The sequence below is a fragment of the Shinella sp. AETb1-6 genome, assembly GCF_009826875.1.
GTDB lineage: Bacteria > Pseudomonadota > Alphaproteobacteria > Rhizobiales > Rhizobiaceae > Shinella > Shinella sumterensis.
Genome location: NZ_WUMM01000003.1, coordinates 400,972 through 457,588, shown reverse-complemented (window position 1 = coordinate 457,588; position 56,617 = coordinate 400,972). Strand labels below are relative to the sequence as shown.

The following is a 56,617-nucleotide window of genomic DNA, read 5'->3' as shown; positions in this document are numbered from 1 at the left end:
GCCGAAAACGCTGTAGTCCTTGCCATCCAGAAATGTCGTGTATTTGCACAGATCGTTGATTGTGCCCGATCCGACAGCAATGACGGCGTCGGCGTTGCGGGTTTTCTCCCGAAGCTCGCGGATCGCGGCTTCGTCGGCATGGGGGTGCTCGAGCACCACGGTCGTTGCTCGCCCGCCGAGGCTTCGGGCAACGGCATAGCCGAGCGCGTCATAGGTATCGGCATCCGCGACGACCGCATAGGTCGAGGCCGGCATCACGCTTGCGACATAGTCGGCCTCGCCGCCCCGCACGCTTTCCTCGATGAAGATGGCCTTGAAGGGAACCTCGGCGGCGACGCCGGTATCCGGATCGATCCACCGTCCGGCACTGACGTCGCGAATAAGCGTGTTCCAGTCTTGCCACCCGACCGGTCGTCGGGCGGCGGGTGCCGCATGCAACATCATGTCCTCCCAGACTTGTTGATGGCATTTTTCATTTGTGGATGCAAAATGTCAATAACATTTTTCATGATTAGTTGAATTTTGCCATTCGCGTTACAGCCCAACGCGGGCGGAAACTGGACTTGCAGCCTAAAAGCTGCCAAATGAAAGGAAGGGAGACCCACGACGCAGATGCAATCCGAACACCCCCAAGACCGTATTGGCCGAAGAAAAGCCCCGCCTATGCAGTTTGGCGCCGATCTGCCCTTGTGGGTGGCGTGGCTTTATTACGAAGAAGGCCTCAAGCAGGACGAGATCGCTACACGGCTCGGCATATCCCGATCCTCGGTGTTCAACCTGCTTCAAAAGGCGCGAGACGAAGGCATCGTCACGATCACAATCGACCCGACCCGTCTCGAGCGCGCCGACCTATCGGTCGAGCTGAAGGAGAAAGGGCAGCTCGCCGAGTGTTATGTCCTGCCCTCATCGTCGGGCGGAGCCGCGCTTTCCGAACAGATCGGGCGGCTCGGGGCACGGATTTTCGAACAGAAGTTGGAAAAGGACGACGTTGTCGGCGTTGCGTGGGGGCGCACGGTCATGGCGTTGTCGAAGGCGCTTTCACCGACCAGCATGCCAGGCGTCACAGTTGCCCAGGTCACCGGCAGCTCGATAGCAACCTACGACTTCTCCCCGGAATTGTGCACGTCCAACATCGCCGCGCGCCTGAATGCGCGCTGTGTCAACCTGCACGCGCCGGGTGTCGTGTCCAACGCGAAAATGAAGTCGCTCCTCATGCAGGAGCCCATCGTCGGACAGCATTTCGACCTTCTGCGGCACTGCACGAAATCGCTCTTCGGCGTTACCCACATCACAGGCCCCACCCTGCTGGAAGATACCGGCGTCATGACGGAAGAACTGCTTCGGCAGTATCAGGACAAGGGTGCGGTCGGCTTCGCCTCAGGCTACTTTTTCGACATCGACGGCGCGATCATCCGCACAGGTTTCGATGACCGCCATCTCGTCATGCCTCTCGACGATTTCCTGAATGTGCCGGAACGCCTTTGTATCGGCGGCGGCCCGGAAAAGGTGGATGCGATCCATGGGATGCTGAAGGCCCGCATCGCCACCATCCTGATAACCGATCAGGAAACGGCAAAAGCCGTTTGCGCGAACCTGAGCGTCGTCTAGACCAGAGCGGTCTTGCCTCGCGCACAGTTTGAGCACCGCATTGCCAGATGCAGTATCCGCACCGCTTGCAACGACGTATCTGCGATATCCATCCGCTGGAAATAACATGATTGCAATACTCAGCTTATTGTGGCTATCACACTCACAAACGGCAATTCAGGAGTGCCGGTGTCCTGCGAAAAGAAATGCTGGACCGTGACGGAAGGCGCTTGGCGGGCATATGGGCAGTCAGGGACGGGATACGCGCAACGACGCCTATGTGGCCTATCGCGCCGAACTGGTGCGGTATGCCACGCCGATTCTCGGTTCCCGGGAAGATGCCGAGGATATCGTGCAGGAGGCTTTCGTGCGCTTCGTGCCGGAGGCGGCGGATGAGCCCTCGCGGCTCAAGTCCTACCTCTACCGCATCGTGCGCAACCTCGCCTTCGACACGAGGCGGCGGCGCCGGCTTGAGGCGCGCGGACATCCCGACGATACGCCCTGGTGGGGCCTGCCGCAAAACCACGACACGCCCGAGGAACAAGTTCTCTTGTGTGATCGGGTTCGTCAGGTCGAAGCCGTCATGGAGACGATGCCGACACAAAAGCGCATGGCGCTCGAAATGCATCGTTTCGGCGGCTACCGCATCGAGGAGATTGCGCGCCATCTTGGTGTTTCGACATCGAGCGCCCATCGGCTGATTCAATCCGGGCTGGCCGAGCTGCTGAAAAAGATACTCTAGGAAAGAGAAATCGTATCCGTTCCTGAGAAAATCTCCGGAGCTATTCGTCTTATAGGTGACGAGTACATTCGCGAGGGCGGCTTCTGCGGGTACAGGCGAGACGAAGGCGATGACCGGCATGCGCGATACAGGAACGGACATACCCCAGGCCATTGCCGAAGAGGCGGCCGGATGGATGATTGCCCTGCAGGAAGAGCCGGGCGACCACCTCTGCCGGGACAGGTTCGAGCATTGGCTCGACCAGTCCGAACAACACCGGCAGGCGTGGTCGCGCTTGCAGGTCGCCTGGCAGGCCCTCGGCGCAACCGTCCCCGTCCTCAAGGAGAGCTGGAAGGACGCCGCGCACGCCTCGGCCTCTCCGAGACCCTACCATCCGCGCCGCGCAGGCTTGGCACGTCGCGCTGGTATGTTCGGGGCGGCAGCCGCCGCCTTGCTCTGTCTCGCGTTCATCGTCGGGCCGGCCATCATGCTTCGCATGGAAGCCGACTACAGGACGCAGACCGCCGAAAGCCGGACCATTACACTGGAAGACGGCAGCCTCGTTCACCTTTCCGGTGCGAGCGCCATTGCAACGGATTTCGCAAACGGGCGCCGTGCCGTGCGCCTCCTTGCGGGTGAGGCCTTTTTCGAGGTCACACGGGATAAAAACCGTCCCTTCACCGTCGACGCCAACGGCGTCGCGGTCACGGTTCTCGGCACGAAATTCGATGTCCATACCGATGGCGACCTGACCGTCGTCGCGCTCGCGGAGGGTTCCGTCAAGGCATCTGTCGGCCGGGATGCGACGGAGGAATTTCTCGCGCCCGGCGACCAATTGACGGCCAACAGCGCCACCGGCGAAGTGTCGCGCGCGACGATCCCGGTTTCCGATATCGCCACGTGGCGCGACGGGAAGATATTCGTGGTGGATGCCACGATCGGCTCCGTCGTGGAGCAGATCCGCCGCTATCACCCCGCCTGGATCTCACTGCCCGACAGCACCTTGGCCAGCCGGCGGGTGACAGGCTTCTACGACCTTCGCAATCCCGATCAGGCGCTACAGGCGCTCGTCATGCCCTATGGCGGCAAAGTGCGACGCGTCTCGCCGATAGCACGGCTCATCAGCCGCTTCTGATAATAAAAATATGACTGAAATAATCAAGGTTTAGCGTAAAGTACGAAAAAAGCTGGGAAAAAATCCGCAGCTGTCCGTCTTTCCGTTGAGTGCCGCATGAAGCGCGCTGCAACGAAGAGACGAAGACATGCATACCACATACCCGGTGACGCCGCTTGCGAAAGGCAACGGAACCGTCCGCTCTCACACGGTATTTCTCGCGACGACGGCGCTCGCTTTGATGTGTGCGTGCGCACCAGCACTGGGACAAAATGCGCAGACGACCGAAAGCGTGTCCGAGGACAGTGCAACGGGTACGGCACGTATTGCCTTCAACATTCCGGCCCAAACACTGGCCAATGCCGTGGGTGCCTTTGGCCGGCAATCCGGCCTCCAGGTCACCCTTTCTGCCACGCAGGCGGGAGACATCCGAACGAACGCTGTTGTCGGCAGTTTCACACCGTCGGAAGCCCTTTCGCGCATGCTTGCCGGCACCGGTATACAGGGTCGTGTCAGCGGCAGTTCGGCCATTCTGAGCGGCGGCGGTCAAGCGTCCGATCTCGGCGCGACCGATGGCTCGACGGTGCTGGAAACCATCAATGTGGGAAAAGGTCCGCGGAGCGCCTCCAGCGGCGCCGGTTTCCAGGGCACACCCGACTGGGTCTACGAGACGCCGGCAAGTGTCAGCGTCGTATCGCGCGAGGCCATCGAGAAGAAGCAGCCGCGCAACGCCTATGACCTGTTTTCCGGTGTCTCCGGCGTTTCGGTCGCCGGTGCGGCGCAGAACCCCGGTGTTGCCATCAATGTGCGGGGCTTGCAGGACCAGACCCGCGTCACGACGACGATCGACGGTGCGCGCCAGAACTTCCAGCAGGCGGGACACGGCTACACGTCGAATGTCTATGTCGATCCCGCGCTGATCAGGACCGTGGAGATCGACAAGAATGCCGGCGCCGGTGTCGGCAGCGGCGGTTCGCACGGCGGCGTCGTGGGCTTCCGAACACTGACGGCCGACGATGTGCTTCTCGAAGGCCACAATGCCGGCGGCTGGATCGACGCGACCAGGGGCACCAACGCCTACGAGTTCTACGGCTCGGCAGCGCTCGCAGCCCGCACCGACGACGGCATCGACATCGTGGCGGCGCTCAGCCGCAAGAACCTCGACACCTACCAGATCGGCAAGAATGGAACGCTGGAGGGCAATCCCGGCGGCGACAAGCCCGTCTTCACCGGCTCGGACATCACATCCGGCCTCATCAAGGCCGGCCTCGACCTGGAAAACGACCAGCGCATCGAGTTGGGCTTCGTCGGCTACGATGCACGCTTCACGACCAGCACCGCGCTCGCCACGAACGAAAACACCAACCACGTGCGCAATCTGACGGGCACGCTGACCTATACCTACAATCCCGACGATCCGCTGTTCGACCTGAAAGGCCAATTGTGGTGGAACCGGACGGAAAACCGTCAATGGCGCTCGGGCCGTAACGACTATGGCGAGTTTGATGTCGACTACGGATTGAACACCTATGGTCTCAGCCTGGAGAATACCAGCCGGGTCGCGCTTCCCACCGGCGAGCTTTCCTTCCATTACGGGACGGAAATCTTCCTCGACCGCGCTGACACGGGCGTCCTCAACAGGGACCCCGGCGATGCAGGCAACGCCTGGTGGTTCAGCGGTCCCAACCCGACAGGCGAGCGCTGGCTTTCGAGCACGTTCGCCACGGCGAAATACGAGCATGAGGATTGGTTGGAAGCATCCGTGGGTGGACGCTACGATTACTACAAGATCAAGGGTTCATCGCGGATCGACGGCGGTACGGAGACATACCTCGTCGACCCCGGTGTCTGCCGCGTTTACTGGCCGCCAAATCGAAACAACGGCGAATGCCGAATTTGGGTGACGCGACCGGTTTATGGCGTGCGAGACATCGTCCACGATATCGCCCTCGACCATTCCGCAGGACGCTTCTCACCGGAAGCACTGGTTGCCGTAAAGCCATGGAACGGCGTCCAGATCTTCGGGAAATATGCCGAAGGCTTCCGCCCCGGAACGCTCGGCGAAATGCTGTTGGGCGGCTCGCATATCGGCAACCTGATGGACTATGCGCCGAACGCGAACCTCAAGCCGGAAACCTCGCAAACGTGGGAGGCGGGCATCAACATCACCGCCGACGACCTGCTGGCCGGCGGAGACAGCCTGCGGCTCAAGGCGGCCTACTTCGACAAGACGATCGCAAACTACATTGCGCTTGGAACCGTGAGCGGAAACCCTGCAGCTGGCGGTCAGGTCAGCAGCTACTACGCCTATACGAACCTTATCGGCGATTCACGCCTGCGCGGTGTCGAGATCGAGGGCAACTATGACGCCGGCCCCTACTATGCCGGCGGCTCGTTTACCTACACCAAAGGTGACTTTCCCAAGACATACAGCGACAACCCCTGGGGCAATGCGACGTCGACGGGCAATGGATCGATCCTCTATGTATCCGTTGCCCCGAAGTACCGCTTCACCGCCGATGTCGGCGTTCGGTTCTTCGATGACAGGCTGAATGTCGGTGCGCGCGCCAACCGTGTCGTTCCCTCCGACCAGATCGGCCTGTTCGCGAGCGGCTACAAGGCCAAGCCCTTCACCACCTTCGACATCTATGGCTCCTGGGATTTCAACGAGAATGCCTCGCTGCGCTTCGCCGTCAACAACCTGACCGATGTCGCCTATGTCGACCCGATGAACTCATCCGATTTTCCAGCACCCGGCCGCACCGCGACCCTGTCGCTCAAGGTCAGGTTCTGATCCCGCAATCGCGCCGGTTCACACATGACCCGGCGTGAGACCAGCCGCATCCATGGTCCGGATGCAGCTAACCCCTAGAAAGGAAAACAAATGGCAACGATCGATTTCAATGACGCCAACAACGACGGCCTTGGCATTGACTTCCTCGGTTATCTGGAGGCGTGGGACGCGAGCTTCACGCCTGGTTACTATGGCTTCTTCTCCACCAATCCGGTCGATTTTTCGGGTAACCAGTTCGCCGTCGCCGACAGCAACAGCGCGACGGTCGGTGGTGTGGGCAGCGCCGACACCGTGGTGCTCGATTCCGGCAGCGCGGGGGATCTCTATTACGATATGACGTCGCACGTTCTCGCGGGCGCCGTCGATGGCGCGACCTTCGGCCGGGGGCTCAGCTACAATTCCGGCACGGACACGTTCTCGCAGTCCTCATGGGACATCGACATCAACGGCCTCGGGCTGACCGGCACAGGTGCCGCAAACCCCGTGCACAATTTCGTCTACGGCATCATGCAGGGCAATCCGGCAAACCTGATCAGCGTGCTGAACAGCCAGAACAACACGTTCAACGGCAGCGCGGGCGACGATGTGCTCTACAGCTTCAACGGCAACGACACGCTGACCGGCAATGGCGGATACGATACCTTCATTTTCGGTGGTACCGATGGCAACGACGTGATCACCGACTTCAATGCCGCCGAAGACATCATCGATATCTCCGCATGGGCGGCCGGAAGCGCACTTTCCGTGACCTATGCCTATGATGCCGCCAGCGGCCTCTACGACGCCACCATCACGGATGGCGTGAACGGCAGCATTTCCGTCCAGGACATTGCGAACAATTCGCTGGTCAGCGGCGTGAACCTGTTCGTCTGAGAAGTTTGCTGTAGTGTTGGTAGCCCCACAGCAGGCCCCGTCGCAGTCTCTGACTGCGGCGGTCGCCTCACCTCTCAGACGAGCATCCCTGGGGATAGCGCTCATCAGCGGCGTGGTCAACGTTCTGGCGCTGACCTCGCCGCTCTTCATGCTTCAGGTCTATGACCGCGTCCTCGCAAGCGGCAGCGTGCCCACCCTCGTTGGGCTCGCTATCCTGGCGGCAGGGCTTTACCTGTTCCAGGCAGGGCTCGATATCGTCCGGGCGCGTGTCCTGTTGCGCATCGGCGAGCACGTGGACGGCGTGCTCTGCGGCCCCGTGCACGATGCCGTCTTGCGCCTGCCTCTCGTTGCGCGCATGCCGGGCGACGGGCTCCAGCCTTTGCGCGACCTGGACAATGTCCGCGGCTTCCTTTCCGGACAGGGCCCGACCGCTTTTTTCGACCTGCCCTGGATGCCGCTCTATCTCGGCATCTGCTTCCTGTTTCATTTCTGGATCGGCGTGACGGCGCTTGCCGGTGCCGTCGTGCTCGTCTCCCTGACCATTCTCGCCAATGCGCTGTCGCGGAAGCCCGTTCGTGAGAGCATCGCCCACAACATGGCCCGCAACGGTCTCCTTGAAGCCACGCGCCGCAATGCCGAGATCGTGCAGGCGCTCGGGCTCTCCGGGCGACTGGAAGCGCGGTGGCGGCGGGCGAACGCGGACTATCTCGCCGCCAACCGCCGAGCCGGCGATATCGCGGGTGGCCTCGGCAGCCTGTCGAAGACCTTGCGCCTGATGCTGCAATCGGCGGTGCTCGGCGTTGGCGCCTGGCTGGTCATCGAACAGCAGGCGACCGGCGGCATCATGATCGCGAGCTCCATCATGGTGGGGCGGGCGCTTGCCCCGGTCGACCTGGCGATCGCAAGCTGGAAACCCTTCCTCATGGCGCGGCAGAGCTGGAAGCGCCTGCAGGATCTGTTCGGGAAAATCCCGCCTGTGCCGGAGACGATGGCTTTGCCGGCACCACGCCGCGACCTTCGTGTCGAGAACGTCACCATCGTGCCGCCCGGCGAGAAGCGGCCGACGGTGGCCGGTGTCGGCTTCCAAATTCAGGCCGGCAGCGCGCTCGGCATCATCGGACCCTCCGGCTCCGGCAAATCGACGCTTTCGCGCGCGCTTGTCGGCGCATGGGCCGCAGCGGGCGGCAAGGTGCGCCTCGACGGCGCCAGTCTTGACCAGTGGGACCGCGAAGCACTCGGGCGCCATATCGGCTACCTGCCGCAGGGCGTCGAGCTGTTCGACGGCACAATCGCCGAGAACATCGCGCGCTTCGAGGAGGATGCCGACGCCGAGGCCATCGTCGCGGCTGCCCGGACCGCCGGCGCCCACGATCTGATCCTGCGCTTCGAGGAGGGATACAAGACGCGCATCGGCGAATCTGGCTCTTCCCTTTCAGCCGGGCAGCGCCAACGCATCGGGCTGGCGCGGGCGCTTTACGGCGATCCGTTCCTCGTCGTGCTGGATGAGCCCAATGCCAATCTCGATGCCGAAGGCGAGGCCGCGGTCGTGCGCGCCATTGCTTCGGTGCGCGAACGCAACGGCATCGCGGTCGTGGTCGCGCATCGTCCAAGCGCCATCGGCGTGGTCGATCAGGTCTTGATGATGGAGGGGGGACGCCAGAAGGCATTCGGCCCGCGCGACGCCGTCCTCGGACAGGTGCTGAAGCCTGCTCACGCAGGCAGAAACGGCTTTGCCGCGACCGGCCATGGGATCATGCCGCTGCGCGTCGTCGCAAACCCCGCGAAATCCGAAAAACACAGCGAGCCGGAAAAGACAGATGGCGACACCTGACGTGACAACCGTGACCCGCTCCATCCGCCTTCACCTTGCAGCGGGCCTTGCGCTGGTGGGCCTGCTTGCCGGCGGCGTCGGCGGATGGGCGGCGACGACGCAGCTCGCCGGCGCGGTGGTGGCGTCCGGCCATTTCGTCGTCGACTCCTATCCCAAGAAGGTGCAGCACGCCAAAGGCGGCATCGTCGGGGAAATCCGCGTGCAGGAAGGCGAAACGGTGAAGGCCGGCGAGGTCGTCCTGCGGCTCGATGCCACGCAGACCCGGGCCAATCTTGCTATCGTCACGAAGCGGTTGAACGAGCTTCACGCCCGCCTCGCACGCCTTGAAGCCGAGCGCGACGACAGGGCGGCCATCGACTTTCCGCCGGACCTGAGCATGGACAGCACCGATCCCGACATCATCTCGGCGGTCAGGAGCGAAACCCGCCTTTTCGAATTCCGGCGCGAAGCGCGCAACGCGCGCAAGGCCCAGCTCGCAGAACGCATCGCCCAATATGAGCACGAGATCGAAGGGCTGAAGGCGCAGGAAACAGCCTATGCCGGCGGGCTTACGGTGCTGCGCACCGAAATCGCCTCGCAGGAATCACTTCACGACAAGGGCGTCGTCTCGGTCCAGCGTCTCAACAGCCTGAAGACCCAGGCAGCGACCTATGACGGCGAGCGCGGCGAGAAGATCGCCTACCAGGCGCAGACGCAGGGCAAGATCACCGAGACGCGGCTCCAGATTCTTTCCATCGACCAGGACATGAAGACGGAAGTCGGGCGGGAACTGCGCGAAATCCAGGGACAGATCGGCGAATTTGTCGAGCGCAAGGTGGCCGCCGAAGACGAGCTGAAGCGCATCGATATCCTGGCGCCGCAAACGGGCATCGTGCACCAGCTCGCGGTGCATACGGTCGGCGGCGTGGTCAACCCGGCTGAAACGATCATGCTGGTCATCCCCGAGGGAGATGATCTCGCACTCGAAGTCCGCATCGCGCCGCGCGACATCGACCAGATCCAGCCCGGGCAGCGCGCAGTCCTCCGGCTCTCGGCGTTCAACCAGCGCACGACGCCGGAACTGTCGGGTCGCGTCTCGCGCATCGCCGCCGACCTCACGGTCGAAGAAAGGACCGGCCTCTCGTTCTATGTCGTCCGCATCGCTGTGCCGCATGAAGAGATGCAGAAGCTCGGTGGTCTCACGCTGCTTCCCGGCATGCCGGCCGAGGCGATGATCCAGACCGGTGAGCGCACCGCCCTCTCCTATCTCGTCAAGCCGCTTGCCGATCAGCTCAACCGCGCCTTCCGGGAAGAGTGAACGGCCTTATTGGGCTCGGCTTGTCACCACGCACCGCGTTGACAGCGAAATGCCTTTGGCGAAGGCGTGTGCCGGCTCATCGCATGCCGCAGCGCAAAATTTCAGCGAATGAATGGCGATCCTGCGCCGTCTTCCCCATGGCAGACAATAACAGAACCACTTCAGGCATATCATGACGTTTCCGACAATAAAGCTTCCCGCCCGCCCCCTTGCCATCAAGCGCGGGACGATCTCCACCCCGTTTGTCTATTACTTCTCCATCCCCATCCTGCTGGCGATCGCCGTCTTCATGATGATGTCGGAGGCGCCGGGCATTCTGCGCGACTACACGATCAGCCAGAATCCGGTTTTCGTCGATGGCACGATCGACGGCAGCTGCAAGACGCGGAAAGCCGTCTTCACGACTTGCGAGGTCGATCTTTCCTACGAACAGGGCGGCCAGCGCTACGACAAGGATGTCGAGATCATGTTCGTCGACATCCATAGCGGGGATTATGAAACGGGCCTTGTCGTTTCGGGCGATCACCCCGAACTCGCGACGATCACGCTCGGTCTGGACATGCTCTGGAACCGGATCATCACGCTGTCGGTCTTCACCGTACTGCTCGGCGGCGGCGGTCTTGTGATGATCTTCATGCTGCTGCGTTTCTGGCGCGTCAGCGGCCAGCTCAGCAAGCCGGCGCCGCTCACGGTGGTCCCGGTTGAGATCACCGGCATGGATACGAAGCGCAATCGCCTCAACGTCACCTATGCCGACCGCGTCAGCGAGCGGAAAACCAAACGGGTCGCCTTCACCCGCTTCGAGCGCGGACAGGAGCCGATCATCGTTGGCGATGCCGGCAGCAACCTGGTCGCGCTTGCCGTCTGGCACGGCAACACCTCGCTCCCCGTCCTGCTGGATGACCGCCTGGAGCGGATCGAGATGACGGAGCAGGAACGCGCTGCCGCACTCGCGCCGCTTCACGAACTGGCGCAGTCGACCGACCACGCGTCCGCCACCAGCCACGTCGTGCCGGAAAAGCAGGGCATGTCGCTCGCACGCAGGGCGGGCGGTTTCGCGCTCGTCCTTCTGCTGCTTGTCGGCGGCATTTTCGCCTATTGGCTCTGGTATGTGACCAGCGCGCCGTCACAGTACAATTCACCTGGAATGGACATCAACAACATGATGCCCGAGGCGCTCAACAGGTGGGGTTGCGACCAGCTGAAAAGCCGCTTCGGCGACGGCAACGCACCGTTCGGCTGCACGGCCCCCGACCACATCAGCTGGAAATGAAGGCAGGCATTCACCCGCACGCCGACGCATTGATCGTTCATGCACGGTCGATATCATCGATAAACAAGGCGCAGCTGTATAGGCTGCGCTTTTTTCTTGCCGACGGGACGGCGCAGCAAAACACACCGTTCGTTTCAAACGGCCGGCCAGAGCTTTATCTATAATGCGTTTTGAGAAAAGGATGCTGCGTCCAGGCGCAAAAGGCCATAGCAGTCTGGGACCTCAGATCGACCGAGGTCGGGATACGGACGCCGGATGAACTCCGGCGTCCGTAAAATCAATTAGATAACGCGAACGTTCTCAGCCTTGGACTTACCGGTCTTGCGGTCCTGTCCCATGTCGTAGCTGACGCGCTGTCCGTCGCTCAATGTGCCGCCCTGAACTGCGGAGATATGGACGAAAACGTCGGTTCCGCCGTTTTCGGGTGTGATGAAGCCAAACCCTTTGTCGGTGTTAAAGAATTTGACTGTGCCGTTCGCCATGATTTATCTCCAGAATTCAGCGATGGACGATGGGGCGCAAACCTACAGGTGCATGGCCGCAGCCGCAATACCCTCATTTGCTTTGAAGCAAGCAAATAGTCGTTTTCTCTCATTTTGCCTGCAATCGCTTATCTACACTATACACCGCAACGCCAGAACCTGTGGGATTTCGGTCAAATTCCGTACGTTCGGCTAGCACAACCCAGCTTTCCCCTTGGCAAAACGCCGGAAAACGATCAAACAGGCGGGTCTCTTCGTCTGGATGCAGCCGTTACGGCCATGTATCGCAGAAGCCTTCCTGGATCGTCCGAATGCGCACTCCCCCGATTTTCGCCGACACGACACCGATTCCCGCCACCGCAGGCAGGATATCGTCATGAGCGTGGGGCTGATTGACTCGCGGCCGCTTGCCGGAATCGCACTCGCCTCGGCCGGCTATGCCTGCTTTGCGCTGCAGGACGCGCTGGTGAAGTGGCTGGTTGCGACCTACGAAGTGCCGCAGATCCTCTTCATGCGCAGCGTGGTGATCGTGCTGGTCTCCGGTGTGCTGATACGCTTCTACCGTCATCCTTCGATCTTGAAGAGCCCCTATCGCGGAACCGTCGTGCTGCGCGCCGCGCTGATGCTGATCGCATGGCTGCTCTATTATAATGCCGCGCGCTATCTCGGGCTGGCGGAACTGACGACGCTCTATTTCTCCGCGCCGATCATTACCGTCTTTCTGTCCATCCTCGTCCTGAAGGAAGCTGTCGGGGCGGGCCGATGGATAGCCTGCGTGGTCGGTTTCGCCGGCGTGGTGATTGCAGCAAATCCGTCGCACTCCCCCAACCTCATCCCCGCGGTCATGTGCCTCGTCGCCGGCTTCTGCTGGGCCTGGAGCACGATCCTCATCCGCCTGGTCAGCCGCAGCGAAAGCACGCTGACGCAGATGTTTGCGACCAGCCTGCTATTCGGCCTCGCCTGCGCGCTGTCGTTTCCCTGGATCTGGCGCACACCGGATGCGGAAGGCTGGGCGCTGATGCTGGCGCTCGGTGTTATCGCGACGATCGGACAGTACCTGCTTTACGAGGGGTTCCGCTATGCGCCGGCATCGGCACTTGCGCCGGTGGAATATACCGGGCTCATCTGGGCCTTCATCTATGGCTACGCGATCTGGGCGGAAATCCCGGCCCTGAACGTCTTCATCGGCGCGATCTTCATCGTGACGGCAAGCCTTGTGCTGGTCTATTGGGAGCGGCGTAGCGACCTGATCGCGAAAAAGCGGCTCATGTCATGACACGCCGCGAGCGCTCACCGCGCGGGAAACATTACAGGCATGTCATGTGTCGGCGGCCGAGCCTGAATACGGCTGCGGGGACAATCCATTGAATCCAAAAGATATTTTTCGCCAAGACCGATGCAGCGCTCCGCGAAGTCGGCAATATTTTGGCAAATCCGCCCTTCGAAACTTTATTTAATTGTAACATGACCCCGCGAGCCGGGTGGACCTATAAATGATGCCAGGCTGGATGCCGCCGGCGGTTGGAAACCGCGACGCGACGGCACCGGACAGCCTGCCGGGGAGAATTCTCCCCTTTTCGAGGACACGCACCATGCGCTCGACATTCAAGACCATCGCTCTTGCCGCCACTGTTCTTTCGCTCGCCGCCGGCGGCGCCTTTGCTGCCAGCCGGTCAGCAAATCCAAATCCGGCTTTGCAAGACCACTACCGCTATGATCGCGATTACGGGGATCACGACTCCGCTGACAATTTCATGATGCCGGTACAGCCCGCCCCCGTGCGCATGACGCCCGCCATGACCTACAAGCCGCGCCTGCACCAGGTTCTTGCCGGTGTCCGCTCGGCGGAAAAGAGCATCCGCAGGGAAGAAGCCATGCACAAGCTTTCGGCTGGCGCCGCAGGGCGTCTCCAGGCCGAGGCTCGCGGCATTCGCCAGCGGGCGATCGCAGTCGCCGACGCCAATCATGGCTCGCTTCCGAAGGCGAACTACCAGCGCCTGGAAGCCGCCGTCCGCAAGCTCGACCGGGATATCGTCCGTTTGAGCTGAGACCTCCGGTCGGCGGGTCACGTTCGATCCGCTGAGAAATAGCGCCGCCTCCGCCCTTGGCGGCGGCCGGCGTCGCGTCAAGGCCTCACCCTGGTGCCTTCCGCGCCGCCCCCTCACCTCGAAGCAACAACAAGACCGGCCGGCAAGCAGCACGGCCGGAGTGCCGCTGCTCGTCCAGACAATGGGCAGCGCAACACCGAGCAGAACAAAGGAAACGACCATGATCAGGATACTTCAAAGACATCGCGCCGCAGCGCTTCTCGGTGTCGCATTGCTGGCGGCGCCGATCGCGACCTCCGGCCTTGTCGGCGCTCGAAACGCGCAGGCGGCAGCACCTGCAAGCATCAATTCCCCCCTTGCGGATGGATCGTTCGCCTCCATCGTTTCGACCGACAAGCCGGCTGTCGTCACCATCACGACGGTCCTGAAGGCCGAGAACGCTTCGTCCGACGGCGCCATGCCGTTCGGCGGGGCCTCCCCGTTCGACCAGCAGTTCCGCGACTTCTTCGGTGAACGCCAGATGCCGCAACCGCGCAGCGAAAAGGCCCAGGCCCTCGGCTCCGGTTTCGTGCTGACGAGTGACGGCTATATCGTCACCAACAACCACGTCATCGACAAGGCGAGCACGATAAAGGTGACGCTGGACGACGGGACGGAGCTTCCCGCCAGGCTGATCGGCGCCGATCCGAAATCGGACCTCGCCGTGTTGAAAATCGAAAGCGACAAGCCGCTGGCGACGATCGGCTGGGGCCAGTCCGATAAACTGCGGGCGGGCGACCCGATCCTTGCCATCGGCAATCCGTTCGGCATCGGCACGACGGTCACGGCGGGTATCGTCTCGGCACGCGGCCGCGATCTCCACAGCGGACCATACGACGACTTCATCCAGATCGATGCGCCGATCAACCATGGCAATTCCGGCGGTCCTCTGGTCGGGCTCGATGGCAAGGTGGTCGGCATCAACACCGCGATCTACTCGCCGAACGGCGGCAGCGTGGGCGTCGGCTTCGCCATTCCGTCCGACCAGGCGCAGACCGTCGTCGCCAAGCTGATGAAGGACGGCTCCATCGAGCACGGCTTCATCGGCGTGCAGATCCAGCCCGTGACATCGGACATTGCTGACGCCATCGGGCTTTCCAAGCCGGCCGGCGCGCTGGTGGCCCGGGTCGACGACGGCACGCCTGCGGCGGCGGCCGGCATACATTCCGGCGACGTCATCACGGCGCTTGGCGGCAAGCCTGTCGCCTCCCCGCGCGAGCTCTCCCGCATGGTGGCGGACCTGACGCCCGGCGAAAAGGAGGGTCTTACGGTCTGGCGCGACGGCGCCACCAAGGACCTCTCTGTCGTCATCGGTAACAATGACGATGGCGGACAGGTCGTGGCCGACGCGGGCGGCAAATCGGGCAAGGCAGAACAGCGCGTGCCGACCATCGGCGTACAGCTCGGCGACCTGACGGCGGACATGCGCGAATCCCTCGGCCTGCCGAAGGACGAGAAGGGCGCCATCGTGGAGGGCGTCAATCCGGACAAGCCGGCCGCTGACGCGGGCCTCCAGCCCGGCGATGTCATCCTCTCGGTGAACCAGAAGCCGGTCGGTTCGGCGAGCGAAGCCAAGACTGCCGTCGCCGACGCCGGCAAGGCGGGCCGCAAGGCCGTGCTGCTTCTCGTGCAGCGCCAGGACGAGCAGACCTTCGTCACCGTCCCCTTCGCCGCAGGCTGATGGCCTGACCGCCGCCCGGTCGAAGCCGGGCGGCGGTCCTTTTTTACTTTCAGTCCGTCAGCTCAAAGCCTTCTTCAACGGCCGTATGTTGCGGATGATCAACAGGTCCAGGCAGAGTACCGTCACAAGGACCGCTCCCGTCAGCGGAAACAGCAGCGACACCGCCAGCATGACGACGGCACCGGTCTTCCAGAGCGGGCCCGGTTCGCTGATATTCGGCGCGAAGAGGCGGACGGCACCCTTGGGACGACGCTTCCACCACATCACGACACCGCTCGCCGACAGGAACACGATCGACAGGCAGAAAAGCGTGTTGAGCACGAGGTTCCACAGGCCCATGTCGCCCTCGTGAAACGCGATGCCGACGGCCATCGCCTTGCCGGGCAGGCCGTAATCCGCAAAGCCGACATCGGCGAGAACCTTGCCGGTATATTGATCGACATGGACCGTGCGATCGGATAGCGGGTCGGAGCTGTCATTGCTCATCGTATCGCGGGCAATGGTCCAGACGCCCGTTTCACCATTCGGGAAAGCGAGCTGGAAGCGCTGGTCGAAGCCGAGCTTGCGGGCGAGCGCTACGACCGCATCGATCGTGACAGGCTCGCCTTGCGGCGTTCCCGCAATGCCGGCATCCGAGCCCGAGGCGGGCATCGGCGTCTGCTCCAGCGTCCACGGCACCTGCTTGATGCCGCCATGGTTCATGCTGGCATGGGTGATGTCCGACAGGGGAACGTTATCCCACTTCTGTGCCGGAAAGGTGCTCCAGGCCTGCGTCATGCGCTCGCCCCACACGCCCGCCCAGGTGAGGCCGGAGAGCAGGAAAAGCACAAGAACGAGAGACACATAGAAGCCGATGCTGAGATGCAGCGACTTCCATAACTGCCGCCCCTTCGCCGACAGATCGGGCACGAGCGCCGCGCGCAATCCCTTTCCGTCGCGCGGCCACCAGAGATAGAGGCCCGTGATGACAAGCACGATACCGAAGCCCGCCGCGATCTCGATCAGCCTGTCGCCGACGGTGCCGAGGAGCAGCGTGCCGTGGATGTCGTTGGCGAGATCATATAGGGCATCGCGCCGGCTCCACTGACCGACAACATCCGCCGTGTAAGGATTGACGGCGACCATCGAGGCAGCGCCGTCGTGATCGATACGGAAGACCGAGACCCCATCTGCGGTGCGCGGCGCGATATATTGAACCACTTGCCCGGGCACGGCGATGAAGGCCGCACTCGCCTGCTTCGACACGGCGGTGACCGATTGGCCCGGCGTGACCCTGAACGCGTTCTCACCGTCGCGGCCGACCAGGACGCCGGCCCACAGCATGATGAGCCCGGTGACCGCAAGCATGATGAGGAACGGCGCGACATAGAGACCGGCATAAAAATGCCAGCGCCAGGCGGTGAGATAGAACCGGCGCGAAAGGCCGGCGGTTTCATTCGGAGGCGATGATAGCCCCGTTACGGTGGACATGGAGAGAACCTCTCGAAATTCTCGTATCGACAGAGAAATTTGTTTTTGAGAGGCCGTTCGGGGGCAATCCAGCGGGATCGCTGGAGGAACAAGGACGCTTACCCTTGCTTGACGCGATTCCTTCGATGCCATCGAACAGCCCGATCGTTCGCTTCTGCTTGAAGAAGCGGCGAAGCTGAACGGGCCGGCCGCCTATAGCGTGGCTTCCGTCCCGCGATCAGACGATGGCGGGTGGTCCGCGTGGGCTTGCGTTTGGCGGGAGAAGCTTACGGTAGGCGCCCTCGATCGCAACGGGCAGATCGAATGAAGCGGCAAATGCGATGCGGGCGCCGATGATGTCGGCGGGTTCCGGTACCAGGATATCGCCGGCGATCCGGCATGCCTCGCAGCGCGGCGCCTGGCCATGGGCCTTGCCCCCATCGTCATGACCGGCGAGGCATAGGTCCGGCAGCGTCCCGTCCGGAAGCGTGTAAAGCGCGATTTCGGCGGGGGTATAGGCCTGGGCGGCCAGGACCGGCGTGCGGTGGCCAAAGGCGATAGCCACCAGCGCGATGGTGCAAAGAATGCACACCGCCCATTCAAAGCTCCTGCTCAGATCCCGCCGCGCCATATCATCCCCTCGGCATAGCAAGACAGGCGATAGCAGCAACATGGCTGCGCCGCAACACGGGGGTCGCGGCGGAACCATATGTTAGAACCGCATATTGAAACCCATTCTTCCCGTCAGCGCGTAGCTGTCGCGGAAGTTCCTGAGACTGGTGATCAAGCAGCCAAGTAGGATGGCACGCGACAGACGTGGCGTCGCCGACCCCAACCTCGATCCGTTATGAACGCCCGCAACGACAGGCCGCCAAAGCACCGGGATCGACGGGGAGGGACAGAGCCCATCGCCGAGCAATGCGGATGAAACGAAATTCGGAGTTTTCACACAGAATCGAAATGGGCGCATCGTCTTCTCCGAGACCGAACTTAAATGAATGAAATAAAACCTTTCGAAATCAGAACATTATATCGTTAATTGTCGGTAAATTTTCGCGTCAGCCTGCCGACGGACGCGCTTTGAGAAACGGCGCTGATGCGACCCTAATGGTGCGCGCCACCCTTTTCGCGATAGCCGGCCAGCATGATGAGAACGAGAACGGCCAGCGCGCCGATCAGGCCGGCAGAGGTCGATAGAAGCACGGAATGCGTCGCCGTGAATGCCGCCTTTCCGGCGGAAATCAAAGCCTCTGCCTGTTCGGGGGAAAGCTGCTGGGCAACCAGATAGGTATCGCCGATCGATTCGGCCGCCTGCGCAGACTGTTCGGGTGACAAGCCGGCGGGAACGACGACCGTGTGGCCGAAGACGGCGGACATGAAGACGCCGAACACCGTGATGCCGATTCCCGTGCCGAGTTCATAGCCGGTCGCTTCGAGCGAGCCTGCGGCCCCGCCCCTTTCGGCCTCGACCGCGCCCATGATGGCAATGGAGGAGGCGGTCAGCCCGATGCTCAGCATCAGGCCCAGCACGGCGAGCATCAAGGGTACCATGACACCCGGGTGATGAAAGTCGCTCAGGGCGAGATAGGCGAGCGCAAGCGAGGAGGCGAACATGGACGCGCTTGCCACGATACGAAGGCCGAGAAGATTGGAGAGATAGCCCGCGACCGGGCCGCCGACTGCGGCGGCCGCCATGATCGGTATCATGAAGATGCCGGCTTGCAGCGGCGACTTGTCGAGCACGTACTGCAGTTCCTGCGCGAGCGTCAGCTCGACACCGGCCAGCGCGCCCGTCGCGACGACCGCCATGATCATGCCGGCCACGATCGCCGGACGGGAGAAAAGGGAGAGATCCAGCATCGGTTCGCTGGAATTCAGCTGCTTGCGGGCAAACAGGCCGAGCATCGCCATGCCGAACAGCAGCACCACCAGGACGACCGGCAGCGTGTGCTTGCCGCCGAAGCCGGCCTTGATGGCATAGACGAGCGAAATCATGCCGGCGATGAGCAGGAGCGCCTGCCCGATCGCCCACTTTCCGGGGCTGGTCACCTCGGCGCGCGGCAGGAGCAGATAGCAGGCCGGCGCGACGATCAGCATCACCGGCACATTGATGAGGAAGACCGAGCCCCACCAGAAATGCTCCAGCAGCGCGCCGCCGATCAAGGGGCCGATGGCGGCCCCTGCCGCCCCGACCGTGCCCCAAAGGCCAAGCGCCATCGCCCTTTCGGCGTCATCCTCGAAGGTGCGGCGGATAATGCCGAGCACGCAGGGCATGATCATCGATCCGCCGAGCGCGAGCAGCATGCGGGCGCCGATCAGCAGGGGCGCATTCGGCGCGAATGCCGCGAGCGCCGAGGCGATGCCGAACAAGGTCAGGCCGACAAGAAGAATACGCCGGTTGCCGACGCGGTCGGCCAGCGTGCCCATCGGCACGAGCAGGCCGGCCATCAGCAGAGGATAGATGTCGATGATCCAGAGAACCTGCGTGCTGGAGGCACCGAGCGCCTGCGTCAATGTCGGAACGGCGACATGCAGGATGGTCATGTCGAGCACGACGGGCAGGAAGGCAAGCATGACGGCGACAAGGACCAGCCAGCGTCCGGCATGGGATGGAGCAGAGGACATCATTCACCCGTTATGTAGTACGCCCAAGGGTATAAAGGGATGAATGCCGATTTCAATTTGAATGTCGGCCGTCAGGCAACCGGCCCGCCCTACAGCAGCCCGCGCGCCGCAAGATTGCGCATGAGATGGGATGCGCCGAAGGTCCAGGGCTGGCAGTCCGTCGACAGCCTCACCGTGTTGACGAGCGCACCGAGCCGGTCGTTTGAGATCGTCACGACATCACCGATCTTGTGCGTGAACCCCTCGCCCGGCGCATCACGGTCCTCGACGGGTGCGAATAGCGTGCCGAGGAACAGCACGAAGCCGTCGGGATATTGATGATGGGCACCACAGGTCTGGGCGACGAGATCCAGCGGATCCCGGCTGATCTCCCGCATGGAGCTTTTGCCGCGCAGCACGAAACCATCCTTGCCTTCGACGCGCAGGTCCAGCTCGGCATTGCGCACGTCGTCGATGGTGTAGGTGTCATCGAACAGGCGGATGAATGGTCCTATGGCGCAGGATGCGTTGTTGTCCTTCGCCTTGCCCAGCAGCAATGCCGAGCGCCCCTCGACATCGCGCAGGTTGACGTCGTTGCCAAGCGTGGCGCCCTTCACACGGCCCTGGCTATCAACGGCAAGCACGATTTCCGGTTCGGGGTTGTTCCACTTCGAAATCGGATGCAGGCCGACGGCCGACCCGGTGCCGACGGAGGACATGGCCTGCGCCTTCGTGAAGACTTCCGCATCCGGCCCGATGCCGACCTCGAGATACTGCGACCACAGGCCTTCCTCGATCAGGGCTGCCTTGACCCTCTGAGCATCGTCCGATCCGGCCTTCAGGTCGCGCAGGCTAGCGCCGATGATCTGCGATACCTTCTCGCGAATGCTGGCCGCCCGCGCGGGATTGCCGGCCGCACGTTCCTCGATGACGCGTTCGATCATCGAGCGGGCGAAGGTAACGCCGCAAGCCTTCACCGCCTGAAGATCGATGGGGGCGAGCAGGTGGAGCCGGGATGGATCGGGCTCACTGAGGGAAAGCAGGTTTTCCAGCGGCGCGATGTCCCGGCCCGGCGCATTGCGTACGACATCTGCGGGCGTTTCGTGCTCCAGCAGGTCGCGCATCGTGGCGCAATCCCTCGCCGTGATGTCGAAGACGCGGCCGTCGCGGACCGTCACAAGGGATGGCCCTGCAACTTCGGGGAGCCAGGCCCGGCCGACGAAGCATCCGGTGGCGAAGGTCGACGGGATATGGGTCACGGTGGCAGATGCTCCCTGTATGCTGATGTCACGGCTTATCTTTGCCGAATTCCGCGCAGGTGCAAAGGGTTGAACTCCTCAGCTCCGTGTGAAATCACCGAGATGCGTCACGGCCTGAATGTATAAGCCGCAATCGACGCCGGCTTCATCTCGCTGGAAAAGCCCGGCAGCGCGGGCGGCATGTAGGCGGCGTTCTCGATGCGGCAGGGATCGAGGAAATGCTCGTGCAGGTGGTCGACATATTCGATCACCCGGCCCTGTTTCGTGCCGGATACGGCGATGTAATCGATCATCGAGAGATGCTGGACATATTCGCAAAGGCCGACGCCGCCGGCATGCGGCCAGACCGGCAGGTCATATTTCGCGGCCATCAGCAGCACGGCGAGCACCTCGTTCAGCCCACCCATGCGGCAGGCGTCGATCTGCACGATGTCGATCGCGCCGCCGGCGATCATCTGCTTGAAGATGATGCGGTTCTGGCACATTTCTCCGGTCGCGACCTTTACCGGGTGAACCGCGTTGCGGATGGCCTTGTGGCCGGCAATATCGTCCGGGCTCGTCGGCTCCTCGATGAAGAACGGCTTATAGGGCTGCAGTTCCCTTACCCAGTCGATCGCCTGTCCCACCTCCCAAATCTGGTTGGCGTCGATCATCATGGTGCGCTCGTCGCCGATCACCTCGCGGGCGATGCGCAGGCGCCGCTTGTCATCTTCGAGATCGCGGCCGACCTTCATCTTGATATGGGTAAAACCCTGGTCGACGGCCTCCTGGCAGAGGCGGCGCAGTTTTTCGTCATCGTAACCGAGCCAGCCGGCCGAGGTCGTGTAGCAGGCATAGCCTTCCTTCTCGAGCGTTGCGATGCGCTCCGCCTTGCCCGGTTCCGCCTTCTTCAGGATGGCCAGCGCCTCCTCCGGTGTCAGCGCGTCGGTCAGGTAGCGGAAGTCGATGATATCGAGGATTTCTTCCGCGCGCATCTCGGCGACCAGGCGCCATACGGGCTTGCCGGCCTGTTTGGCGAGCAGGTCCCAGACGGCATTGACCACCGCACCCGTCGCCAGATGCATTGCGCCCTTGTCCGGGCCGATCCAGCGCAACTGGCTGTCACCAGTGACATGGCGCCAGAAGCGGCCGGGATTCTCCCGCACCCAGTCGAGATCGAGGCCGACGACGAGATGCTTCATGGCGTCGATTGCCGCGCAGCAGATCTCGTTGCCGCGGCCGATCGTGAACGTCAGGCCATGGCCCTCCAGCCCTGCCACATCCGTGCCGAGCACGACATAGGCGGCCGAATAGTCCGGATCCGGGTTCATGGCATCCGAGCCGTCGAGGCTCTGCGAGGTGGGAAAGCGCAGGTCGATCGAGCGAAGGCTGGTGATCTTGGTCATGGAAGCGGCCCTTGGAAGTGGTCGAATGGCCCTCGGTGCGATGCCGATGGCGGACAATGCATCAGATGGTCCAGCCGCCGTCGATGGCGTAGGCCTGGCCCGTCGTATAGGTGGCGCCGGCGAGATAGACGGCGAGGTCGGCGATCTCCTCCGGCGTGCCGATACGGCCGATCGGCTGGCGGGCGATGAAGGCGGCGCGTGCGGCCTCGAAATCGCCCTGTGCGCGCAGGCGATCCTGCAAAGACGGGCTCTCCACTGTGCCGGGGCAGATGCAGTTGCAGCGAATGCCCTGCCCGACATAATCGGCCGCGACCGATTTGGTGAGGCCAACGACGGCCGCCTTGGTGATGGTGTAGGCGGCGCGGTTCGGCACACCCTTCACGCTGGAGGCGACCGACGCCATGTTGATGATGGCCCCGTCCTTCCTTTCCAGCATCGCCGGCAGCACGGCACGGATGGTTCGCACCATGGCGCGGACATTGAGGTCGAAGGCAAAGTCGAGATCCTTGTCGGACATCTCCAGAATCGCGCCGGCATGCACAAAACCCGCGCAGTTGAAGAGCACATCGAACGGACCGGTGTCTGAGACGATGCGGGTGACGGCTTCCGCATCAAGCACATCCAGCACGTAGGTCTCGATATTGGCCTCGGCGGCGAGGCTTTTCAGGGCGTCGGCGTTGATATCGGTCGCAACGACCTTCGCGCCGGCGCGCGCGAAGGCGAGTGCGCTCGCCCGGCCGATACCCTGGCCCGCCGCGGTCAGGAGGACCCGCTTGTTTTCAAGGGAAAGGCTCATGTTTGCTCCTTGCATAAGGCGTCAGGCACCCGGATGGCGCAGGACGCATTACTATAATCTGCGGCGATGATCTGATTTAAATACAAATCATTTATTCATTTATAGTCAAGCAATATATGCCGCCGGCGCATTGCCGGCGTTGCGCCATGCGTATATGAATTTCAATATTCACAGGAGGTGGCGGTTGGCCGACGACGGGAATGATCGATACAGGGCGCCGGCCCTGGACAAGGGCCTCGACATCCTCGAATTGCTCGCCGCTGTCGACGGTGGGTTGACGCAGGCCGAGATCGCCAAACGGCTGGATCGCAGCCCGAACGAATTCTACCGCATGCTCGATCGCCTCGTGAAGCGTGGCTATGTCACGCGCATCGACGGCGATCGTTTCTCGCTGACCCTCAAGCTCTTCGGCCTCGCCCAGCTCCACGCGCCCGTTCGCCGGCTGGTTTCCTTTGCCGTTCCGTTGATGCGGGAACTTGCGGAGACATCGCGACAGGCCAACCAGCTCGTCGTTTTCGATCGGGGCAATCCCATCGTCATCGCGCAGCAGGAAGCGCCGGGATATTGGGGCATCTCCATCCGCGTCGGCTCGCGCATCAGCCTGTTCGATACGGGCTCGGGTCATGCCCTGCTTGCCTTCCGCTCGCCGGAAGAGCGCAGGCGCATGATCGCCGAACATGTCGGTGGCGGCGGAGACGATGCACGCGTAACGCCCGAATTTCTGGCGCGCCTCGACCTCATTCGCGCCCGCGGCCACGAGATGATGCCCAGCGCCCAGACGGCGGGCGTCATCAACCTGTCCGCCCCGGTGCTGGGCGCCGACGGCACGGCGATCGCCGCGCTGACCGTGCCCTACATCACGCTCATCAATGCGCCGGCCGCGCCCGACATCTCCACCACGATCCAGCTCCTGATGGATGCCACGAAAACGCTTTCGGACATGGCGGGCGCCGGCTTCTCGGCTGAAAGCTGAGCGACCGACCCTCACGCATTCGGTGCGGAGGGCTCAGCCGAGGCATGCTCCGAACCCAACCATTCGATGAACAGCCGCGCGCTTTCCTTGACCGGCCTTCGCGCCGGTATGACGACGAAGTAGGCCGCGCGGGTGCGGATCGACGCGTCGGTCAGGCGCACCAGGCGGCCCTGCTGGATAAGGTCGGACACAAGACGGCTCCAGCCGAGCGCAATACCCTGCCCGTTCATCGCGGCATAGATGACTTCGGTATAGAAGCTGCACCGGAGCCCCCGCCCCTTCTTCGGCGCCTTCATGGAAAACGCCGCGAACCATTCGTCCCATCCCGTCCAGGTCGGATCATCGGCATCGCTCGATATCAGTGGGTGATCCACGAGATCCGCCGGTGTCGCGACCGGGCCTTTCGCCTGTCTGTAATCGGGGCTGCATATGGGGAAGACTTCGTCTTCGAACAGGAACACCGCCTGTCCATCCGGCCATGTTCCCATGCCATAGCGCAGCGAAAGGTCGATATCGCCGCCTTCTGTTCCGATCCTAGCATCCTGGGTTATGATGCGCAGCTTGATTTCGGGATGCGCCCGCGAAAAGGCCGCAATGCGCGGCATCAGCCAGAAATGGGCGAAGGATATGGTCGCCGATATCGCCAGCTCGTCGTCCGGTCCCTCTGCGCGCAGGTCCGACACCGTATCGGCGATCAGGCTGAACGCATCCCCTGCCGCGGTGAACAGCATGCGCCCCTTCTCCGTAAGCTCGATCCTGCGATGCAGCCGGTGAAACAGCGGAAAACCGAAATCCTCCTCCAGAAGATGGATCTGGCGGCTGACGGCGGCCTGCGTCACGCCCAGTTCCGCGGCGGCGCGGGTGAAGCTGGCATGCCGCGCGGCGGCCTCAAAGGCCGTGAGCGCGGTCAAGGGCGGGAGTTTCCTGCGCAGATTTGCCAAAGCGGGCGGCCTTTCGAGAACGATGGGCTACGCATTACATTTAGTAATGCCATTCTTGCACATTTATGCCGTTGAGCAACCGATAAACGTGGGCGATCCTGCCGTGGGAACTCCAGCCTCGACATAAGGTGGCATTATGCTTCAGACGTTCGCAACCCCGATCTCCGCCCTGCTCGACGAGAGAGCCGAAGGGCATTCCCTGCCGGCCGGCCTCTACACCCGGCAGGACGTCTTCGAGGCCGACCTCGAGGTCTTCTTCCGCAATCACTGGATCTGCATCGGGCTGGATTGCGATGTGCCGGAACCGGGCGACGCGACGGTGGTCGATATCGGCAAAACCAGCCTCATCCTGCTGCGCGACGACGACAACGAGATCCGCGTGCTGCACAATGTCTGTCGCCATCGCGGGTCTCGCCTGCTGGATACCGGCAAGTCCATCGTTTCCAAGCTCGTCTGTCCCTACCACACCTGGACCTATGAACTGACCGGCGAACTCAGCTACGCCCCGCATATGGGCAAGGGCTTCGACAAGGAATGCCGCAGCCTCAAGCAGGTTGCCTTCAAGTCGATCGGCGGCCTCGTCTATGCCTGTCTTTCTGACGATCCGCCGGAGGACATTGCGCGTCTGGAAGAGGTGATGAGGGACCGTCTTGCGCCCTACGACATCCGTAATGCCAAGGTCGCCCACGAGACCGATGTAATCGAGAAAGGCAACTGGAAGCTGACGATCGAAAACAACCGGGAATGTTACCACTGCTCCGCCAACCATCCGGAACTGTGCGTTTCCTTCGTCGATCTCGATTTCGGTTTCGATCCGGACGCGCTCAGCCCCGAGGACAAGGCGCAGGCGGAAGAGCATTTTGCCTTGTATGAGGCGCGAACCAGCCAGTGGGAGGCGGACGGCTTTCCCTCCGCCGCCGTGGAGCAACTGGTCGATTGCGCGACGAATTTCCGCACGCAACGTCTGATCATCTCCGGCGCCGGTGAATCCCAGACACCCGATGCGACCGCTGCATCCGCCAAGCTGCTCGGCACGATGACCCGCAAGGACCTCGGCGATGTCCATCTATGGGGCCACAACAGCTGGAACCACTTCATGGGCGATCACGCCGTGGTGTCGATCGTCATCCCGCTCACGGCCGATACGACGCTGGTGCGCACGAAGTGGCTCGTCCACAAGGATGCGGTCGAAGGCGTCGACTACGATCTCGACAAGCTGACCAATGTCTGGATCGCGACGACGGACCAGGACGCCGAGCTCGTTGCCCGCTCCCAGGCCGGCGTGGAGGATCCCGCCTATATACCCGGCCCTTATTCGCCCTTCTCCGAGACGAACCTCGACAAGTTCGCGACGTGGTATATCGACCGGATGCGCGCCCATGGATACTAGAAGCGATATTCTGCCGGCCGAGCGCGCGCATCACGCTCCGCTCTGGAAGCGGGAAATGGACGAAGACCTCGTCTGCATCGATATCCATCAGGAAACGCACGACGTGAAGACCTTCACCTTCGCGTCGCCGGAGGGAAAACGCTTCGCCTTCGAGGCGGGACAGTACTTCCTGTTCGACCTCGATGTGGCGGGTGAAGCGGAAAGCCGCTGCTACAGCATCTCTTCCTCGCCGAAGCGAAGCCATGCCTTCTCCATTACTGTGAAGCGTGTTGCCGGCGGCAGGATATCCAACTGGCTGCACGACAACCTCGCGGTTCATGCGAAGGTCAAGGCGAACGGCCCGCTTGGCCACTTCATCCGGCCCCATGCGCGCAAGTATCTTTTCCTTTCCGGCGGTTCCGGCATCACGCCTGTCATGTCGATGCTGCGCGACATCGCCGATACCTGCGAGCCGGCCGATGTGGTCTTCCTGCATGCCGCGCGCAGCCCGAAGGATCTGATCTTCCGCAACGAGTTGACATGGCTGGCAGAGCGCGTGAAGGGGCTGCGGCTCCATTTCCTGCCGGAAACGGTTACGGGCGAGGCGCACTGGCCGGGCCTCACAGGGCGTATATCCTCCGACTACATGAAGCTTGCCGTGCCCGACCTTGCCGAACGCACCGTGCTGTGCTGCGGCCCTGCCCCCTTCATGGCGGCGGCGCGCACGATCACGTCGGAGCTTGGGGTTCCCTCGGCGAATTATCTGGAGGAGAGCTTCGACGCGGCCGTCATCGATGACATCGACCTTCCGGTCGTGGCCGAAGCGGCGACGCGCACCTTCCTGGTTTCCTTCGCCAAGCAGGCGCGCGAGATTGCCGTGTCAGGCGAACAGACCATACTGTCCTGCGCCAAGAAGGCGGGCGTGAAACTTCCCTCGTCCTGTTCCAACGGCGTGTGCGGCACCTGTAAATCCAAGCTGATTTCCGGCAGCGTCGACATGAACCACAATGGCGGTATTCGGCAGCGGGAGATCGACGCAGGCCTTTTCCTGCCCTGCTGCTCGAAACCGCTCAGCGATCTCGTCATCGACAGATAGCAAATCAGCGCTTCGTTTGGTCGGGGAGCAGTGCCCAGAAGGCGAAGAGCGGTTTGCCTCCGGAGCGCATGGCATGGCGAATGCCGGGCGGATTGTAGAAAGTCCCGCCAACACCCGGCGAAAACCAGCCGGAATCGCCGTGCAGGAATTCGCCGTCCGACATCACGAGATAGGTCTCTTCCGGCGCATGATCGTGGTCGGGATAGCGCACCTGCGGCGCCAGCAGGCTTACGCCCAGCCAGATATCCCGCCGGTCTTCAAGGTCGCCGGGGCCGACGATCATCGTATTGGCATGCCCAATCGCGAAATTGTCGCTCGCCGTTTCATCGAAGTGCGGACGGGTTTTCCACTCCAGAAGCGGTTCCAGCGCCCTGAACCGCTCCAGCAACAGGCCCAGAGATGGCCGGTCGCTTCCCACCGAAAGGGCATTCGTCAGATGCCCCTCGCAGACCGGCAGCCGCCGGCCGATATCCTGCTGTTCCGGATGAGGCACCTTCAGCGCCGCCACGATCTGCGTGATCGACGCGCGCGCCCGCGCATCCGTCACACAGTCATCGAAGGCGCCGAAGATGGCATCGAGGAAGCCTTGCAGGACATCGCTGCGTGGCATGATCAGAGGTCCTTCGCCAGGCGCAGGGCGTCGTAGATGGCGGCATGGGTGTTGCGCGCGGCAACCGCATCGCCGATCCGGAAGAGCTGGTAGGCGCCGTCAGGATTGCGCCGCACGGTCTGCGGCGCTCCTGCGACGAGGTCGTCATAGGAAACCTCGCCGAGATTGCTCGAACCGGGCTTCAGCTCGAAATAGAGGTCATCCAGCGGAATTGTGCCATGGTTGACGACGATCTGGTCCACCGTACGCTGGCGGGAGACGCCGCCGTAGTCGCTTCCGACATGGGCGATGATCTGATTGCCGCTCTTCTCGGCCGCTTCCAGCCGGTATGTGACGGTAAAGGTCGTGTCGAGCTTTTGCAGCGAGCGCATGTAGGGCACGAGGTTCATGGCCATGACCTCGGGCGCGAAGGACCGGTCCGGCGTCATGATCTCGACCTTGCCACCGGCCTTCGCGATGAACTCGGCGGCCTGCAGACCGGCGTGATCGCCCGCATCATCGTAGACGAGCACGTTGGTGCCGGGCTTCACATCGCCGGAGATGATATCCCAGGAGGAAACGACCAGTTCGTTGCCGCTGGTGAGCACATCCGTATGCGGCAGTCCGCCCGTTGCGATGATCACGACATCAGGCGTCTCAGCCGTGATCGTCTCGGCATCCGCCCAGGTGTTGAAATGGAAGGTCACGCCCAGCTTCTCGCACTGGCTCATGCGCCAGTCGATGATGCCGATCATTTCGCGGCGACGCTCGCTCTGCGCCGTCAGCCGGATCTGGCCGCCGGCATTGTTCGCCGCTTCGAAGACAACGACCTCGTGACCGCGCTCGGCCGAGACACGCGCCGCCTCCAGCCCGGCCGGGCCGGCGCCGACGATGACGACCTTCCTGCGCACCTCCGCCTTCGGAATGACATGCGGCATCGTCTCTTCGCGCCCGGTCGCAGCATTGTGGATGCAGAACGCCAGGCCGCCCTGGTAGATGCGATCGAGACAGTAGTTCGCCCCGACGCAGGGCCGGATGTCGTCCTCGCGCTTCTCGATGATCTTGCGCAGGATGTGCGGGTCGGTCATATGCGCGCGCGTCATGCCGATCATGTCGACCTTGCCCATCGCGATGGCGTGGCGCGCGGTAGCCACGTCCTGGATCTTGGCCGCGTGGAAGGTCGGGAACTTCGTGGCTGCGCGCACGTCGCCGGCAAAATCGAGGTGCGGCGCACTCGCCATGCCCTGGATCGGGATGACATCCGTCAGACCGGGATCGGTGTCGATATGGCCGCGGATGACGTTGAGGTAGTCGATCAGGCCGCTTTCCTTGAGGCGGCGGGAGATTTCGAGGCCCTCGGCCTTTCCGGTCCCGCCGGGAAGACATTCGTCGGCGGTGTAGCGCACGCCGAGAATGAAATCGTCGCCGACGCGCTCGCGCATCGCCTTGAACACGTCGAGACAGAAGCGCAGGCGGTTGTCGAGCGAGCCGCCATAGGGGCCGTCCAGCTCATTGGTCAGCGGCGAATTGAACTGGTCGATCAGGTGGCCGTAGGCCTCCAGCTCGACCCCGTCCATGCCGCCGGCCTTCATGCGCTCGGCCGCATCGGCGAAGTCCTTGATGATCCTTTCGATATCCCAGTCTTCCAGCTTCTTCGGAAACGCACGGTGCGCTGCCTCGCGGTGATGCGACGGCGCCACGACCGGCAGCCAGTCGCCCTTGTCCCAGCGCGTGCGGCGGCCGAGATGGGTCAGCTGGATCATGATGGCCGCGCCTTCCTCGTGCACGGCGTCGGTCATCTCGCGGATCCACGGGACGATCTCGTCCTTGTAAGCCAGCAGGTTGTTGAAGACCGGCGGGCTATCCTTGGAGACGGCGGCGGAGCCGGCCGTCATCGTCATCGCGACCCCGCCCTTGGCGCGCTCCACCGTATAGGCCCGGTAGCGACCCTTCGGCATGCCATCCTCGGGATAGGCCGGTTCGTGCGAGGTGACGATGATGCGGTTGCGGAGGGTCAGATGCTTCAGCTGATACGGCTGAAGCAGAGGATCGTTCGACATGCGCCGGGCTCCGGTCTAAGGGAATTATGATGGAAGCTAAACAGAAATGTACATAAGCGTCAATATTATCGGACAGGCTCGTTCGGCTAATTGACATATGTGTACATTTTCCTTGCTCCAGTGGGACGGATTTGCTAGGAGGATTTCATGGAACAGGCGACCACTGACAGCGGCTGGCGTGGCTCCCAGGAGGGATGGCTGGAGGCCGCCTATGAGGCGCTGCTCGAGTCCGGCGTCGACTCGGTCAAGATCCTGCCGCTGGCCAAAAGGCTCAATCTCTCCCGCACCAGTTTCTACTGGTTCTTCAAGGACCGTGAAGAGTTGCTCGATGCGCTGATCGCGCGCTGGAGGGACAAGAACACCGGCAACCTCGTGAAACAGTCAGAGGCCTATGCGGAGACACTCGCCGAGGCGATGCTCAATGTCTTCGATTGCTGGCTGAACAAGGACCTGTTCGATTCACAGTTCGAATTTGCCGTTCGCAGCTGGGCATTGCAGTCTCCCGATATCCTCGCGGAAGTGCATGCGGCCGACCAGACGAGAATGGAAGCGCTCCGCCGGATGTTCGTGCGGTTCGGCCATGAGGAAGGCCCCGCCGACGTTCGCGCGCGCACGACCTATCTCGTCCAGATCGGCTATATCTCCATGCAGTCGCGCGAGGACATCGCGCTGCGCATGAAGCGCATCCCCGAATATATCGCGATCTATACCGGCGAGGTTCCGCAACAGCGGGAACTCGATCGCTTCTTCGCGCGGCATGGGTACAAACCGGAGTGAAAGCAGGGTGGAACAGGGCAAGGACCTGAGGATCGGCATTATCGGCGGGGCCGGCTGGCTAGGCGGTGCGATGGCCGCCGCGATGCTGGAGTCCGGTGTCGTCGCCCCGGAAAATCTCGCCGTCTCCTACCGCAGCACACGCCCGGACCGTTTCCCCGGCGCCTTCTGGACGAAAGACAACCAGGCGCTTGCCGATCGCTCCGATATCGTCATCCTCTCCATCCGCCCGTCCGACTGGCAGGACCTCAACGTGACGGCGGACGGCAAGCTCGTGATCTCCGTCATGGCCGGCATCCGTCTCGCAGCACTTGGCGACCGCCACCGCACTCACAGAGCCGTCCGCGCCCTGCCGAACGCCGCAGCGGAAGTCCGCAGATCCTATACGCCATGGCTGGCGGCCGACGGGATCGAGGACGCCGACCGCGCGATCATCAGGGCGATCTTCGATGCCTGTGGCGTACAGGACGAGGTGCGCAGTGAAGCGGAGATCGACTATCTCACCGGCCTCACGGGCTCCGGTCCGGCGTTTCCGGCGCTCCTCGCCGACGCCATGATGGCCGATGCTGTTTCCAGGGGGCTCGACCCGCATGTCGCACGCCGCGCGGTCAACATGCTTCTGATCGGTGCCGGCCGGATGCTGGAGCAACGAGACGACTGTCCCGCCGAAACGGTCAGGACCTTTCTCGAGTATCGCGGCACCACCGCAGCGGCTATCGAGGCGATGACACGCGCGGGGTTTCGCGCCGCCGTCGCACAGGGCCTGACCGCGGCCCAAGAGAAATCGCTGCGCCTGGGAGACGGTTCCTAGCGACGCAGGATGGGGCCAAAGCGGCGGCCCGCAGAGAAGATGCCGCAAACAAAGGGAACCACAATGAAGAGACTGCTTGCATCGACCTGTCTGACACTGGGCCTTCTCGCCGGCGCGTCCATCGCCAATGCTGCGGAATGCGGTGATGTCACCATCGCCAGCATGAACTGGCAGAGCGCCGAGGTGATTTCCAACCTCGACAAGATCATTCTCAACGCCGGCTATGGCTGCAATGCCGAGATCACGATCGGCGACACCGTGCCGACGATCACGTCGATGGCCGAAAAAGGCCAGCCCGACATCGCGCCTGAAGCCTGGATCGACCTTCTGCCCGACGTCGTCAAGAAGGGCACGGATGAAGGCCGCATCGTGCAGGTCGGTTCACCGCTGCCAGATGGCGGCGTGCAGGGCTGGTGGATCCCGCAATATGTCGCGGAAGCCCACCCTGACATCAAGACGATCCCGGATCTCCTCAAGCATCCCGATCTGTTCCCGGACAGCGAAGACAAGAGCAAGGGTGCCATCCTCAACGGTCCGCAGGGTTGGGGCGGCACGGTTGTGACCTCGCAGCTGTTCAAGGCCTTCGACGGCGAAAAGCTCGGCTGGAAGCTGGTGGACACGGGCTCGGCGGCGGGTCTCGATGGCTCGATGGCCAAGGCCTACGAGCGCAAGGAAAACTTCGTGGCCTATTACTGGGCTCCGACCGCGCTTCTCGGCAAATACCAGATGGTACGCCTCGCCGAGGGCGTCGACAATGACGCGGCCGAGTGGAAGCGTTGCAACACCGTCGAAGCGTGCCCGGATCCGAAGCCGAACGGCTGGCCGGTGGACACGATCGTCACACTGGTTGCCAAACCTTTCTCCGAGCGCGTCGGCCCCGAGGTCATGGACTATCTCAACAAGCGCTCCTGGAGCAACGACACCATCAACAAGCTGATGGCCTGGATGACCGACAATCAGGCGAGCGGCGAGGACGGCGCCAAGCACTTCCTCTCCGAAAACAAGGATACCTGGAAAGCCTGGGTCACGCCGGAAGCCGCCGAAAAGATCGAAGCGTCGCTCTGACGGCACCCTCCCGAAATCCGTGCGACGCGCCCTTGCGCGTCGCACCTTTCCCGAAGCCGACGGGATGGCATTCGCCGAGACGGTAACGTCGCCGCCAGACCTGCCTGCCAAGTGAGTCGGCGAATTCATCGCTCCAGCCTGAAGAATCGTTGCCGCTACGCCGGCAAAAAGAAGACTCCGCGTGATGCATAACCGGCCGGATGACGGCTGAACCTCACTTCGCTCGGTTGCAGCGGCGGCCAAATTGCCTGCCGGGCATGACGCCAAATGCTGCCTCACAGGCTTTCCGCGCCACATTGGCGCTGCCCGTGCCGGTGAATTGTGGCGCGTCATGCCTCGCGCCAGCCAAACCTGAAATTAACGCTTTGTTAACCATTTCACCGCTACACAAAGCTACCGAAAATTAACCAAGATGACTGACGTGTTAACTCAACCCCGGCCGATCCGCCTCAAGGGGCGGTCCTTTCTCGCGCTTGCGCTGACCCCGGAACTGCCCGTTGCGGACTGGCTGGTGCGGCTCGACGATCTGGCGGCCCGTTCGGCCGGCTTCTTCCTTCGCCGTCCGGTCGTGCTGGATATCGATGGCCTCGATATCGACCGTCAGGAACTGCGCGAACTCGTCGAGCAACTGTCGTCCCGCAATGTCCGGGTGATGGGCATCGAGGGCGCGCGCACCTCGCAACTCGGCCCCGACATGCCGCCGGCGATGACCGACGGCCGCCCGGCTGCCGATTTCGAAGCCCCGGCCGAATCGCAGAAGACGGAGAAGGAGACGGTCGATCCCGTTGAGGCCGAAGCACCGGCCGTTCCCCTGCAACAGCCGGTCACGGCAGCGCCGTCCCTGATCGTTTCCCGCACGGTGCGGTCCGGCCAGTCGATCTTCTTTCCCGAGGGCGACGTGACCATCGTCGGGTCGGTCGGATCCGGCGCCGAAGTCGTCGCGGGTGGCTCCATCCACGTCTACGGCGCGCTGCGCGGCCGGGCGATGGCGGGCTCGACCGGCAATGCCGAGGCACGCATCTTCTGCCGCAAGCTGGAAGCAGAACTCATTGCAATCGACGGCTTCTACAAGACTGCCGAAGACATGGAACCCGAACTGCGCGGCAAGGCCGGGCAGATCTGGCTCGAAGGCGAAACCATCAAGGCCGCGATACTCGGCTGAACACGAATCCTACGGACTGGAGAGGTATATGGGCAAGGTCATCGTTGTCACATCGGGTAAGGGCGGCGTCGGCAAGACGACGTCGTCGGCCGCACTGGGCGCCGCGCTGGCGCAGAACGGCGAAAAGGTCGTCGTCGTCGATTTCGACGTCGGCCTGCGCAATCTCGATCTCGTCATGGGGGCGGAACGACGCGTCGTCTACGACCTCGTCAACGTCATTCAGGGCGAAGCAAAGCTCACGCAGGCGCTCATCCGCGACAAGCGCGTCGAGACGCTCTATCTGCTGCCGGCCTCGCAGACCCGCGACAAGGACAATCTCACGCCCGAGGGCGTCGAGAAGGTCATCGCGGCGCTGAAGAGCGCGTTCGACTGGGTGATCTGCGACAGCCCGGCCGGCATCGAGCGCGGTGCGACGCTTGCCATGCGCCATGCGGATGTCGCCATCGTCGTGACCAATCCCGAGGTCTCTTCGGTCCGCGATTCCGACCGCATCATCGGCCTTCTCGATTCGAAGACACTGAAGGCGGAGAACGGCGAGCGCATCGAAAAGCACCTGCTGTTGACCCGCTATGATGCCAACCGCGCGGAACGCGGCGACATGCTGAAGGTCGACGACGTGCTGGAGATCCTCTCCATCCCGCTGCTCGGCATCATCCCGGAAAGCATGGACGTGCTGCGCGCATCGAATGTCGGCGCCCCCGTGACACTGGCCGACGGTCGCAGCGCGCCCGCGCTCGCCTATTTCGAAGCCACGCGCCGTCTCAAGGGCGAGGACCTGCCGGTCACGATTCCTGGCGAGAAGCGCAGCTTCCTCGGCAAGATTTTCGGAAGGAAGGCGGCATGAAACTTTTCGGTTTCTTCTCCCGCGGCCAGTCGGCGCCGGCAGCCCGTGAGCGGCTGCAGGTTCTGCTCGCCCACGAACGCGCCGCCACCGGCGATGTCGACCTCGTCAACAAGCTGCGCGATGAAATCCTGAAGGCGATTTCCAAGCACATGCAGGTGGACGACGAGAAGGTCAGCATCAAGATGGAGCGCGGCGCGCAGGTCTCCACGCTCGCCGTGGATATCGAAATCCCCTTCGACGCCGGCAAGAAGGCCGCCTGACGGTTCCCACCGATCACGCCGCCGCGCCCTTCCGGGCGGGCGGCATCGTTCAACGCTCAGCAAGGACACCGAGCCGAAAGCAGCCCGCTTCGGGCGCATCACCACATACCAGCATAGCAAGGAGGCTGTCATGACCCGCTTAGCCCTTCTGGAAAGACTGAAAGCAGTCCAGCAGACGCCGAAGTTCGAGCGCCGCGACATCACCACCATCGCCGCCATCCTCAACACGAAAGCACTCGCCCGCCATGTCGAGGTCTGCGAGACCGACGCGGGGATCATGAGACCGGCCGACGACGCACCAAGCGGGCCGGCATAGGCTAAGGCATCCTTCCGCCTATCCATTTCCTTGGCTTCAGGCAGCGTCTCTTCTCCTCTTTGTCAGTCCTGCCTGGTGGCCACGCGGTCAACCGTACGACACTTGCAGCACGGCAAAACGGTCGACGAGGGGCGTTTTACGCCCCCTCGTTTACGTCTTAACGCGCGAACTTCCGTGCGCCCGCTACGCAAAGCACCACGGCGAGCGTCGTCGCGATCATGAACGGGCTGACCTTCTCGTGAAGCAGCACGGCAGCAATCAGAAGACCGAAAAAGGGTTGCAGCAGCTGCAACTGGCCGACGGCCGCGATACCGCCCTTCGCCAGGCCTCGGTACCAGAAGAAGAAGCCGACCAGCATGCTGAACACGGAGACGTAAAACAGACCGGCCCAGGCACGTGGCGCAATGCCGCTCCAGGCATCCGGAAGCCACAGAAGCGCGATGACCGCCATCGGCGGCAGCGACAGGACGAGCGCCCAGCAGATGACCTGCCAGCCGCCAATGGCGCGCGAGAGCTTTGCCCCCTCCGCGTAACCGAGACCGCAGAGGATGATCGCCGCGACCATCAGCAAATCGCCGACAAGAGAAACCTCCACGCCGGCGGTCAAAGCAAAGCCCACGACGGTCGCGCTGCCGATGCAGGAGAACAGCCAGAACAGTGGCTTGGGCCGCTCACCGCCGCGCAGCACGCCGAAGATCGCGGTCGCCAGCGGCAGGAGCCCGATGAAAACCGCCGAATGCGCGGCCGTGACATATTGCAGGGCAATCGCCGTCAGTAGCGGGAAGCCGACGACGACGCCGAGTGCGACGACGGCGAGCGACAGGAGATTGTCCTGCCGCGGTCGGGCTTGCCGCAAGGCGAGGAGAAAGATCGCCGCCAGCGTCCCGGCGATCACCGCCCGCGCGGAGGTCAAAAACAGCGGCGAAAAATCTCCCACTGCTAGACGCGTCGCCGGGAGCGACCCACTGAAGATGACAACGCCCGTCAGCCCGCTGCCCCAGCCTTCCATCGATGTTTTCATAGCACCTTGCCTTTCCCGTCCTGTTAAGCGCGGGGACACTGGAAATGACAGGAACAGTGCAGTACAATTCTAAAAAACTGTACTGGTGCAGTGAGCCATACAAAGGCCTGACATGACGACGACAGCAACAGGCACACGGACTTCCGATGTCATGAACGCCGTTCGCGGGCGGATCGCCGGTCGCATGCTTGGTCCCGGGGACCGCCTCCCCTCGATCCGCAATTTCGCGGCCACGATGGGCGTATCCCCTTCCACAGTCGTGGAGGCCTATGACCGGCTTGCAGCGGAAGGACTGATCCGCGCCCAGCAGGGATCGGGTTTCTACGTATCCGGCGCCGCCCTTCCGCCGCTGAAGCTCGCCGAGGCCGAAAACCCCAAAGCGCGGGCCGTCGATCCGTTCTGGGTATCGCGGCAGTCGCTCGATGCTGATGACACCACGCTCAAGCCCGGCTGCGGCTGGTTGCCGGCCGACTGGATGCCCAACGATGCCGTGCGGCGGGCGATCCGAAGCCTTGCGCGCAGCGACGACGCGCTCCTGGCCTACTACGGCAGCACGCGCGGCTCCCCTGCCCTTCGACGCCTTCTGCTCGGCCGTCTTGCGGAGAACGGCATTCCGGCCGGACCCGACAACCTGGTTCTGACCAGCACCGGGACGCAGGCGCTTGATCTCATCTGCCGTTTCCTCCTGCGGCCCGGCGACACGGTGCTGGTGGACGACCCCTGCTATTTCAATTTCCAGGCGATGCTGAAAGCGCATCAGGTCAAGGTTGTCGGCGTGGCGCGCACGCATAACGGGCCCGACATCGCCGCCTTCGAGGCGATACTCCGGCTCACCGCCCCCGGCTCTACGTCACCAATTCGACGATCCACAATCCGACGGGCTCGACCCTATCCCCCCAGGTCGCCCACCGGATGCTGAACGCCGCCGCGGCCAATGACACCATCATCGTCGAAGACGATATCTTTGCGGATTTCGAGCTGGAGCCATCCACCCGGCTTGCGGCGCTCGATGGGCTGGAGCGGGTCATTCGGATCGGCAGTTTCTCGAAAACCCTTTCGGCGGCGGTGCGTTGCGGTTATATCGCGGCGCGCCCGGATTGGGTCGAGGGCCTGATCGACCTGCAAATCGCGACGAATTTCGGCGGCCCGAGCCCGCTGGCAAGCGAGATCATCACCCACATGCTGGCGGGCGGCGGATACCGCAAGCATATGGAGGATGTGCGCCGCAAGCTGGTGCGCGTCCGGCGCGAGACGGCCGACCGCCTGTCCCGCCTCGGCATCGAGCCCTGGTTGATGCCGCGCGGCGGGATTTATCTCTGGTGCCGGCTGCCGGAAGGGCTGGATTCCGCCGAGGTCGCGCAAACGGCACTCGCACAGGGCGTGGTCCTGGCGCCGGGCAACGTGTTCAGCGTATCGCAGAGTGCCGGCAACTTCATGCGCTTCAACGTGGCCCTCATGCTCGAGCCGCGTATCTATACCGTGCTTGCGGATGTCATGAAGCGGCCGGTCTCGTCCGCTTCGCCAGCATAGACCGCGACAGCACCACGGCGAGGCCGATCAGGATGGTCGCCGCGATGAACAGGAACGCTGCCGCGGCAATCGCCGGGCTGATGTTCTCGCGAATGCTGGAGAACATCTGCCGCGCCAGCGTGCGCTGGTTGGGACCGGCGACGAAGAGGGTCAGCACCACCTCGTCGAGCGAGGTCGCGAAGGCGAGTACGGCGCCGGACAGCACGCCCGGCATGGCAAGGGGCAGTGTCACGCGCCGGAAGACGGTGACGGGCGGCGCTCCAAGACTTTGGGCGGCAAGCTCCACCCGTTCGTCGATGCCGGCAAGCGCGCCCGTCACGCTCACCACCACGAAGGGAACCGCCACGACCGTATGCGCGATGATCACGCCGGCATAGCTGTTGATGAGGCCGAAGCGCGCGAGAAGCACCTGCATGCCGACGCCCAGCACCACCGCCGGCACGACCATGGGCAGCAGGAAGAGCGTACGCATGGAGCCGCGGAAAAAGAAAAGACGGTTGCGCAAGCCGAGCGAGGCTGCGGTGCCCAGCACGGTTGCGAGCAGCGTCGTGCCCGCGCCGATGATCAGGCTGTTGATGATCGCCCGGCGCCAGGCATCCGCGAAGAACAGTTCTTCGAACCAGCGCAGGGACCACGACGGTATCGGATAGGTCAGGATGACGCTCGATGTGAAGGCGAGCGGCAGGATGGCGATGAGTGGCGCGACGAGAAACAGGATCGTCAGCAGGGCGAAGGTGAATTTTGCAATCTTCATCGGCATGGTCATCGCCTCCCCGGCTCGTCCGAGGAAAGCCGCGCATAGACGCTGTAGAGCAACAGCGTCGCCACCAGCAGCACCATGCCGAGTGCGCCGGCCATGCCCCAGTTGGCTGACCCGGTCGCGTAGAACGCGATGATCGAGGAAATCATCTGGTCGCCCGGCCCGCCGATCAGCGCCGGCGTGATGTAGTAGCCTATGGCCGAGATGAAGACGAGCAGGCCCCCCGACGCGACGCCGCGCAGGCTGAGCGGCAGCAGAACGCGCAGGAAGGCGCGCATCGGCGGCGCACCGAGCGAAGCAGCTGCCGGCATGAGGTTCTTCGGGATGGTGATGAGTACCGAATAGATCGGCAGTACCATGAAGGGCAGCAGCACATGCGTCATGGCGATGATGACGCCGGTGCGGTTGAAGATGAGCGCCAGCGGCGCGTCGATGAGGCCGATGGCGCGCAGGAAGTCGTTGATCAGCCCCTGCTCCTGCAAGAGGATGAACCATGCGGCCGTGCGCACCAGAAGAGATGTCCAGAGCGGCAGCAGGACGGCGGCCAGCATCAGGTCACGCTTCCAGCCGCTCAGCGATGCGGCGATGATCGCATAGGGAAAACCGATACAGGCACAGAAGAACGTGACAAGCGCCGCAATCCAGAACGTCCGCACCAGGATCACACGGTTGACGGACTGGTCGGCTGGCAGATGCTCGATAGCGCCCGCCGCGTTGCGCCCGAGATCGACGGCCGCGAGCAGGTTGCGGTCGGTGAGTGGCGACAGTGCATCGGCAATCGCGATCCAGAATTCCGGCTTTTCCCACCGTTTGTCGATGGAAACCAGATCGGGCGGCGGATTTGCGGTGTCGGAAAGCGCGCTCGTCGTCTTCGACATCAAGGTGCGAAAGCCGGAGCGGGCGCTGTTGAGGCGGCGCACCATGTCGCCGAGCGCCTGATCGTCGTCGACAGCCTTGAGATCGTCCATCAGCGCCGTCTGCATCGGCATGCTCGGCGGAGACTGGCGATCCCACTCACCCACCACATCTGCCGTACGCGGCAAGAGGCGCAGGACCGCAGGGTCGGACACGGCCTGCGACATCATGCTGAACAGCGGCCAGACGAAGAAGCCGATGAGGAAGAGAAAAAGCGGCGCAAGCAGCAACAGGGAGCGCCCCATGCGGGGCGACGGGCCGTTCATGGCGCGATGACCCGACAATCGCCCGCCGAAAAGGCAGCGAAGACCTTGGTGCCCGGCGCGAATTCCCGCGAGCGACGTCCAAGCTTCGCGATCAGCGGATGCGCGTCGTTCCGCAGCTGAACGCGCAGGTGATCCCCCTGGTAGACGCTGTCCGTGACCTCCGTTTCCAGCACGTTGCGGGCCTCACCGCGGGCTTCGGCAAGATCGATGCGCTCCGGGCGGATGGAGAGGTAGACCGGCTGGCCAGCGGCCACGCCGTCCGAAACGGCCGAGACGATGTGCGCGCCATTCGGCAGTCGCACCGTCGCCTCCCGCCCCTCTATCGCTTCCACGACCCCCTCGACGAGGTTGGTCTCGCCGATGAATTCGGCCACGAAGCGGGTCGCCGGCTCGTCGTAGACCTCACGCGGCGTGCCGATCTGCTCGATCTTTCCCTTGTTGAAGACGGCGACGCGATCCGACATGGTCAGCGCCTCGGACTGGTCATGCGTCACGAAGACGATGGTCAACCCGAGCCGGCGATGAAGATCACGGATATCGAGCTGCATCTGCTCGCGCAGCTGCTTGTCGAGCGCGCCGAGCGGTTCGTCCATCAACACGACGCGCGGTTCGAAGACCAGCGCGCGGGCAAGCGCCACGCGCTGCTGCTGCCCCCCGGACAGCTGCGAGGGACGGCGGTCGGCCAGTGCGGACAGTTGCACCATATCGAGCGCCTGCTTGACGCGCGCGGCGGTCTCGGCCTTGTCGATGCCGCGCATTTGCAGCGGAAAAGCGATGTTCTCGCCGACGGTCATGTGGGGGAAGAGCGCATAGCTCTGGAAAACGACACCCATATCGCGCTTGTGGGTCGGCACATCGTTGATGGCCGCACCATCGAGCAGGATCTTGCCGGACGTCGCCTGTTCGAAACCGGCAAGCATCATGAGCAGCGTCGTCTTGCCGGAACCGGACGGCCCCAGAAGACTGACAAACTCACCCTTCGCAATGCTGAGGTCAAGGTTTTCGACCACACAGAGCGGGCCGTAGAATTTGGTGATGCGATCGAATTTGATGAATTCGGCCAAGGAATGCTCCATCGCTAGCGGCGAAGGATGCGGCATGAAGGGGTTGCGACGCATCCGGCCAGTCAGGAAGGGCGCCCGTGAGGACGCCCTTCGCCGCGGATATCCTCACTGGGCCAGCCAGGCATTGAACCGCTGCGTCAGCGATTCCGCGTTGTCGATTCAGAAATCGACATTGAGTGCGATGGCTTCCGGCAGGTTCGCCGGATCCGTCGGCAGGTCCTTGGCGAGCTCCGCCGGCACCATGGCCGCAGCCTCCTTGTTGGGCAGGCCGTAGGCAACGGATTCCGGCAGCTTGGCCTGGTTCTCCGGCTGGCTCGCAAAGGCGATGAAGTCCTGTGCGACATCCTTGTTCTCGGCATCCTTGAGAACGACCCAGCTGTCGACGGCGTAGATGCTGCCGGGGAACACGACCTTGAAGTTCTTGCCTTCGGAGCGGTTGATGCCGGTGATGCGGCCGTTATAGGCCGAAGTCATCGCGACTTCGCCGGAGGCGAGGAACTGGATCGGCTGCGCGCCGGATTCCCACCAGACGATATTCGGCTTCAGTTCATCGAGCTTCTTGAAGGCGCGCTCGACCCCTTCTTCGGTAGACAGCACGTCATAGAGTTCGTCCTTGGAGACGCCATCGGCCAAAAGAGCGAATTCCAGCGTATATTTCGGCCCCTTGCGCAGCGAACGCTTGCCAGGGAACTTCTCGACATTCCAGAAATCCGCCCAGGACTTCGGCCCCTCGGCCAGCTTGTCGCCGTCATAGGCGATGGCCGTTGACCAGACGATGGCCCCGACGCCGCAATCGTTGACGGCGCTGTCGAGGAACTTGTCCTTGCCGCCCATCTTGTCCCAGTCGATCTTCTCGTAAAGGCCATCGGCACAGCCGAGCGCAAGTTCTTCGGCCTCCACCTGCACGGCATCCCAGTTCGGCGCGCCGGCCTTGACCTTCGACTGGATGACGCCGATGCCACCGTCCCATGCTTCGTCGAGCACCGGCTTGCCGATCTTTTCGGAGAACGGCTTGAAATAGATGTTGCGCTGCGCGTCCTGATAGTTGCCGCCCCAGGAAACGACGGTAAGGTCCCGCGCAGCGGCCGGAAGAACCAGGCTTGCCGAGAGGGCGACCGCAGCGGCCGCCAGGATTCCGGATTTAACGATCGTCTTCATGGCATTCCCCTTTTCTGTTTTATTGACGAGCCGGTGCGGCTCTGTCGCGACCTTCGGCCCTGCTCCGCGCTCGCCTTCGACGTTGCGCGGCCTCGCAGCCTTTACAGCCGGCCTGTCCTTTCCCCGGGACATGTCGGCCGATTGATGCATTCCGATCATCGCCGGTCAACGGAAATCCGTCGCGGCTTGATCATCGTCAGACGTGCTGTCCTCCATTGATGTGGATTTCCGCGCCGTTGATGTAGGACGACTGCTCGGTGCACAGGAAATAGATGGTCTCCGCGACTTCGCGCGGTTCTCCCAGCCGTCCCATGGGCACTTCTGCCGCCACCAGCGCATCGGTGCCGGGTGACAGGATGGAGGTTTCGATCTCGCCGGGCGCGATCGCATTCGCCCGCACGCCGCGCTTGCCGAATTCATGCGCCATCTCGCGGGTCAGCGAGGCAAGCCCGGCCTTGGAAGCCGCATAGGCGACACCGGCGAAGGGATGCACACGCGAACCGGCAATCGAGGTGACGTTGACGATGGAACCCTTCGCCGCTTCCAGCTCCGGCATGAGCGCGCGTGCGATCAGCGCTGTCGAGACGAGATTGACGTTGAGGACCTGCGTCCACACTTCGGCGTCCGTGCCCATCACGCCGAGGCGGCTCCTGTCCGGCCCCTTCGGCGAAATGCCGGCATTGTTGACGAGCGCATGCAGCCTGCCGTTGGGCAGCCGCTCGCGCACAGTCGCGGCAAGACGATCGATCTGGCTGAGGTCGGCAAGGTCGGCCTGGATGTGGCTTTCACGCGCGGATGGCCAGGCGCATTCTTCCGAAAAGGGCTGGCGGGAGACGGTAAAAATCCGCCAGCCTTTCGACTGGAACAGCTTGACCGTTGCGTGCCCGATGCCGCGGCTTGCGCCCGTCAGCAACATGTAGCGGCGTTCTTCGGTCATCCGGCGGTCTCCGTTGATGCTTGATACATCGTAATTGGCCGTTAGCGAAATGCAAGAGCCTTTCGGCGGGCCTTATGCCGAAGGCTGTGCATCCGGCGATCCACCGCCGATACGGTCGAGAATCGGCTTCCCGCCCAGAAGAATATCGTCCACGATGGCCATCGACGCGGCAGTCGGATCGTGCCGCTTCAAGGCCTCCACGACGGGGTAATGGTGGTCGATCATCGCCCGCCCGCCGGCCAGATAGGCGTCCGAAATATGCGGGCCCATCTGAAGCCAGAGGCGCCGCAAGATCGTCGTGAGCACGGGAAGCCCGGCGATCCGCGGCAGCATGAAGTGGAAAGCCTGGTTGAGCTGCGTGCCCTTCAAGCGATCGCCGTCTTTGATAGCGGCTTCATTTTCCAGAAGAATTTGTTCCAAAGCCTGAATATCGGCGCTTGTGGCAACCTGCGCGGCTGTTTCCGCGGCAAGCCCTTCAAGACGTACGCGAATGGCGCGGATTTCGCGGTAGCGGTTCTCACTGAGCCCGGCGATGCGGATATCGCGCGGCGAGCGGAACGTGATCGCCTCATCATTGGCCAAGCGCAGGATCGCATCGCGGATCGGCGTGACACTGGTGCCGAACTGTTCGGCGAGATCGCGGATCTTGAGCCGGTCGCCCGGCTGAAACCGCCCCTGCATCAGCGCGTCGCACAGTGCGCCGTAGACAACACTGTTCAGGTTCTCATGTTCCAGTGTGGTGAATTCCGCCATGGACCGACCGATAAAATTGCGCGATAAGATATAAGATACTTGATGCATCTTTTTTGACGTGTTTCAAGTATGGGATGGCCGCAAGCGTCGTTCCTTCTTCGAAACTTTCGGAAATCCAGCATGCCTTCTCTCTCCGGCAAAACGACACGCCGGCAGAACGCGCCAACGGAGCCAGCATGACCGAGCCATCGCTCGCCAGTCCCGGAACAGATTCGATGCGCGCGACGCTGACCGTAACGGCCCTGCCGGATGCGGCGGCCGCGGTCGCAGCGGTGTATGGGCTTGAGGGCGAGGTCAAGCGCCTCTCAAGCGAGCGGGACGAGACCTTTCTCTTCAGGCGAACGGACGGCACGGCGTTCATTCTCAAGATCGCCAACGCAGCGGAGGACCCCGCGGCGCTGGAATTCCAGGACGGCGCGCTGCTGCACCTCGAAAGGGCCGCGCCCTGCGTACCGGTTCCAAGACTGATCCGCACCCAGGCGGGCGAGCAGAGCCACATGCTCGCGAGCCCCGACGGGCCGCGCATCATGCGCCTGCTTTCCTTCCTGCCCGGCGAACTGCAATATCGCACGCCCGCAACGCCGGCGCAGAGCCGCAATGTCGGCCGTGCGCTCGCCGAACTCGGCCGTGGGCTTGCGGATTATCAGGGCCGCCCGCCGGAGGGAAAGCTGATGTGGGACATTTCCCACACGCTCGATCTTGCCGCCGTCGTCGGACACGTCGCCCCCGAGCGTCGCGCCCGGGCCGAAGCCGTTCTGGCGGAATTCGAGCGCGCACTGCCGGCCATCGACGCCCTCAGGCGGCGCCAGATCATCCACAACGATTTCAACCCGCACAATATCCTGCTCGATCCGGCCGAGCCAGACGTGGTGGCCGGCATCATCGATTTCGGCGACATGGTGCATGCGCCGCTCATCAACGATCTTGCCGTCGGCCTTTCCTATCATCTGGCCACGGACAACTGGGCGGCGCGTGTCAGCGGCTTCCTTGAAGGCTTTCTCTCGGCGCGCCCGCTGGAGACGGCGGAGATCGAGCTTCTGCCGCTTCTCCTGCGCTGCCGGCTGGCCATGTCCATCATCATCGCCGAATGGCGCTCGGCGCTTTTCCCGGAAAACCGGGACTACATCATGCGCAACCACGCCACCGCCCTCAGGGGCCTGCAGAACGTCTCCGATCTCAACCCGGCCGGGCTCGCATGGCTCGTGCCCAATCTTTCCGAGGCCTGATCATGTCGATGGTAAATGCATTTTCGCGCGAGGACTTCGAGCGGCTCGACGAAGCGGACCGGGCACTGATCGCCCGGCGGGAAAAAGTGCTCGGCCCTGCCTATCGCCTTTTTTATGAAAGGCCGCTGCATCTCGTGCGCGGCGAAGGTGTTTTTCTCTACGACACGTCCGGCGACCGTTATCTCGATGCCTATAACAACGTCGCCTCGGTCGGCCACTGCCATCCGCGCGTGGTGGAGGCGATCACCCGCCAGACGGCCGTGCTCAACACCCATACGCGCTACCTCCATGAAGGGATCATCGACTATGCCGAAACGCTGACGGCGACGTTCCCCGATGCGCTCAGCCAGGCCATGTTCACCTGCACGGGCAGCGAAGCCAACGATCTCGCCGTGCGTATCGCACGCTTCGTCACAGGCGGAACAGGCATCATCGCGACGGAACTCGCTTATCACGGCCTGACGAGCGCGGTTGCGGAATTCTCGCCCTCACTCGGTGAATCCGTCACGCTCGGGCCGCATGTGCGCACCGTTCCCGCGCCGGACAGCTATCGCCAAACGCCAGAAGACACGATGGAGAAATTCGGTCGCGACGTTCGCGCGGCGATCGCCGACCTGAAGCGGCACGGCATCAAGCCGGCCATGCTGATCACCGATACGATCTTTTCGAGCGACGGCATTTTCGAGGGACCGAAAGGCTTCCTGAAGCCTGCGGTGGACGCGATCCATGAAGCGGGCGGCCTCTTCGTCGCGGACGAAGTGCAGCCCGGCTTCGGACGCACGGGCGAAGCCATGTGGGGTTTCGAGCGCCACGGGGTGGCACCCGACATGGTGACGATCGGCAAGCCGATGGGCAATGGCTATCCCATGGCCGGCATCGTGCTTCGACCTGATATCATCGCCGAATTCGGTCCCCGCGCCCGCTATTTCAACACCTTCGGCGGCAACCCCATCGCAGCCGCCGCCGGCAAGGCCGTGCTGGACGTCATCCGCGAAGAAGGCCTCCAGCAGAATGCGCTGGATGTCGGCCGCTATCTGATGGACGGGCTCAAGAGCCTGTCGGACCGCTACCATGCCATCGGTGACGTTCGCGGCTGCGGCCTCTTCATCGGCGTCGAGATCGTCGCGGACCCGGCGGCAAAGACCGCGGATGCTGCGCTCACGACGCGCATTGTCAACGGCCTTCGCGAGCGCCGCGTGCTGATCAGCGCCTCCGGCCCGCGCGCTAACGTGCTGAAGATCCGTCCACCGCTCGTCTTTTCGCGCGAGAACGCGGACGCGCTTCTCGACGCCCTCCGCAGTGTGTTGCAGGCACTGTGACCGACGGGGACGGCGGGTGACAGAGCCGGCCCGCCGTCAGGTCCACGCGTAACGAACGATGTGGAAGAAGACGGGCGCGGCAAAGACCAGGCTGTCGGCGCGGTCGAGCATGCCGCCATGGCCTTCGATCATGTGGCCCCAGTCCTTCACCCCGCGATCGCGCTTGATGGCGGATGCAACGAGGCCGCCGAAGAAGCCCATGATGCAGGCGAGCGCCGCCAAGACCCCGGCTTCGAGCGGCGAGAACGGCGTCAGCCAATAGAGCCCCGCCCCCATCAGCGAAGCGCTGGCAATGCCGCCGATCAGGCCTTCCCAGGTCTTGGAGGGAGAGATGGCAGGCGCCACCTTGTGCCGGCCGAACAGCTTGCCGAAGATATATTGCAGCACGTCGCTGCCCTGCACGGTGGCGATCAGGAAGGCGATGAGAAGCAGGCCGCGTCCCTCATTGCCGGGAATGGGCAACGTCACCAGCGCGGGGACATGGCTCAGGCAGTAGACCGAAAGCATGATGCCCCATTGCTGCTCACTGACCCGCTCGAGAAAGCGGGACGTATCGCCGCGCAGCGCCGTAATCGCCGGCATGGCAAGGAAGCAGTAGACGGGAATGAAGATCGAATAGAGCCCATACCAGTCGATCCAGATCAGGTAGTATTGCACCGGAATGACGATCAGGAACATGCCGAGCAGCGTCCAGCGATCGGCGCGGCGGGTATTGGTCAGCGTCACATATTCCCGCAGCGCCGCGAAGGAAACGAAGGCGAAAAGCAGGATCACGCCGCCCTTGCCGAACAGGAAGGCCACGGAAATGCCCGCCACCATGATCCACCATGCCTTGATACGGGCGTTCAGGTTGTCGAGCGTGGAAGGCAAAGGCTTGGGACTGCGCCAGGATAGGATGGCCGCGATAAGGCTCGCCACCGTCAGCACCGCGACAAGCCCGAGGAAAAGACAAGTGGTATCGTCGCTCATTGCGGTGTTCCATCCTTTCGCGGCGCAAGCGCGAGAAGCGCCGTACGGGCGCGGTCAAGAAAGACTTTGCGGTCCTCGCCGTCTTCCAGCTTGAGCGGCGCGCCGAACACGACGCGGCAGAGCAGCGGAACAGGCAGGAATGCTCCCTTCGGCAAGACACGGGACATGTTCTCGATCCAGCACGGCACGAGCTCCACCTGCGGACGCGCGACGGCCAGATTGTACAGCCCGGAGCGGAAGCGCAGCAGCGGTTCCTCCGTCATGTTGCGGGTGCCCTCGGGGAAAAAGATCAGGCTCTCGCCGGCATCGAGGGCCGCGAGCATCACCGCAAGCGGATCGGCCCGCCGCTCGACCCAGTTGCGCTCCACCAGCACGGTGCGCAGCAGCCTGCCGGCAATGAAGCGCCGGACGCGACCGGCGTTCCAGTAATCCGCGCCGGCGACCGCCGCCGTGCGGCCGCGCTCGGCCGGATGCAGGCAGGTGGAAACCAGAATGAAATCACCGTGGCTGGCATGATTGGCGAAATAGATGCGCAGCGGCCCGTTCGGCGACGTGCCCGCCCAGATCGGGCGCACGCCGGTCACGGCGCGGGCGAGCACAGCGAGCACAGCGGCAGACGCTCTCTGGAGAAGGCTCGCCCCGCTCATGCGCCGCCGCCCTCAAGGCCGTCGAGCAGCAGGATCGCAAAAAGCGCAAGTGCAACGGCCAGAAGAATGCGTTGCATCCAGATGAGCCGGCGGCATCCCGCAAGTCTGACAGCAAGCGGTGCGGGCCGGCCGTCGCGCTGTCGAAGGCCCATGCGCTCCAGCACATCGTCGATGGCCGAAAGCCCGGCCGCTTCCGCGTCATGGGAGGCAGCCAGCCTGAACAGTGCCGCATCGAACAGGAGGTGAGCCGAAAGCGCGAGCGGCGCGAGGCAGAAGGCAAGCAATAGCCACCAGCCGAGCAGCGCAGTGAAACCATGGGCGCCGGCGGTCGGCGGTGCGATGGCGAGGATCAGCACCGCAAGAGCGCCGCCCGCGAGCGCGTTGCGCCTGAGGCTCAGCGCCGCTTTCGTGATCGGCATCCTCCAGTCCGTCATCGCGCTGCCTCGTCGATCGCAACGTATGTCTCGACCGGCAGATGAACCGGCCGGCCGGCGGCCCTGATTTGCGCCACGGCAGTTGCAGCACTTGCCGCATGACCCGCGCGAACCAGAACGCAGGCCGCAACCACGGCACTGCGCTGGAAACCCAGCGCGCAGCAGATGAGAACGGGGCCGTGGCGGCGGGCTTCCTCAACGGCGAGCGCTGCTTCGCGAATGCGCCCCGCCGTCAAGGACAAGAGATCGAGGCAGGGAAAGGCGCGCCAGGCAAGACCCGGCACGACAAGGCCCGGGAATTCCGCCGTCAAATCGATTACCGTCGCGATCGTCGAGAGCGTACTGCGTTTAGGAAAGCGCCCGAGCAGCACGCCATCGCCGATGTCCACCGTCTCCGGAAGCCGGCGCGTCCACCAGAGCATGTTGAGCCACGCGCCGAACCGGTAGGGCATGAGCAGCCAGCGACTTGCCAGGCTGATGCGGCCGTCGGCCGCCTTCTGGAAAACCGCTTCGCCCGCGCCTGCATAGCCGAGCGCCACGATGGCGAGGGCCAGCGCCGGCCAGAGCAGCAGCAGACCGGCGCCCGAACTGCGTGTCGCGAGGATTGCCAGAGTGAGCAGGCCCGTTGCTCCGCCTGCGTAGAAGGCGGCGAGCCGCCGCGCCTTTCCCTCCACCGTCCATCGGAAGCCGGAAAGCGGCGACTTGTCGCCCGACGGGAAAAGCCAGAGTGCGAAGAGGCCGAGAAGCGCGCCGGCCGGAATGTCGAGCACGTGATGCTGCCATGTCGTCAGCACCGATATCCCGATCAGGAAGCTCCAGAGATGCCAGATTATTCTGGCCGCGCCGGCAATCCGGAAACGCCAGTGATCCCAGATGATCACCAGAAGCGCGATATGCAGCGAGGGCGCCTGGTTGAACGGCTTGTCGAAACCGCCGAGCACATCGAACATGAAGCCCGGCAGGCCCTCGGTCTGCGGCCGAAGGAAAATGGCCTGGAGCGGAAAGGCGACGAAACAGGCGACGGCGATGACCTGCGCCGTCAGATAACGCCGCGCCAGCCGGCCGACCGCCTCCGGCGTGTCGTTCACGAAAAGCGAGATGGCATAGAAGGCATTGATCGACCAATAGGGCACGATCGTCCAGGCGAGGAAAGGAATGTGACGTTCCCAGCCGAAGGCGACGTTCGGCACATCGGATCGCAGCGAGGCCAGCCAGTTCGCCGTGCCGTAGGTCAGGTAGAAGAATGGCGCCAGGAAAAGCAGCCACAGCGCCGCCGCGCGCAACACGGCGCGGCGCTCACTCCCCGGCATGGATGCGACCCCCTCCCCCATGACGGCCTCAGACGCGTTCGGCCAGCGAAACGGTGAAGATGCCCCACTTGTCGACGCGCTGCTCGATCTTGCGGAAGCCCGCCGCCGCGACGAGCTGATCCATCTCCTGCTGTGTGCGGCGGCGCATGATCCAGGCTTCGCCGCCGCGATGCGAGGTCAGCGCCCGGGCGATCATCTCGAGCTGGGGATGCCAGGGTTGGCCGGTATAGACGAGCAGCGATCCCGGCTGCAGCGCACGGCTGAGGCCGGCAAGCGAGGCCTCGATCATGGCATTGTCCGGGAAGAGTTCGTAGAGGCCGGAAACGATGGCGAGCGTCGGTCGCGGCTCGATCGCGGCAAGGCCCTCCGTATCGAAGGCATCCGCACGGTGGAATGCCGCCCTGTCGCCAAGGCCCCGCGCCGTAATCAGCGCCGTACCCTTCTCGACGTTGATGGGCGAATAATCCTGCAGGCGGATGCTCTCCGGCTTCACCTCGGATGCAGCGACGGCATCGAGCACATAGCGCCCATGGCCGGCGGCGATGTCGAGAACGCGCAACGGCTTTCCTTCGGCATCGAGATGCTTGAGCGCCTTGCCGATCACTTCCTCCAGATGCACCTTTCTCTGACGAATGCCGCGCCAGCCGATGGCATCGAGGAACTGCCGGTCGATGAAACGTCCGCCCGGACCAAGCCCGCGCGCCTCGTCCTCATAGACGTAATCAAGCGTGGAGCCGGAATCGAAGCCCGTGCGGCCGCCGGTCGCAAGCCCCTTGGAGAACAGGCCGCCCAGGCGGATCGAGGCGCGTGTGAGCGCCCAATAGAGGCCGCGCGGCGAAAGCAGCGGCAGGGGCGTCGCCAGCCGGTCGGCCTCGTCACGGGTGTAGCCGGAAAGATGGGCGCCCCGCACATCGGCCATGACGGGCGGTTCGTCAAAGCGGGCGAGCAGGAACGTGCGCACCTTCTCCAGCGCCTTGGCCCGATCCCGCTCGCCCAATGTGTCATGATAGAAACCGGGCAGCACGTGGCGTTGCTTGATCGTCGCACCAAGGTTTTCGAAGAAGCGATGCTGCGGCGCGTGGCGCACGACGAAGTCGCTGCCCGAGATCAGGACTTGCGTCGGCACCGTAATGGCGCGGGCATCCGCCACCACACGGTCGGCAGCCTCATAAAGCTCCAGCAGGATGTTGGACGCAATAGGGCGCGTGATCAGCGGGTCGGCCTCGAAGGAGGCGATGCGCTCGCGGTCATGCGTCAGGAAGCGTGCCTTGACGTAGGAATTGACGAAAAACCGGCCCTTCAGCTTCTGCCAGAGTGCGATGCCCTCTTTCGCGAAGGGAACGTAGAGCTTGACGTCGAAGGCCGGAGCGGCCAGCACGAGCGCGCGGATATCCGGCGCATAGTCATGCACCCAGGTTGCGGCCAGCACCGCCCCAACGCTCTGGGCGACGACTGCGATATCGCCGATCGCAAAACCGCCGGTCTCCATAATATGCCGGACGAAGCAATCAAGGTCGCGCACGGAGTGGGCAAACGACGGCGAATAACCGCGTTCGCCGGGCGAGCGGCCATGTCCACGGGCATCCCAGGCGTAGAAGGCGAAATCATCGAGGCCGAGTTCGTCGACGATATGCGCGACCCGCCCGCCGTGCTCGTGTCCGCGGTGCAGAAGCACGATCGCGCCTTTCGGCGTGCCGGAGCGGGCCGGCCAATAACGGTAGAAAAGCTCAACCCCGTCGTGGCTGGCGAAAGTCTGTTCGATCATGCCTGTCCTCGTTTCGCGTATGAACACACATCCTATACGGATGAGCCCGCCTGTTTGCAGTTGATTTCATACCGCCGCACCTGCATTTGTTGAATCGAGAGAAGCGGATTCAAGCCCTTATGTCGATCTATAAACTGAAATCGTCCTTCCAGAACCTGCTGCGGCCGCTGGTCGGACGACTTGCGGAGCGCGGCGTCACCGCCAATCAGGTCACGCTTTTCGCGGCGCTCGTCTCGGTCGGGATCGGGGCGCTTCTCCTCGCCAATCCCCAGCCCGCGCTTTTCGCGCTGGTGCCGATCTGGATGTTGCTGCGCATGGCGCTGAACGCGGTGGATGGCATGCTGGCGCGCGAGCACGGCCAGAAAAGTGCGCTTGGCGGCTATCTCAACGAGATCACGGACGTCGTTTCCGACGCAGCGCTTTACCTGCCCTTCGCGCTTATCGCGCCCTTCTCGCTGCCCTGGCTGACAGCCGCCGTATTCCTGGCGACGCTCACGGAATTCACAGGCGTTCTGGGCGTCGCGCACGGCAAGGGCCGCAGCTACGAGGGGCCGATGGGCAAGAGCGACAGGGCGTTGCTCTTCGGCGCGCTCGGGGCGCTGGTGGCCGGCTTCGGCACCCTGCCGGACTGGACATGGCATATCCAGCCCATGGCCTGCGTCCTGCTCGTCTGGACCGTCGTCAACCGCGTGCGGGCTGGACTGGCCCCCTCCTAGCGCTTCGCGCCGAACCGGCCGGGCGTCGGCCGGCCGGTGACCTGTTCCCAATGTTCATCGGCGCGCCGCTCGAAGGTCGCGGCATCGCGCGCATCGCTCTGGTAAAAGGCGCCGCGGGGAACATCCGGCGCATAGACCTGCTCGCTCCAGCCGCGCCCGTCATCATGCGGGAAGGCGTAACCGACATGGCCGAGGGATGCCGCGCCCTTGTAATGCGTATCGCGCAGATGCATCGGCACCGCTGACGGCGCCTCGTTCGCCACATGCGCAAGCGCAAGCGAGATACCCCGGCAGGCGGAGTTCGATTTCGGCGCCCGCGCGACATGAAGGGCGGCATGAGCCAGCACGATCTGCGCCTCCGGATACCCGATCTTCTCCACGGCATGCAGGGCTGCGACCGCGGTCTGCAGCGCGGTGTTATCGGCAAGCCCGACATCCTCCGAGGCATGGATCATGATGCGGCGGGCAATATAGCGCGGATCTTCGCCGCCATGGATCAGCCGCGCCAGCCAGTAGAGCGTCGCGTCGGGATCGGAGCCGCGCATCGATTTGACGAAGGCCGAGACCACATCGTAATGGGCGTCGCCCGATCGATCGTGATTGACCGGCGCGGCCTCATAGGCTTCCTCCACCATCGCTTCGGTGATGACGACGGGCTGGCCGGGTACATGGCCGACAGCGAGGCTTTCGAGCACCGTCAGCGCGCGGCGCGCATCGCCACCGGACCGGCCGGCAATGCGGCGGAGTTGTTCGGGCGGCAGGTCGACGGCGATGCCGCTTGCGGCGAGATGTTGCAAGCCGCGCCGCACGACCTCCTCCATCTCTTCGATCGTCAGGGGCTCCAACTTGAGAATGGTGGAGCGGGAGATGAGAGCGGGCGTCAGCGTATGGTAAGGGTTACCCGTCGTCGCGCCGATGAAGTCGGCGACACCCTCCTCGCATAGTGCGAGCAGATGATCCTGCTGCGTGGCGCTGAAGCGATGCACCTCGTCCGCGAAAAGCAGGGTCGGGCGCATGCGCGCCTCGTCGGCGATCTTGCGGATATCGGCGACATTGTTGTGCGCGGCATGCAGAGGGCGGAAGTTCTTGCCGAGCATGTTGCCGATGGCGCGCGCGATGGATGTCTTGCCGAGGCCCGGCGGTCCGTAGAGGATAATGCTGCCGAGCCGTCCCGCTGCAATGCGCCGGCGCAGCATGGTGCCCTCGCCGATCACCTTCTGCTGACCGATGACGTCATCCAGCGTCGCCGGCCGCAGTTCGGCGGCCAGCGGCATGGAGCCCGTGCGCGGCGCCGCGTCGAAAAGATCGGACATGGGACCTCCCGTCGAAAACCAGTGCAGGCGGCGGGCGTGACGGGAAAACCCGCCTGCCAGCCGATGACTGTCGTCTATCGAGCGCGGCAGGCGGGGTCAAAGGCAATATTCGGCTTTCCGGCCGGCGGGCGACGTGGCTCCTGCGCCCGCGTCAGGCTACGGCGTGGTAGCGACCGTCCTGGTAGAGCAGCGAACGGCCTGTTCCCAGGCGGATGGCCAGCACCGTGCCGATGACGATGACATGGCTGTGACGCTCGATGGCTTCTTCGACGACGCAATCGATCGCCGCGACGGCATCGACCAGCAACGGCGCGCCGCTGACGGCGGTCGTCCACTCGGCGCCGCGATAGCGCGCCGGCCCGCGCAGGCCGCCACGACCGGCGAACTGGTTGGCGATCTCCTCATGGGCCGCGCCGACGATATTGATGCCGAAATGGCCGTAACGCTCGACCACGGGCCATGTGGAGGACGAACGGTTGAGAGAGACGAGCATGCGGGCGGGTTCGACGGAAAGGGCGGTCGCCGAGGTGACGGTCGCTCCGGTCCGCGTCTCCCCTTCGCCCGCCGTGATGATGCTCACGCCGCCGCCGAGCGTGCGCAGGGCCGCCTTCAGGCTGTCCGCATCCGCGGGCTGGTTGAGCAATGCCGTGTTTTCGGCGTTGAAAAGAATGTTTTCGACATGCGCGTTCATCGTTCCCGCTCCGGCAGAGACTTCGAATGGTGAAAGGGATAGCAAACCCGGTAGGACATCAGCAGGCACGTCTTTCTTAATTTGAGTATTTTTATAGAAAATATGCACTCTGGCACCGCTGTTGTGCGCATCCCGGACGCCGGCAAATCCGCCGCGTGGCGGATGGCATCGTTCGAAAATTTTCGCTGTCATGGTACTTAGGCAAACGCCCGACACCTCGGAGGACAGGCATGACTTTGCAGAACCGTGTCACGCCCTACGGCGAGATCGTCGCCATAGCGCAGCGAGGTCTCTTCACGGGCAATCGTGGCATCATTCACGACCCGGCGACACGCACCTTGTTGAAACGGCGCTGGACGAGCAAGGCCTGGATCATCTGCGCCTGTGATTTCAGGGGCGTCCGCCGCGAGGTGATGGCCGGGCACAGCTGGACCGAACTGTTCTTTCTCGACGAGGCGGTTGCGCTCGCCGCCGGGCATCGGCCCTGTTTCTTTTGTCGCCGGCCGCAAGCCGAACAATTCCGCGCCTGTTTTCCGGCAGAACAGCCCTCCGCCCCGGAGATCGACGCCCGGCTCCATGCCGAACGCCTGGAAAACGGGCAAAAGCGCCTGCACCCCATGGACGGCCCACCGTCGGCTCTGCCGGACGGTGCTGTCGTCGCGGTCGGCGTAGACGCCTATACGATGCGCAATGGCCGCGCCCATCGCTGGACCGTCGACGGCTATGCGCCTGCGCAATACCTCGATCATGCCGACAGCCTGCTGACACCGCCCTCGACGATCATGGCGCTACGCGCCGGTTACAGCCCCGTCTTCCATCCGTCCATCGACATCCGACTTCCTTAGGAGGTGTCATCCGGCCTGAACGCCATGGGCGCTAGCGGGCTGATGCTCGGCAAGTGCCGCCGCCGCCGCATAGGCCTGCGTCACGATCTGCGGCACGAGGTCGATATCCGGCAGACTGCCAAGACCGAGCGGCCCCATGGCGAACAGCCCCTCGAAACGGTCCTTGCCATTGACCACGCGGCCGCTGCGATCGACGAAGACGCCGAGGTCGAGTTCGTCCCGCTGCGCGAGGCCGCTGGAAAACAGCGCCCGGAACAGCGGTGAATCCAGATCCGCCGACCGAATGCGACAATCGATCGTCTGCTCGGCAGCGAGAACCTGCAGGCCGCCCGCTGTCGAAAGGAGCACGCCGTTCGTCGCGATACGCTCGACCTTGCCCTTGCGCACGGTGATCGCGCCGCTGGCGATCGCCTCACGCAGGCGCGCATACTGGGCGGGCGGCAGACGGTTGCGGTGGCTGTCGTAGATCGGCTTGACGTGCCGCTTGAAGCGCCGGCGCTCTTCCGGCGTCAGTCCCCGCCAGAGATCACCTGCCCGTTGCCGGAAGTCGTTCATGATCCCCTGCCAGCCCGACCCGTCCGCGGCCGCCCGGTTGGCCGCTTCGCGCAGCGAGCGGAACGCTCCGCGCAACGTGTTGGGCAACGGCCGGTCCGACACCACCGTGCCGACGGCAGCGGCGGTATGCGGCTGCGGCAGAAAACCGGAAGCGGAAATGAGCGTCACATGCGCCGCCCCGCCGGATGCCAGCAGGCGAAGCGCGCGATCGACCGCATGGACCCCGCCGCCGATGACGATCGCCTCTGCGGCCGCGCCCTGCGCGCCCACATCCTCACGACCGTCACGCAGGCCATAACCTGTGGCGAGGAACACCGCGTCGAAACGCGCCCGCTCTCCACCGGAGAAGACATTCAGCCCACCCTGCGGGTGCCGCTCGACGGCGGTCACGCTGTCAGCGCTGATCTGCATGATGACGTCGGTGCGCCCGCGCAGAGCCTCGGCGAAGCGCTGGTAGACATAGGCGCTGAAGATTTCGCCGGGCACGAAGGCATGGTCGACCGCGCCGGCCGCGGCGTCCGTCTGGACACCTTCGTTCCAGCGGCCATCCGCTTCCAGCCAGGCACGGAAATCGTCGCGCAGGACCGGGTCGATGGAGAGATCCCGCACCCGGCTGTTGAGCAGCGGCGAGGCCGCATGGGCCAGACCTTCGCCGCCGTCGATCCTTGGATAGGGGTCGTGCAGGACGAGGTGGAACGGCCTGTCGAACGTCTTCAGCAAGGCAATCGCGGTCATCATGCCGGTAAAGCCGCGACCGACCACGGCGATGCGGGCAAGAGTTCCGGTCTCTTTCGATTGCGGTGCGAAATGGCTGGGAACAAGCGTCATCTTTCGGCTCCTCTCCTGTGTTGCATCAGGCGGTATTCCAGGACTCGCTCCGTACGGAACGAGCGGTGACTCTGCATTTCCCCACTAAAACAATAGAATTTA

At 63.4% G+C, this 56,617-nt stretch carries 51 protein-coding genes and 1 pseudogene (1 of these 52 cut by a window edge); 26 read left to right on the top strand and 26 right to left on the bottom strand.

Translation table 11 applies throughout. From position 1 onward, the window contains the following. A protein-coding gene (locus tag GR158_RS07730; RefSeq protein WP_246665566.1) for a sn-glycerol-1-phosphate dehydrogenase crosses the window boundary here: on the bottom strand, window positions 1–441 show its 5' end (the start). 906 nt of this gene lie to the left of the window's left edge; 441 of the gene's 1,347 nt are visible here — the first part of the coding sequence; it begins with the start codon at window positions 439–441; its stop codon lies beyond the left edge, outside the window. A 222-nt stretch (window positions 442–663) separates the two neighbouring features. Here GR158_RS07730 and GR158_RS07725 point away from each other — a divergent pair, with 222 nt between their 5' ends. The 8 genes from GR158_RS07725 (at window position 664) to GR158_RS07690 (ending at window position 11,490) form a co-directional block, all read left to right on the top strand. After that, window positions 664–1,608 carry a sugar-binding transcriptional regulator gene (locus GR158_RS07725; protein WP_160870615.1) on the top strand — a complete coding sequence of 315 codons (945 nt, stop codon included), beginning with the start codon at window positions 664–666 and terminating at the stop codon, window positions 1,606–1,608. Between the two features lie 220 nt (window positions 1,609–1,828). Beyond that, window positions 1,829–2,329, top strand: a complete 501-nt coding sequence (locus GR158_RS07720) for an RNA polymerase sigma factor (RefSeq protein ID WP_160870614.1) — start codon at window positions 1,829–1,831, stop codon at window positions 2,327–2,329. Between the two features lie 118 nt (window positions 2,330–2,447). Continuing rightward, window positions 2,448–3,443: a FecR family protein gene (locus tag GR158_RS07715; RefSeq protein ID WP_246665565.1), complete on the top strand. Its 996-nt coding sequence runs from the start codon at window positions 2,448–2,450 to the stop codon at window positions 3,441–3,443. Window positions 3,444–3,570: 127 nt separating this feature from the next. Continuing rightward, window positions 3,571–6,216, top strand: a complete 2,646-nt coding sequence (locus GR158_RS07710) for a TonB-dependent receptor (protein ID WP_160870613.1) — start codon at window positions 3,571–3,573, stop codon at window positions 6,214–6,216. Between the two features lie 90 nt (window positions 6,217–6,306). Continuing rightward, window positions 6,307–7,089, top strand: coding sequence for a hypothetical protein (locus GR158_RS07705; RefSeq protein WP_160870612.1), 783 nt, complete (start codon window positions 6,307–6,309; stop codon window positions 7,087–7,089). Window positions 7,090–7,102: 13 nt separating this feature from the next. Then, window positions 7,103–8,920 (top strand): type I secretion system permease/ATPase, encoded by a 1,818-nt coding sequence (locus GR158_RS07700; protein ID WP_371731627.1) that lies wholly within the window; start codon window positions 7,103–7,105, stop codon window positions 8,918–8,920. Then, the gene (locus GR158_RS07695; RefSeq protein ID WP_160870611.1) at window positions 8,907–10,217 is read left to right on the top strand and encodes an HlyD family type I secretion periplasmic adaptor subunit; all 1,311 of its coding nucleotides are present in this window, start codon (window positions 8,907–8,909) and stop codon (window positions 10,215–10,217) included. The genes GR158_RS07700 and GR158_RS07695 overlap by 14 nt, the downstream gene beginning before the upstream one ends. A 172-nt stretch (window positions 10,218–10,389) precedes the next feature. Continuing rightward, window positions 10,390–11,490, top strand: coding sequence for a hypothetical protein (locus GR158_RS07690; RefSeq protein ID WP_160870610.1), 1,101 nt, complete (start codon window positions 10,390–10,392; stop codon window positions 11,488–11,490). 281 nt (window positions 11,491–11,771) lie between these two features. Here GR158_RS07690 and GR158_RS07685 read toward each other — a convergent pair whose 3' ends face one another. Then, complete coding sequence (locus tag GR158_RS07685) at window positions 11,772–11,972, bottom strand: cold-shock protein (protein ID WP_134648830.1); 201 nt, start codon at window positions 11,970–11,972, stop codon at window positions 11,772–11,774. Window positions 11,973–12,348: 376 nt separating this feature from the next. Between GR158_RS07685 and GR158_RS07680 the strand changes: the two genes are divergently transcribed. The 3 genes from GR158_RS07680 (at window position 12,349) to GR158_RS07670 (ending at window position 15,740) form a co-directional block, all read left to right on the top strand. Beyond that, entirely contained in the window at window positions 12,349–13,248 is a 900-nt protein-coding gene (locus tag GR158_RS07680; protein ID WP_160870609.1) for a DMT family transporter, read from the top strand. Between the two features lie 316 nt (window positions 13,249–13,564). Beyond that, window positions 13,565–14,020 (top strand): hypothetical protein, encoded by a 456-nt coding sequence (locus GR158_RS07675; protein WP_160870608.1) that lies wholly within the window; start codon window positions 13,565–13,567, stop codon window positions 14,018–14,020. A gap of 220 nt (window positions 14,021–14,240) precedes the next feature. Further along, window positions 14,241–15,740 (top strand): DegQ family serine endoprotease, encoded by a 1,500-nt coding sequence (locus GR158_RS07670; RefSeq protein WP_160870607.1) that lies wholly within the window; start codon window positions 14,241–14,243, stop codon window positions 15,738–15,740. 57 nt (window positions 15,741–15,797) lie between these two features. Here the strand turns inward: GR158_RS07670 and GR158_RS07665 are convergent, their stop codons facing one another. From GR158_RS07665 to GR158_RS07640, 6 genes are all read right to left on the bottom strand, one after another. Further along, complete coding sequence (locus GR158_RS07665; RefSeq protein WP_160870606.1) at window positions 15,798–17,210, bottom strand: PepSY domain-containing protein; 1,413 nt, start codon at window positions 17,208–17,210, stop codon at window positions 15,798–15,800. 217 nt (window positions 17,211–17,427) lie between these two features. Continuing rightward, entirely contained in the window at window positions 17,428–17,820 is a 393-nt protein-coding gene (locus GR158_RS07660) for a hypothetical protein (protein ID WP_160870605.1), read from the bottom strand. Between the two features lie 473 nt (window positions 17,821–18,293). Then, window positions 18,294–19,814 carry an MFS transporter gene (locus GR158_RS07655; RefSeq protein WP_160870604.1) on the bottom strand — a complete coding sequence of 507 codons (1,521 nt, stop codon included), beginning with the start codon at window positions 19,812–19,814 and terminating at the stop codon, window positions 18,294–18,296. Between the two features lie 89 nt (window positions 19,815–19,903). Continuing rightward, complete coding sequence (locus GR158_RS07650; RefSeq protein WP_160870644.1) at window positions 19,904–21,043, bottom strand: fumarylacetoacetate hydrolase family protein; 1,140 nt, start codon at window positions 21,041–21,043, stop codon at window positions 19,904–19,906. A gap of 116 nt (window positions 21,044–21,159) precedes the next feature. Beyond that, on the bottom strand, window positions 21,160–22,437 hold the full coding sequence (locus GR158_RS07645) for an L-fuconate dehydratase (protein ID WP_160870603.1): 1,278 nt from the start codon (window positions 22,435–22,437) through the stop codon (window positions 21,160–21,162). Window positions 22,438–22,498: 61 nt separating this feature from the next. After that, window positions 22,499–23,233: an SDR family oxidoreductase gene (locus GR158_RS07640; protein WP_160870602.1), complete on the bottom strand. Its 735-nt coding sequence runs from the start codon at window positions 23,231–23,233 to the stop codon at window positions 22,499–22,501. 154 nt (window positions 23,234–23,387) lie between these two features. Between GR158_RS07640 and GR158_RS07635 the strand changes: the two genes are divergently transcribed. Then, a complete protein-coding gene (locus GR158_RS07635; RefSeq protein WP_371731626.1) occupies window positions 23,388–24,206 on the top strand; it encodes an IclR family transcriptional regulator in 819 nt (272 codons plus the stop codon). Between the two features lie 11 nt (window positions 24,207–24,217). On the opposite strand, the gene gcvA is transcribed toward GR158_RS07635, so the two are convergent. After that, window positions 24,218–25,147 (bottom strand): transcriptional regulator GcvA, encoded by a 930-nt coding sequence (gene gcvA, locus GR158_RS07630; protein WP_160870600.1) that lies wholly within the window; start codon window positions 25,145–25,147, stop codon window positions 24,218–24,220. Between the two features lie 136 nt (window positions 25,148–25,283). On the opposite strand from gcvA, the gene GR158_RS07625 reads away from it, so the two are divergent. Together GR158_RS07625 and GR158_RS07620 are read left to right on the top strand one after the other, a co-directional pair. Continuing rightward, a complete protein-coding gene (locus GR158_RS07625) occupies window positions 25,284–26,537 on the top strand; it encodes an SRPBCC family protein (protein ID WP_134648819.1) in 1,254 nt (417 codons plus the stop codon). Beyond that, window positions 26,527–27,612, top strand: a complete 1,086-nt coding sequence (locus GR158_RS07620) for a hybrid-cluster NAD(P)-dependent oxidoreductase (RefSeq protein ID WP_160870599.1) — start codon at window positions 26,527–26,529, stop codon at window positions 27,610–27,612. Before GR158_RS07625 ends, GR158_RS07620 begins: the two co-directional genes overlap by 11 nt. A 4-nt stretch (window positions 27,613–27,616) precedes the next feature. Here GR158_RS07620 and GR158_RS07615 read toward each other — a convergent pair whose 3' ends face one another. After that, window positions 27,617–28,222 carry a dimethylsulfonioproprionate lyase family protein gene (locus GR158_RS07615; protein WP_202402177.1) on the bottom strand — a complete coding sequence of 202 codons (606 nt, stop codon included), beginning with the start codon at window positions 28,220–28,222 and terminating at the stop codon, window positions 27,617–27,619. Window positions 28,223–28,224: 2 nt separating this feature from the next. After that, entirely contained in the window at window positions 28,225–30,261 is a 2,037-nt protein-coding gene (locus tag GR158_RS07610; RefSeq protein ID WP_160870598.1) for an NADH:flavin oxidoreductase, read from the bottom strand. A gap of 147 nt (window positions 30,262–30,408) precedes the next feature. Between GR158_RS07610 and GR158_RS07605 the strand changes: the two genes are divergently transcribed. From GR158_RS07605 to GR158_RS07575, 7 genes are all read left to right on the top strand, one after another. After that, on the top strand, window positions 30,409–31,038 hold the full coding sequence (locus GR158_RS07605) for a TetR/AcrR family transcriptional regulator (RefSeq protein ID WP_160870597.1): 630 nt from the start codon (window positions 30,409–30,411) through the stop codon (window positions 31,036–31,038). Then, a complete protein-coding gene (locus tag GR158_RS07600; protein ID WP_160870596.1) occupies window positions 31,019–31,846 on the top strand; it encodes a pyrroline-5-carboxylate reductase in 828 nt (275 codons plus the stop codon). The genes GR158_RS07605 and GR158_RS07600 overlap by 20 nt, the downstream gene beginning before the upstream one ends. A gap of 63 nt (window positions 31,847–31,909) precedes the next feature. Further along, the gene (locus tag GR158_RS07595; RefSeq protein ID WP_160870595.1) at window positions 31,910–32,911 is read left to right on the top strand and encodes an ABC transporter substrate-binding protein; all 1,002 of its coding nucleotides are present in this window, start codon (window positions 31,910–31,912) and stop codon (window positions 32,909–32,911) included. Between the two features lie 412 nt (window positions 32,912–33,323). After that, complete coding sequence (minC, locus tag GR158_RS07590) at window positions 33,324–34,073, top strand: septum site-determining protein MinC (RefSeq protein ID WP_160870594.1); 750 nt, start codon at window positions 33,324–33,326, stop codon at window positions 34,071–34,073. A gap of 28 nt (window positions 34,074–34,101) precedes the next feature. Beyond that, on the top strand, window positions 34,102–34,917 hold the full coding sequence (minD, locus tag GR158_RS07585; RefSeq protein WP_134648811.1) for a septum site-determining protein MinD: 816 nt from the start codon (window positions 34,102–34,104) through the stop codon (window positions 34,915–34,917). Then, entirely contained in the window at window positions 34,914–35,177 is a 264-nt protein-coding gene (gene minE / locus GR158_RS07580) for a cell division topological specificity factor MinE (RefSeq protein WP_134648810.1), read from the top strand. Before minD ends, minE begins: the two co-directional genes overlap by 4 nt. 130 nt (window positions 35,178–35,307) lie before the next feature. Next, window positions 35,308–35,493 carry a hypothetical protein gene (locus GR158_RS07575; RefSeq protein WP_160870593.1) on the top strand — a complete coding sequence of 62 codons (186 nt, stop codon included), beginning with the start codon at window positions 35,308–35,310 and terminating at the stop codon, window positions 35,491–35,493. 157 nt (window positions 35,494–35,650) lie between these two features. On the opposite strand, the gene GR158_RS07570 is transcribed toward GR158_RS07575, so the two are convergent. Next, window positions 35,651–36,514, bottom strand: coding sequence for a DMT family transporter (locus GR158_RS07570; RefSeq protein ID WP_160870592.1), 864 nt, complete (start codon window positions 36,512–36,514; stop codon window positions 35,651–35,653). A 112-nt stretch (window positions 36,515–36,626) separates the two neighbouring features. Between GR158_RS07570 and GR158_RS07565 the strand changes: the two are divergent. After that, window positions 36,627–38,044 (top strand): annotated as a pseudogene (locus tag GR158_RS07565) (PLP-dependent aminotransferase family protein). Here GR158_RS07565 and GR158_RS07560 read toward each other — a convergent pair. From GR158_RS07560 to GR158_RS07535, 6 genes are all read right to left on the bottom strand, one after another. Next, the gene (locus GR158_RS07560) at window positions 38,007–38,804 is read right to left on the bottom strand and encodes an ABC transporter permease (RefSeq protein ID WP_134648807.1); all 798 of its coding nucleotides are present in this window, start codon (window positions 38,802–38,804) and stop codon (window positions 38,007–38,009) included. The pseudogene GR158_RS07565 and the gene GR158_RS07560 overlap by 38 nt on opposite strands. A 2-nt stretch (window positions 38,805–38,806) precedes the next feature. Further along, complete coding sequence (locus tag GR158_RS07555; protein ID WP_160870591.1) at window positions 38,807–39,985, bottom strand: ABC transporter permease; 1,179 nt, start codon at window positions 39,983–39,985, stop codon at window positions 38,807–38,809. After that, entirely contained in the window at window positions 39,982–41,061 is a 1,080-nt protein-coding gene (locus tag GR158_RS07550; RefSeq protein WP_160870590.1) for an ABC transporter ATP-binding protein, read from the bottom strand. Before GR158_RS07550 ends, GR158_RS07555 begins: the two co-directional genes overlap by 4 nt. 147 nt (window positions 41,062–41,208) lie before the next feature. After that, window positions 41,209–42,207, bottom strand: a complete 999-nt coding sequence (locus tag GR158_RS07545; protein ID WP_160870589.1) for an ABC transporter substrate-binding protein — start codon at window positions 42,205–42,207, stop codon at window positions 41,209–41,211. Window positions 42,208–42,403: 196 nt separating this feature from the next. Next, window positions 42,404–43,144, bottom strand: a complete 741-nt coding sequence (locus GR158_RS07540; RefSeq protein ID WP_134648803.1) for an SDR family NAD(P)-dependent oxidoreductase — start codon at window positions 43,142–43,144, stop codon at window positions 42,404–42,406. 72 nt (window positions 43,145–43,216) lie between these two features. Beyond that, window positions 43,217–43,897, bottom strand: a complete 681-nt coding sequence (locus GR158_RS07535; protein ID WP_160870588.1) for a GntR family transcriptional regulator — start codon at window positions 43,895–43,897, stop codon at window positions 43,217–43,219. A 176-nt stretch (window positions 43,898–44,073) separates the two neighbouring features. Between GR158_RS07535 and GR158_RS07530 the strand changes: the two genes are divergently transcribed. Both GR158_RS07530 and GR158_RS07525 read left to right on the top strand, forming a co-directional pair. Beyond that, the gene (locus tag GR158_RS07530) at window positions 44,074–45,123 is read left to right on the top strand and encodes a phosphotransferase (RefSeq protein WP_160870587.1); all 1,050 of its coding nucleotides are present in this window, start codon (window positions 44,074–44,076) and stop codon (window positions 45,121–45,123) included. A 2-nt stretch (window positions 45,124–45,125) separates the two neighbouring features. Continuing rightward, window positions 45,126–46,442, top strand: a complete 1,317-nt coding sequence (locus GR158_RS07525; RefSeq protein ID WP_160870586.1) for an aspartate aminotransferase family protein — start codon at window positions 45,126–45,128, stop codon at window positions 46,440–46,442. A gap of 36 nt (window positions 46,443–46,478) precedes the next feature. Here GR158_RS07525 and GR158_RS07520 read toward each other — a convergent pair whose 3' ends face one another. From GR158_RS07520 to GR158_RS07500, 5 genes are read right to left on the bottom strand one after another with little or no spacing between them, the layout of a single operon-like run. Further along, window positions 46,479–47,411, bottom strand: coding sequence for a phosphatidate cytidylyltransferase (locus GR158_RS07520; protein ID WP_160870585.1), 933 nt, complete (start codon window positions 47,409–47,411; stop codon window positions 46,479–46,481). Beyond that, window positions 47,408–48,058 carry a lysophospholipid acyltransferase family protein gene (locus GR158_RS07515; RefSeq protein ID WP_160870584.1) on the bottom strand — a complete coding sequence of 217 codons (651 nt, stop codon included), beginning with the start codon at window positions 48,056–48,058 and terminating at the stop codon, window positions 47,408–47,410. Before GR158_RS07515 ends, GR158_RS07520 begins: the two co-directional genes overlap by 4 nt. Beyond that, window positions 48,055–48,492: a hypothetical protein gene (locus GR158_RS07510; RefSeq protein WP_160870583.1), complete on the bottom strand. Its 438-nt coding sequence runs from the start codon at window positions 48,490–48,492 to the stop codon at window positions 48,055–48,057. Before GR158_RS07510 ends, GR158_RS07515 begins: the two co-directional genes overlap by 4 nt. Further along, window positions 48,489–49,802 carry a phosphatase PAP2/dual specificity phosphatase family protein gene (locus tag GR158_RS07505; RefSeq protein WP_246665563.1) on the bottom strand — a complete coding sequence of 438 codons (1,314 nt, stop codon included), beginning with the start codon at window positions 49,800–49,802 and terminating at the stop codon, window positions 48,489–48,491. Before GR158_RS07505 ends, GR158_RS07510 begins: the two co-directional genes overlap by 4 nt. Window positions 49,803–49,830: 28 nt before the next feature. After that, window positions 49,831–51,567, bottom strand: coding sequence for a bifunctional alpha/beta hydrolase/class I SAM-dependent methyltransferase (locus tag GR158_RS07500; RefSeq protein WP_160870581.1), 1,737 nt, complete (start codon window positions 51,565–51,567; stop codon window positions 49,831–49,833). Window positions 51,568–51,686: 119 nt separating this feature from the next. Between GR158_RS07500 and GR158_RS07495 the strand changes: the two genes are divergently transcribed. After that, window positions 51,687–52,283 carry a CDP-alcohol phosphatidyltransferase family protein gene (locus tag GR158_RS07495; RefSeq protein WP_160870580.1) on the top strand — a complete coding sequence of 199 codons (597 nt, stop codon included), beginning with the start codon at window positions 51,687–51,689 and terminating at the stop codon, window positions 52,281–52,283. Here GR158_RS07495 and GR158_RS07490 read toward each other — a convergent pair. Together GR158_RS07490 and GR158_RS07485 are read right to left on the bottom strand one after the other, a co-directional pair. Further along, on the bottom strand, window positions 52,280–53,596 hold the full coding sequence (locus tag GR158_RS07490; protein ID WP_160870579.1) for a replication-associated recombination protein A: 1,317 nt from the start codon (window positions 53,594–53,596) through the stop codon (window positions 52,280–52,282). The two genes, GR158_RS07495 and GR158_RS07490, sit on opposite strands and share 4 nt — an antisense overlap. A 151-nt stretch (window positions 53,597–53,747) precedes the next feature. Beyond that, window positions 53,748–54,287: a flavin reductase family protein gene (locus tag GR158_RS07485; RefSeq protein ID WP_134648792.1), complete on the bottom strand. Its 540-nt coding sequence runs from the start codon at window positions 54,285–54,287 to the stop codon at window positions 53,748–53,750. Between the two features lie 230 nt (window positions 54,288–54,517). On the opposite strand from GR158_RS07485, the gene GR158_RS07480 reads away from it, so the two are divergent. Next, window positions 54,518–55,132 carry a hypothetical protein gene (locus GR158_RS07480; protein ID WP_160870578.1) on the top strand — a complete coding sequence of 205 codons (615 nt, stop codon included), beginning with the start codon at window positions 54,518–54,520 and terminating at the stop codon, window positions 55,130–55,132. Between the two features lie 6 nt (window positions 55,133–55,138). On the opposite strand, the gene GR158_RS07475 is transcribed toward GR158_RS07480, so the two are convergent. After that, window positions 55,139–56,515 (bottom strand): FAD/NAD(P)-binding protein, encoded by a 1,377-nt coding sequence (locus GR158_RS07475; protein WP_160870577.1) that lies wholly within the window; start codon window positions 56,513–56,515, stop codon window positions 55,139–55,141. Window positions 56,516–56,617: the final 102 nt, after the last annotated feature.

What these genes read in the sequence shown, in the direction of transcription:
- GR158_RS07725 (WP_160870615.1), top strand. Translation starts at nt 664, where the DNA reads ATGCAGTTTGGCGCCGATCTGCCCTTGTGGGTGGCGTGGCTTTATTAC.
- GR158_RS07720 (WP_160870614.1), top strand. Translation starts at nt 1,829, where the DNA reads ATGGGCAGTCAGGGACGGGATACGCGCAACGACGCCTATGTGGCCTAT.
- GR158_RS07715 (WP_246665565.1), top strand. Translation starts at nt 2,448, where the DNA reads ATGCGCGATACAGGAACGGACATACCCCAGGCCATTGCCGAAGAGGCG.
- GR158_RS07710 (WP_160870613.1), top strand. Translation starts at nt 3,571, where the DNA reads ATGCATACCACATACCCGGTGACGCCGCTTGCGAAAGGCAACGGAACC.
- GR158_RS07705 (WP_160870612.1), top strand. Translation starts at nt 6,307, where the DNA reads ATGGCAACGATCGATTTCAATGACGCCAACAACGACGGCCTTGGCATT.
- GR158_RS07695 (WP_160870611.1), top strand. Translation starts at nt 8,907, where the DNA reads ATGGCGACACCTGACGTGACAACCGTGACCCGCTCCATCCGCCTTCAC.
- GR158_RS07690 (WP_160870610.1), top strand. Translation starts at nt 10,390, where the DNA reads ATGACGTTTCCGACAATAAAGCTTCCCGCCCGCCCCCTTGCCATCAAG.
- GR158_RS07685 (WP_134648830.1), bottom strand. Translation starts at nt 11,972, where the DNA reads ATGGCGAACGGCACAGTCAAATTCTTTAACACCGACAAAGGGTTTGGC.
- GR158_RS07680 (WP_160870609.1), top strand. Translation starts at nt 12,349, where the DNA reads ATGAGCGTGGGGCTGATTGACTCGCGGCCGCTTGCCGGAATCGCACTC.
- GR158_RS07675 (WP_160870608.1), top strand. Translation starts at nt 13,565, where the DNA reads ATGCGCTCGACATTCAAGACCATCGCTCTTGCCGCCACTGTTCTTTCG.
- GR158_RS07670 (WP_160870607.1), top strand. Translation starts at nt 14,241, where the DNA reads ATGATCAGGATACTTCAAAGACATCGCGCCGCAGCGCTTCTCGGTGTC.
- GR158_RS07665 (WP_160870606.1), bottom strand. Translation starts at nt 17,210, where the DNA reads ATGTCCACCGTAACGGGGCTATCATCGCCTCCGAATGAAACCGCCGGC.
- GR158_RS07660 (WP_160870605.1), bottom strand. Translation starts at nt 17,820, where the DNA reads ATGGCGCGGCGGGATCTGAGCAGGAGCTTTGAATGGGCGGTGTGCATT.
- GR158_RS07655 (WP_160870604.1), bottom strand. Translation starts at nt 19,814, where the DNA reads ATGTCCTCTGCTCCATCCCATGCCGGACGCTGGCTGGTCCTTGTCGCC.
- GR158_RS07645 (WP_160870603.1), bottom strand. Translation starts at nt 22,437, where the DNA reads ATGACCAAGATCACCAGCCTTCGCTCGATCGACCTGCGCTTTCCCACC.
- GR158_RS07640 (WP_160870602.1), bottom strand. Translation starts at nt 23,233, where the DNA reads ATGAGCCTTTCCCTTGAAAACAAGCGGGTCCTCCTGACCGCGGCGGGC.
- GR158_RS07635 (WP_371731626.1), top strand. Translation starts at nt 23,388, where the DNA reads ATGAATTTCAATATTCACAGGAGGTGGCGGTTGGCCGACGACGGGAAT.
- GR158_RS07625 (WP_134648819.1), top strand. Translation starts at nt 25,284, where the DNA reads ATGCTTCAGACGTTCGCAACCCCGATCTCCGCCCTGCTCGACGAGAGA.
- GR158_RS07620 (WP_160870599.1), top strand. Translation starts at nt 26,527, where the DNA reads ATGGATACTAGAAGCGATATTCTGCCGGCCGAGCGCGCGCATCACGCT.
- GR158_RS07615 (WP_202402177.1), bottom strand. Translation starts at nt 28,222, where the DNA reads ATGCCACGCAGCGATGTCCTGCAAGGCTTCCTCGATGCCATCTTCGGC.
- GR158_RS07610 (WP_160870598.1), bottom strand. Translation starts at nt 30,261, where the DNA reads ATGTCGAACGATCCTCTGCTTCAGCCGTATCAGCTGAAGCATCTGACC.
- GR158_RS07605 (WP_160870597.1), top strand. Translation starts at nt 30,409, where the DNA reads ATGGAACAGGCGACCACTGACAGCGGCTGGCGTGGCTCCCAGGAGGGA.
- GR158_RS07600 (WP_160870596.1), top strand. Translation starts at nt 31,019, where the DNA reads ATGGGTACAAACCGGAGTGAAAGCAGGGTGGAACAGGGCAAGGACCTG.
- GR158_RS07595 (WP_160870595.1), top strand. Translation starts at nt 31,910, where the DNA reads ATGAAGAGACTGCTTGCATCGACCTGTCTGACACTGGGCCTTCTCGCC.
- minC (WP_160870594.1), top strand. Translation starts at nt 33,324, where the DNA reads ATGACTGACGTGTTAACTCAACCCCGGCCGATCCGCCTCAAGGGGCGG.
- minD (WP_134648811.1), top strand. Translation starts at nt 34,102, where the DNA reads ATGGGCAAGGTCATCGTTGTCACATCGGGTAAGGGCGGCGTCGGCAAG.
- minE (WP_134648810.1), top strand. Translation starts at nt 34,914, where the DNA reads ATGAAACTTTTCGGTTTCTTCTCCCGCGGCCAGTCGGCGCCGGCAGCC.
- GR158_RS07575 (WP_160870593.1), top strand. Translation starts at nt 35,308, where the DNA reads ATGACCCGCTTAGCCCTTCTGGAAAGACTGAAAGCAGTCCAGCAGACG.
- GR158_RS07570 (WP_160870592.1), bottom strand. Translation starts at nt 36,514, where the DNA reads ATGAAAACATCGATGGAAGGCTGGGGCAGCGGGCTGACGGGCGTTGTC.
- GR158_RS07560 (WP_134648807.1), bottom strand. Translation starts at nt 38,804, where the DNA reads ATGCCGATGAAGATTGCAAAATTCACCTTCGCCCTGCTGACGATCCTG.
- GR158_RS07555 (WP_160870591.1), bottom strand. Translation starts at nt 39,985, where the DNA reads ATGAACGGCCCGTCGCCCCGCATGGGGCGCTCCCTGTTGCTGCTTGCG.
- GR158_RS07550 (WP_160870590.1), bottom strand. Translation starts at nt 41,061, where the DNA reads ATGGAGCATTCCTTGGCCGAATTCATCAAATTCGATCGCATCACCAAA.
- GR158_RS07545 (WP_160870589.1), bottom strand. Translation starts at nt 42,207, where the DNA reads ATGAAGACGATCGTTAAATCCGGAATCCTGGCGGCCGCTGCGGTCGCC.
- GR158_RS07540 (WP_134648803.1), bottom strand. Translation starts at nt 43,144, where the DNA reads ATGACCGAAGAACGCCGCTACATGTTGCTGACGGGCGCAAGCCGCGGC.
- GR158_RS07535 (WP_160870588.1), bottom strand. Translation starts at nt 43,897, where the DNA reads ATGGCGGAATTCACCACACTGGAACATGAGAACCTGAACAGTGTTGTC.
- GR158_RS07530 (WP_160870587.1), top strand. Translation starts at nt 44,074, where the DNA reads ATGACCGAGCCATCGCTCGCCAGTCCCGGAACAGATTCGATGCGCGCG.
- GR158_RS07525 (WP_160870586.1), top strand. Translation starts at nt 45,126, where the DNA reads ATGTCGATGGTAAATGCATTTTCGCGCGAGGACTTCGAGCGGCTCGAC.
- GR158_RS07520 (WP_160870585.1), bottom strand. Translation starts at nt 47,411, where the DNA reads ATGAGCGACGATACCACTTGTCTTTTCCTCGGGCTTGTCGCGGTGCTG.
- GR158_RS07515 (WP_160870584.1), bottom strand. Translation starts at nt 48,058, where the DNA reads ATGAGCGGGGCGAGCCTTCTCCAGAGAGCGTCTGCCGCTGTGCTCGCT.
- GR158_RS07510 (WP_160870583.1), bottom strand. Translation starts at nt 48,492, where the DNA reads ATGACGGACTGGAGGATGCCGATCACGAAAGCGGCGCTGAGCCTCAGG.
- GR158_RS07505 (WP_246665563.1), bottom strand. Translation starts at nt 49,802, where the DNA reads ATGCCGGGGAGTGAGCGCCGCGCCGTGTTGCGCGCGGCGGCGCTGTGG.
- GR158_RS07500 (WP_160870581.1), bottom strand. Translation starts at nt 51,567, where the DNA reads ATGATCGAACAGACTTTCGCCAGCCACGACGGGGTTGAGCTTTTCTAC.
- GR158_RS07495 (WP_160870580.1), top strand. Translation starts at nt 51,687, where the DNA reads ATGTCGATCTATAAACTGAAATCGTCCTTCCAGAACCTGCTGCGGCCG.
- GR158_RS07490 (WP_160870579.1), bottom strand. Translation starts at nt 53,596, where the DNA reads ATGTCCGATCTTTTCGACGCGGCGCCGCGCACGGGCTCCATGCCGCTG.
- GR158_RS07485 (WP_134648792.1), bottom strand. Translation starts at nt 54,287, where the DNA reads ATGAACGCGCATGTCGAAAACATTCTTTTCAACGCCGAAAACACGGCA.
- GR158_RS07480 (WP_160870578.1), top strand. Translation starts at nt 54,518, where the DNA reads ATGACTTTGCAGAACCGTGTCACGCCCTACGGCGAGATCGTCGCCATA.
- GR158_RS07475 (WP_160870577.1), bottom strand. Translation starts at nt 56,515, where the DNA reads ATGACGCTTGTTCCCAGCCATTTCGCACCGCAATCGAAAGAGACCGGA.